Genomic DNA, 56,461 nt, shown 5'->3' with positions numbered 1-56,461 from the left:
CGAGCCCGGTGACACCCGGGACTGGACCTACGCCGAGCTGGCCGCCGAGGTCCGCCGCGCCGCCAACGCCTTCGAGTCCCTGGGAGTCACCCAGGGCGACCGCGTGGCCATCTACATGCCGATGATCGTGGAGTCGGTGGTCGCCATGCTCGCCTGCGCCCGGATCGGTGCCGTGCATTCGGTGGTCTTCGGCGGCTTCTCGGCCGAGGCTCTGCGCTCGCGCATCGACGACGCCCAGGCCAAGTTGGTCGTCACCGCGGACGGCTCCTGGCGCCGCGGCAAGCCCTCACCGCTCAAGCCCGCCGTGGACACCGCGCTGTCCGGCCAGGCCGGCGAAGGCCAGGCCCAGTCGGTCCAGCATGTGCTGGTGGTCCGGCGCAACGAGCAGCCCGTGGAGATGACCGAGGGCCGGGACCTGTGGTGGCACGAGGTGCTGGCCGAGCAGTCCGAGGACCATGAGCTGGTCTGGCATGACTCCGAGCACCCGCTGTTCATCCTCTACACCTCCGGCACCACCGGCACGCCCAAGGGCATCCTGCACACCACCGGCGGATACCTGGTCCAGGGCGCGGTCACCCACCGAGACACCTTCGACCTGCACCCGGAGACGGACGTGTACTGGTGCACCGCGGACGTCGGCTGGGTCACCGGCCACTCCTATGTGACCTACGCGCCGCTGGTGAACGGCGCCACACAGGTGATCTACGAGGGCACCCCGGACCACCCGCATTCGGGCCGCTGGTGGGAGATTGTGCAGAAGTACGGTGTGACCATCCTCTACACCGCGCCCACCGCCATCCGGACCTGCATGAAGTGGGGCCGGTCCATCCCGGACTCCTTCGACCTCTCCTCCCTGCGGGTGCTGGGCACCGTCGGTGAGGCCATCAACCCGGAGGCCTGGATGTGGTACCGGGAGGTGATCGGCGGCAACAACGGTGCCGGCACCCGGCACGACGACGGCTCCGTCACCCCGGGTGCCCGGAAGGAGTCCCCTGCCCCGATCGTGGACACCTGGTGGCAGACCGAGACGGGAGCGCACATGCTCACCCCGCTGCCCGGTGTCACGGCCACCAAGCCCGGTTCGGCCCAGGTCCCGGTTCCGGGCATCACGGTGGACGTGGTGGATGACATGGGCGAGACCTTGGAGGCCGGCTCCGGCGGGTTCCTGGTGGTGCGTGATCCCTGGCCGGCCATGCTGCGCGGCATCTGGGGCAACCCGGAGCGGTTCAAGGACACCTACTGGTCCCGGTTCCAGGACATGTACTTCGCCGGGGACGGTGCCCGCCGGGACGAGGACGGTGACATCTGGCTGATGGGCCGGGTGGACGATGTCATGAACGTCTCCGGGCACCGCCTCTCCACCACGGAGATCGAATCGGCGCTGGTCTCCCATCCGATCGTGGCCGAGGCCGCCGTGGTCGGTGCCGCCGACGCCACCACCGGTGAGGCCGTCGTCGCCTTCGTCATCCTCACGGAGGAGCACGCTGAGACCGAGGCCGAGCAGGCCGAGGCAGATCTGCGCGCTCACGTGGCCAAGGAGATCGGCCCGATCGCCAAGCCCAAGCACGTCCTGGTGGTGCCGGAGCTGCCCAAGACCCGCTCGGGCAAGATCATGCGCCGCCTGCTCAAGGACGTGGCCGAGGGCCGGGACCCCGGAGACGCCACCACGCTCTCGGATCCGACGATCATGCAGCAGATCGCCGAGTCCCTACGGAAGTAGCCCTCACCCGGCCGACCGACAGACCGACCGACAAAAGGGTCCGGCCCCCACTCCAGACGGAGCGGGGGCCGGACCCTGTCTGGTGTGGGTGGCTCTACGTGGTGGGGCCGGTGGAGATCGTGGTGTCTCCGGACTCCTCATCCGGATGGCGCTTCAGGTGCACCAGAGACAGTGCGAGACCGCCCCAGACGGTGAGGATGGCGATGATCATCATGACGATGGCAATGGGGTCCATGGTCAGAGTCCCTTCTGCTGGTCGGTGTGATGCCCCGGTTCGGCATCGGGATCTGTCCAACCGTCGTCAGCGGAGACGGTGGCCGGTTCCAGCCGGTCCGTGGCGTGGGCTCGGCGCCGTCGGTTCAGCGACTCGTGCTCCACGAACGGGCTGTCGTCGTCCAGGTGCTCCTGGTGGAGGTTGGACTTCTTGGACCACGGGATCAGGGAGAGCAGCACGGCCAGCACCACCAGGCTCAGGACCATGCCCCAGCCGAAGGTGTTCACGAACCAGGCCGGGAACTCCCCGTAGCCGTCGTTGAGCTTGGCGATGAAGTCGGACAGGAAGGTGTAGGCCAGCACGATTGGCATGATCACGCCCACCATGACCTTGAACAGGGCGCCGAGCCGGAAGGAGGAGACGCTGTTCAGGTGCGCCACCATCCGGTCCAGCAGGCCCAGCACCGCCGCGACCACCAGGACCGAGACCAGGGCGGCGCCCACGATCCCGAAGCTGTTGACGAAGGCGTCGGTGATGTCCAGCAGGTTCAGTCCACTGGTGGTGGAGAACATGGCCAGGGAGACCACCGCGCTCAGTCCCACGACCACCAGCACCGTGGTCCACCGACCCCAGCCCAGCTTGTCCTTCACCGCGGAGACCACCACCTCCAGGATGGAGATCAGAGAGGTGAAGCCGGCCAGGACCAGGGAGCCGAAGAACAGCACGCCGATCAGTGATCCCAGGGGGGCCTCGGAGATGATGGCCGGGAAGGCGATGAAGGCCAGGCCGATGCCCGAGGCGACCACATCGGCGATCTGCACCCCGTTGGCCTGGGCCATGAACCCCAGGGCGGAGAAGACGCCGATGCCGGCCAGGATCTCGAAGCCGGAGTTGGAGAAGCCCACCACCAGGCCGGAGCCGGTGAGGTTGGTGCGCTTCTTCAGATAGGAAGCGTAGGTGATCATGATGCCGAAGCCCACGGAGAGGGAGAAGAAGATCTGGCCGTAGGCGGCGATCCACACGGCCGGGTCGGTCAGGGCCGCCCAGTTGGGGGTGAACAGGGCATTGAGTCCCTCGGTGGCCCCCGGCAGGGTCAGTGCCACGATCACCAGGATCAGGAACATCAGCACCAGCACGGGAATGGAGATCAGGGAGGCCATGGCCACGCCGCGGCGCACGCCGAAGCCCATCACCAGGATGATGATCACCCAGACAGCCAGCATGGGCCAGAACACGCCCGGGACGATGTCCAGGCTGGGGCTGACGTCCTCGGCCACCTGCAGGTACTCGCCGAACAGGAAGCCCTCGGGGTCGTCGCCCCAGGCCTTGGAGATGGAGAACCAGGTGTACATGGACGCCCAGGCAATGATCGCGGCGTAGTACACGCCGATGACCACGCAGATCAGCACCTGCCACCAGCCGATGGACTCGGTCCAGCGGCTCAGTCGGCGGAAGGCCAGCGGGGGCGAGCCACGGAAGCGGTGGCCGATCGCGTAGTCGAAGAACAGCAGGGGGATGCCCGCCGTCAGCAGTGCGACCAGATACGGGATGATGAAGGCGCCGCCGCCGTTCTCATAGGCGATATAGGGGAAGCGCCAGATGTTGCCCAGTCCGACGGCCGAGCCGATGGCCGCGAGGATGAAGGCCCAGCGGCCTGCGAACTCCTCGCGCCCGGACATCTTCCGGGTGGGCTCAGCGCCGGAGCGAGCCGGTGCAGAAGTGGATGACATGGTCGTGTCCTTTGTCGGTGTCCCTCCGGGCCACGGTGCAGGGGATGACGCGCCGCCGACCCGTCGTCGTGATGCAGACCACAGTAGTCCAGCGTGGACGGAATGGCCCGGATCGGAGCCCGGAGTGGATCAGCCGCCCTGGATGCACTGTCCGGTGGAGACGGTCTGCTCCCAGTCCTCGGACTGGGTGAACACATCGCGTGCTTCGTCGCCGGTGATGGCGTAGCCCACGGCCACGTCTGCGGCAGACCGAGCGAAGACCACACCGGCCACACTGCCGTCGGCGGCCAGCAGCGGACCGCCCGAGCCGCCCTGACGGACGTCGGCGTGCAGCTGGTAGATCTCCACCATCCCGGTCTCTCCGCCGTAGATGCTGCTGATCGGCACGGACCCGCGCGCCTGCACCTCGGCTGGGTCCAGGGAGAAGGGACCGCCTGCGGGGTAGCCCATGATGTGGGCGGAGTCGCCGTCCTCCAGGTCAGCACCCGTGGGCAGCACCGGCATCTGCGCCTCATCCACGGCCACCACGGCCAGGTCTCGGTCCGGGTCGAAGTGCACCACCCGCCCGGTGTGGACGGTGCCGTCGAGCTGTTCCACGGCCGGCTCGGTCAGACCGGCGACCACGTGCGCGTTGGTGACCACCCGGTCCGGGGCGATCGCGAAGCCGGAGCCGGTCTGGTTCTGACCGCATTCCACGGACGTTCCGGTGATGCGCACCACGGACTTGGACGCCTCGGTCAGGGCATCACCGGGCGGCGGAGCCGTTGGAGCCACCGTGGGGGTGGAGGCCTCGGGTGCCACCGGCTGGTCGATCTCCGGCACCAGGCCAGCACCGGCCACCGCCGCACGGATCTGGGCGATCATGCCCTTGGTCTGATCTGGGGCCACCTTGTTGATGGTGCTGATCACCCGGGACTGGGAGACCGCCGAGGTCACGGACGGCACACCCATGGTCCCGGCGGAGAAGGCGAGCAGGCCGATCAGCGCCGCGGCCACCACGGTGTTGGCCACGGCTCCGGCCAGACGGTCGGCGGTGCGCAGCGCCGGCAGGGACAGACGCAGCCGGATCCACCGTCCGATGGCGGCGCCGATGGCCTGGCCCACGACGATCAGCAGGATGGCCGCGGCGATGATGGCCACCCAGCGCCAGGCGGGGTCATTGACCCAGGATGAGACGAGGGGGATGGAGAAGAACGAGGCGATGGCGCCGGCGATCAGCCCCGCCATGGTGCCGAGCGTGACCCAGAACCCGCGACGGTAGCCGGCCACCAGGAACATCACCAGGATCAGGAGCAGGGCCGCATCAAGCCAGGTCAGTCCCCAGGGCAAGGCATCTCCAGACCGGGCGGCCGAGAAGGACAGGGTCCGGCGGGGCCGGAGGCATCGTGCCGGGGCCGCCCTGCAGGTTCCATGGCGCACGATGAATGCCCAGACTACCGGCGCAGTCGCAGAGAAACCTGAAGATCATGGGCGGATGGGGCAGAATGGTCCGTGACCCGCGCCACCGGCCTCGGCGAGCGCCAGCACATGACCAGTGAGGACGAAGGATTCATGGATCTTGAGGTACTGCGCAAGGCACCGCTGTTCACCCACCTGGATGACGAGGTCTTCCAGGCTCTGACCGCAGAGCTGACTGAGGTGGACCTCTCCCGCGGCGCCTCGGCGTTCCACGAGGGCGATCAGGGCGACCAGCTCTACGTGATCATGTCCGGCAAGATCAAGCTGGGCCGCACCGCCCCGGACGGCCGGGAGAATCTGCTGGCCATCCTGGGTCCGGGCGAGATCTTCGGTGAGATGGCCCTGTTCAACCCGGCTCCTCGCACCGCCACCGCCACTGCGGTCTCGGCCACGCGCCTGGCCGGCCTGCGCCACGAGAACCTGCGCAAGGTGATCCGCGAGGCCCCCGAGGTCTCCATGCAGCTGCTGCAGGCTCTGGCCCAGCGCCTGTCCAAGACCAACGAGTCCCTGGCGGACCTGGTCTTCTCCGATGTCCCCGGCCGCGTGGCCAAGGCCCTGCTGGACCTGGCCGACCGCTTCGGCCGCCCGGCCGCCGACGGCCTGCTCGTGGCCCACGACCTCACCCAGGAGGAGTTGGCCCAGCTAGTGGGCGCCTCCCGCGAGACCGTGAACAAGGCCCTGGCTGAGTTCGTCCAGCGCGGCTGGCTGCGTCTGGAGAACCGCGCCGTGGTGATCCTGGACCTGCAGCGGCTGCGGCAACGCTCGCGCTGATCGGTCACGATCACCCGCTGAACCGTCACCGGGAGGCCGTTGGTCCTGATGCACCCGCGTCAAGACCAGCGGCCTCCCGGCAGTTCCACTCCCAGGCGAAGGTCGTCGTCGTGCACCGCTGAGGTGCCCGGCGTGGGGTCGGTGTCCGGGTCCGGGGTGTGCCCGTCGATCCGGTCCAGCAGCTCCACCCGGAACTCCGGCACTGAGCCGCGGATGGTCAGGTCCATCATGAACCGGACTGTGGAGCCGGCTGCGGCCATCCGCTCGAGCAGCAGGGGGACGGCCGGGACGGTGAGCCGCCCGAAGGTGCGCCCCACCGTGTCCGGGCGTCCCACGGCATCTCCCAGCCGGGTCTCCCCCAGACCGGCCGTCAGCAGGCCGGCCGGGCGCCAGCGGGCCCAGGTGCCCTTGCCTGCCAGCAGCGAGTCCTGCTGTCCCTGGGGCGCGGCCACGGCGAAGTAGTGCGTGATGAATCGTCGGTGCGCGAAGCCCGGGCTGTGCCATTGACCCACGGCACGCAGCAGGTCCGTGCGGACGCCGTAGCCGCGCCTGCGCAGCACCGAGGCGAGGGTGAGCTCCTGCCGGTCCAGCCCCTGGCGGATCTCCATCCACTCCCCGCCGCCGGGGTCCTCGGCCACGGAGAACCGATCCCGTCCGGCCAGCAGGATCCCGGTCTCCTCGAACAGTTCCCGGACGGCCCCCATGATGTGGCGGCGGGCCAGGCGGTGATCGCTCACTCCCAGCACGCGTGACCACTGGGCGGGGGTGGGCCCGTACCAGGTGCATTCCTCCTCGTCGAAGTCCTCGAGGGATCCGCCGGGGAAGGCCAGCGCCCCGAGCGGGGTCGGTCCGGCGCGATGCCGCAGCAGGGTCTCCACTCCATGCAGCCCGTCACGCACGACGGCCACAGAGGAGGCCCGGCGTGCTGCTCGGGGGCGGCGTTCGCCGTAGGCCACCCAGCTGCGGGCGGCGGTCATCTGCTCGTCGGGCAGGTCGAAGGTGCGCAAGACGGCCGGAGGCGGCTGGCGACGGACCGGGCCGTGGCCCACAGCCAGCCCGGTCCGGGGTCGTCCAGGCACCGTCCCCGCGGCGGGTGCAGGCACCGGCCGGTACGACGACGGCCCCTCACCTGCCGCGGTGGGGTTCACCTCAGTGGAACCGAACGGTCAGCTCCACCTCGACCGGGGAGTCCAGGGGCAGCACGGCCACGCCCACGGCGGAGCGGGCATGCACGCCGGCGTCCCCGAGCACCTGGCCCAGGAACTCGGAGGCGCCGTTGACCACCTGGGGCTGGCCGGTGAAGGAGGGGTCAGAGGCGACGAAGCCGACCACCTTGACCACCTGCTCGATCCGGTCCAGATCGCCCAGCACGGACTTCACGGCGGCCAGCGCGTTGAGCGCACAGCGCTGGGCCAGCTCGGCGGCCTGGTCCGGGGAGACCTCGGCGCCGACCTTGCCGGTGGCCGGCAGCTGTCCGTCCACGAAGGGCAGCTGACCGGAGGTCTGCACATGGTCGCCGTCGATCACGGCGGGGACATAGGCGGCCACGGGGGCGGCCACCTCGGGCAGGCTCAGGCCGAGTTCGGCCAGGCGGTCCTCGACGCGGCTCATCAGTGCGCGCCGGTCTCGCCGGTGGGGCGCTTCAGGTAGGCCACGGGGGCGTTGCCGTCCGGACCGGGGATGACGGTGACGAGCTCCCAGCCGTCTGCCCCCCACTGGTCCAGGATCTGCTTCGTGGCGTGGATGATCAATGGAATGGTCGCGTACTCCCAAGTCGTCATGCGCCCAGCCTAAGCCTTTCCCGCGAGGCGAGGGGCCGTCGTCGGGAATGCTGTGACGTTCACGCCGCCGCCCTGCCGGGCCGTCCAGGTTGGGCACGTAGAATCGCCCGCATGGCCAAGAGCACTTCCCCCTTCTTCGACACTGCCACCACCCTGGGCAAGATCGTCGCCTTCCTCGGCATCAGCGCCCTGTGCGGTGTCCTGGCGGCGGGTCTGATGATGCCCATGGCGGCCATGGGCGGCGCGCTGGCCGACAGCGGCCAGGAGGTCTTCGACCAGCTGCCGGCCGAGCTGAAGGAGGAGCCGCTCTCGGTCCCCTCGCGCATCCTCGCGGAGGACGGCACCGTGCTGGCCACCTTCTATGCGGAGAACCGCGTTCCGGTCGAGCTGGACCAGATCTCGCAGAACATGAAGGACGCGATCGTCTCGATCGAGGATGAGCGCTTCTACGAGCACTCCGGCGTGGACGCCCGCGGCCTGGCCCGCGCGCTGGTGAACAACGCCACCTCCGACTCCCAGCAGGGCGCCTCGACCCTGACCCAGCAGTACGTGAACAACGTGCTGGTGAACTACCAGAGCCTGAACAACGAGCGCACCACCATCTCCGGCACCAAGACTCCGGCAGACAAGCTGCGGGAGATGAAGCTGGCCGTGGCGGTGGAGAAGGAGATGTCCAAGGACCAGATCCTGGAGGGCTACCTGAACATCGTGCTCTTCTCCGGTCGCGTCTACGGCGTGGAGGCGGCCAGCCGCTACTTCTTCAACAAGAACGCCGCCGACCTCACCGTCCCCGAGGCCGCCATGCTCGCCGGCATGGTCCAGTCCCCCAACGGCTACAACCCGGTGACCAACCCGGAGGGAGCTGAAGGCCGCCGCAACGTGGTGCTGGCCTCGATGCTCAAGAACGAGAAGATCACCCAGGCGGAGTACGAGGAGTACAAGGCTGTCCCGGTGGAGAGCATGCTGGATGTCACGCCGCAGGGCTCGGGCTGCTTCGCCGCCGAACTGGGCGCCTACTTCTGCGACTACGTGCAGCTGGAGATCCTGGACGATGAGGCCTTCGGCCCGGACCGCGAGGCCCGTCAGCGCCTGCTGGACCGCGGCGGCCTGACCATCCAGACCACCCTGAATGCGGAGATGCAGCGCGCCGCCGAGGAGGAGGTCTCCTCGCGGGTTCCGCACGACTCCTTCGACGGCGCCGGCGGAGCCATGGTCTCCGTGGAGCCGGGCACCGGCAACATCAAGGCGATGGCCCAGAACACCGTCTACAGCCCCGAGGCCGGCGACGGGAACACCACACTGAACTTCAACACCGACTTCAACCGTGGCGGCTCGCGCGGCTTCCAGGCCGGCTCCACCATGAAGCCGTACGTCTCCCTGGCCTGGGTGGAGGCCGGACACTCGATGATCGACACCATCGATGCCGCCAACGACTACTACCCCCAGTGGACCGAGTTCGAGGCCTCCTGCCAGGAGGGCGGGGACTTCCACCTGCCCGATGAGGACGGCTGGGCGGTGAACAACGCGATCGCCAACATGAAGAAGCCGATGCGGGTGGACTACGGACTGTACTGGTCGATCAACACGGCCACGGCCGCTGAGTTCTACCTGATGGACATGTGCGAGGTCGGCAACCTGACCGAGCGCATGGGCGTCCACCGTGCGGACAACGGCGATCCGATCAACGCCACGCGCCCGTCCTTCATCCTCGGCGCCGAAGAGGTCTCCCCCCTGACCATGGCCGCCTCCTACGCGACCATGGCCAACGACGGCACCTACTGCAAGCCTCGCGCGCTGGTCTCGGTGACCGACACCCGTGGCACCGAGTACCGGGTCCCCGAGGTGGACTGCACCCAGGCCGTGGACACCCAGGTGGTGGCCGAGGTCAACCACACGCTGGAGGCGATCGCGGGTGAGCGCACGGCGCGCGGCGAGCTGCCGTTCCCCGTGGCCGGCAAGACCGGTACGAACAACAACTCCTCCTCCACCTGGTTCGTGGGCTACAGCACCGGCCTGTCCACCGCCTCCTGGGTGGGCAACTACAAGACCACGGTCGAGGGCCTGGCCGGCAAGACCATCGGCGGGGTCTACTTCGAGGACGTCTGGGGTTCGATCATCGCCGGACCGATGTGGGTGGACTTCATGAAGGTGGCCGGACCGCTGGCCGAGCGCAATGAGTTCACCGAGTACACCGGCCCGGTCTCAGATCCGGTGCGCACCGACGGGCGGCATCCGGAGGGCGAGGTCGTCGACGCCGACGCCGGGCGCGGTGGGCCGCTGCCCGAGCGTCGACTGGATGACGACCCCTCCACCTACGGCGGCGCCACCAACGACACCGCGACCGGGTCGGAGGGCTGATGAGGGCACGCGGACTGCTGACCGCTCTCGGGGCCGCCGCCGGCGTCACGGCGGTGGCCGGTGCGGGCACCCTGGCCTACGGCGCCCTGGTGGAGGCCCGGGACTTCCAGGTGCGGCGCGAGCGCCTGGAGATCATCCCCCCGGGGGGACGTGCCCTGCGGATCCTGCACCTGTCCGACATCCACCTGATGCCCACCCAGTTCGAGAAACTGGAATGGCTCTCCACGCTGCACACCCTGGAGCCGGACCTGGTGGTCAACACCGGGGACAACATCGGTTCGGCCGAGTCCATCCGGCCCCTGCTGGACGCCCTGGGCCCGCTGCTGGAGGTCCCCGGGGTGTTCGTGCCCGGTTCCAACGACTACTACGAGCCGCGCCGGGCCAACCCCCTGCGCTACCTCATGGGCCCCTCCAAGCACACCCACCGGCCGAACGAGCTGCCATGGCGTGAGCTGTTCCTGGCCTTCACCGAGCACGGCTGGATCGACGTGACCAACACGCACTGGTCCCGAGTGATGGAGGGCGTGCGGTTGGACGTCGCCGGCACGGATGACCCCCACCTGGAGCGGGACGAGTGGCCCGGTTTCCCCCAGGGCAGCGGCACTCCGGCGCGCAGCCTGTCGATCGGCGTCACGCACGCTCCGTACCGCCGGGTGCTGGATGCGATGGTGGAGGACGGCGCGGACCTGATCTTCGCCGGCCACACCCACGGCGGGCAGATCTGCCTGCCCGGCTACGGAGCGCTGGTGACCAACTGCGATCTGCCCACCAGCCAGGCCAGCGGACTCTCCGCATGGACCCGTTTCGAGCGCACCGTCCCGCTGGAGGTCTCGGCCGGGATCGGCGCCGCCCCGTCGTTCCCGGTGCGCATCGCCTGCAAACCCGAAGCAGTGGTGCTGGACCTGGTTCCCCTGGTGGAGCCGGTCACCGCCGGCTGACGCGGAGCGGTCTCCAGGGACCCTTTCAGAAGTGCGGGTCCGGGCGTAGGATGGTCGACCGTTGCGTCCGATCGGATGCGCTTCACCCCGTCTGACCTTGGCCTCGCGCCAGTGCACCGTCGTCGCTGACCGTGCCACGCGTCCCAGCGTCACGCCCCAGGAGGCCCCGCATGTCCACCTCTGCACCGTCTCAGACGAGGCGCGTCCAGGGGGAGGAACGCACCCTCCGCCAGGCCCTGGGCCGCCTCTCCCCCTACCTGCAGGGCATGCGCTGGCGCTGGGTCGCCGGACTGATCGCCGCCATGCTGGCCGGACTGGTGGCCCTGGCCATCCCGCAGGTCATCCAGGTCCTGGTCAACTCCGTGCTGCGCCCCGGTGGCTCCCAGGCAGATGTCTGGAGCGCCGTCGTCGTGATCGCCGCGCTGGGCATCGCCGAAGGCGTGCTGATCTTCCTGCGCCGTGTCTTCATCCTCCCTCCCGCCGCCGGCGTGGAGAACAGCGCGCGGGTGGCCCTCTACCGCCGCCTGCAGCGCCTGCCCGTGGCCTTCCACGACTCCTGGCCCTCCGGTCAGCTGCTCTCCCGCTCGGTGGCAGACCTGGGCCTGCTGCGCCGGTGGATCGCGTTCGGCTCGGTCATGTTCGTGGTCTCGCTGGTCACGATCGCGGTGGGCCTGGCACTGCTGTTCAGCTCCTCCTGGGTGCTGGGACTGATCTACCTGGCAGGGGCGATCCCGATCATGTGGCGCTCCTTCTACTTCCGCAACGACTTCCGCGCGGCGTCGCGTCTGTCCCAGGACCAGGCCGGCGACCTCGCCACCACCGTGGAGGAGTCCGTCCACGGGATCCGCGTGCTCAAGGCGTTCGGCCGCGGCCGCGAGGCGCTGGAGGGCTTCCGCGGGCAGGCCGACACCCTGCGCGGCACCGAGGTGCACAAGGCCACCGTGCTCTCCAAGTTCATCGCGCTGATCGTCGCCCTGCCGGAGGCGGTGCTGGGCGTGGCCCTGGCCGTGGGGCTCTACCTGACCGCCACGGGCGAGATCACGGTGGGCGCCCTGGCCGCGTTCTTCGCCACCGCGGCCGTGCTCGCCGGGCCCGTGGAGTCGGTGGGCCAGCTGATGGGCATGACCCTCTCGGCCAAGACCGCCATCGATCGGCACATCGACGTGCTGGACTCCCCCGTGGACATCGCCTCCCCCGGTGAGGCCACCTTCGGCGGGGACGAGCGAGCCCAGCCGGCGGCGCACGCGTCGGCGCAGGAGCACCGCGGCGGGGGCGCCCTGGCGTTCCGGGGCGCCCAGTTCCGCTACCCGGATGCCCCGGCCGACTCCACACCGCTGCTGCAGGAGATCACCCTGGAGCTGGTCCCCGGGGAGACCATGGCCCTGGTGGGACTGACCGGCTCCGGCAAGTCCACCCTGGTCCAGCTGGTCCCGCGCCTGTACGACGTCACCGCAGGCGCCGTGCTGGTGGACGGGACAGACGTGCGCGAGTTCGACCTGACCGAGCTGCGCCGGCGCGTGTCCATTGCCTTCGAGGACGCCACCCTGTTCTCGGACACCATCCGCAACAACGTCCTGCTGGGCGCGCCGGAGCAGATTCTGGCCGATCCCGCCCGCGCCGACGCCCTGCTCGAGCTCGCGCTGGACACCGCCCAGGCACAGTTCGCCCACGAGATGCCCGAGGGCGTGGACACGGAGATCGGCGAGGAGGGCCTGAGCCTGTCCGGCGGTCAGCGCCAGCGGATCGCCCTGGCCCGCTCGATCGCCGCCCAGCCGCAGATCCTGGTGCTGGACGACCCGCTCTCCGCCCTGGACGTGCGCACCGAGGAGAAGGTCACCGCCCGTCTGCGCGAGGTCCTGTCCGGCACCACCACGCTGATCGTGGCGCACCGCCCGTCCACGGTGGCCCTGGCCGACCGCGTCGCCGTGCTCCAGCAGGGCCGAATCGTGGACGTGGGCACGCACACCGAGCTGCTGCGGCGCTCGGCCGACTACCGCTTCATCATCTCCAGCTTCGAGGAGGACCGCTCCATCGAGTCGGTCATGGACTCCGGCGTCATCACCGGAATGCTCCCGGTGGTCTCCCCGGACCATCAGGGTCCCGACGACGGCTACGCACCCGGGCAGGGCGCCTCGCCGGATGCGGGTGGAGACGAGGACGGGGCGGATTTCACCGAGACCGAGCGCCGGGCCGTGGAGGCGAGGGCGGACGTGGTCGCCGATAACCCCGCCGAGGCGGTCACTGATGCCGACACCCCCGGCACCGACGCACGGACAGGAGAGGCCCGATGAGCCGCACGCCCTCGACGCCGCAGCCCTCCCGCGCGCCCGGAACGGACACCCCCGAGAACGACTCCCCCACCCTGCTGGGCGTGCGCGGCGAGGAGCGGCTGGACCTCTCCGTGGCCGAACGCCGGTACATCCGCCAGCGCTCCTGGCGACTTCTGGCCGACCTGGCCCGCCCGGTGAAGTGGAAGCTGATCCTGACCGCCGTGCTGGTGGTCATCTCCAACGCCGCCCGTGCGGCCTTCCCCCTGATCATCGCCTGGGCCATCGACTGGGGCCTGCCGGAGATCGTCTCCACGTTGGAGGCCGGAGGCTCTGCAGGGCCGGTGATGGCCGTCGTCGGGGGGACCTATCTGGCGGCCGCGCTCACCGCCGGCCTGCTGCTGGGCACCTACACCTGGATGACCGCCCGGGTCAGCCAGGCCATGCTGCTGGACCTGCGCGTGTGGGTGTTCCGGCACACCCAGCGGCTGAGTCTGGAGTTCCATGAGACGTACACCTCCGGGCGGGTGATCTCCCGGCAGACCTCGGACCTGGAGTCGCTGCGCGAGCTGCTGGACCAGGGTGTGTCCTCGCTGGTCTCCGGCATGATGTTCATGCTCTTCACCGCCGCCTCGATCTTCATCCTGGACTGGCGTTCCGGGCTGATCCTGCTGGTGGCGTTCATCCCGGTGACGATCGCCGTGCGCTGGTACCAGGTGCGTTCGGAGGCGGTGTACCGCGAGTCGCGGGTGTCCTCGGCCCGGATGATCGTGCACTTCGTGGAGACCATGACCGGCATCCGCGCCGTGCAGGCCTTCCGCCGTCAGCGTGCCAATGACGAGAAGTACGAGCGGCTGGCCACCAAGTACCGCGACGACATGGTGCGTTCGCTGAACCTGTTCGGCGTGCTGCAGCCCACCCTGGTGATCACCGGCAACCTGACCGTGGTAGCGCTGCTGCTCTTCGGCGGCTTCCGCGTGCTGGACGGCACCCTGGCGGTCGGCGTGCTGGTGGCGCTGCTGCTGGCCGGCAAGCGCGTGTTCCAGCCCATGGAGCAGGTGGCCATGTTCTACTCCTCGTTCCAGTCCGCCACGGCGGCGCTGGAGAAGGTCTCCGGACTGCTCGAGGAGATGCCCACTGTGCGCGAGGCGGACCGGCCCGTGCCGCTGCCCGCTGCCGAGGGTCGCCTGGAGTTCCGGGACGCGGTGTTCGGCTACGGCGACGGCAAGGTCATCCTGCCCGAGTTCGACCTGACCATCCCCGCCGGGCAGACCGTGGCGGTGGTGGGCCAGACCGGTGCCGGCAAGTCCACGCTGGTGAAGCTGATCGCCCGCTTCTATGACCTGAGCTCCGGGTCACTGACCCTGGACGGGGTGGAGCTGAATGAGCTCTCCCAGGCCGACCTGCGGCGCAACGTGGTGATGGTGACCCAGGAGGCGTTCCTGTTCTCCGGGACGGTGGCCGAGAACATCGCCCTGGGCCGGCCGGATGCCTCCGACGCCGAGATCCAGGCCGCCGCGCAGGCCGTGGGCGCGCACGAGTTCATCCTGGCCCTGCCCGAGGGCTACGACACCGACGTCACCAAACGCGGCGGACGGCTCTCGGCCGGTCAGCGTCAGCTGGTCAGCTTCGCCCGCGCGTTCCTGGCCGATCCCGCCGTGCTGATCCTGGACGAGGCCACCAGCTCCCTGGACCTGCCCAGCGAACGGCTGGTGCAGGCCGGTCTGGAACGGCTGCTGGGCAACCGGACGGCCCTGATCATCGCGCACCGGCTCTCCACCGTGGAGATCGCCGACCGCGTCCTGGTGGTGCATGACGGCCGCGTGGTGGAGGACGGCTCCCCCGCGGAGCTGATCGCCTCCGGCGGACGGTTCGCGGAGCTGCACGGGGCCTGGCGGAACTCGCTGGTCTCCGGGGACGAGTGAGTCCGGTGTCCGGAGAGCTGACAGTGCGCGTCGGTGACAGGCCGGCATCCATGGTGCGGGCAGACCTCGCGGCGGCCGGGGTGAGGCTGAACGCGTATGCCGAGGCGCTGCTGGACCGACCTGAGTTCGGCACTGAGTCTCCCGAGCCGCAGACCGTGGAGGTGGTCCTGCGGAGCGTCTCGGAGCTGGGGCTGACGGACGGTGGGACCCTGCCGGAGGTGTTCGCCGCCGCAGCGTCCGCAGGCCTGAGGCTGTGTCCTCTGACCACCGGCCCCGCGCTGCGGTTGGCCCTGCGGGACCAGGAGTCGGCGCCGGACTCGGTCCTCTCCACCGGACGGGCACCCACGGGCTCGATCCACGTGGCCTCCGCCCCGGTGAGTGAGGACCACGAGGTCCCCAAAGGCTTCTACCTGCGCGTGATCGACGGCGTCCCCTGGCTGCGCGGCTACCGCTGCGATGACGTGCACGTCCACGCCCCGGACGTGGTCTTCGCGTTCGCCCGGCACAGTGCCCCCGTAACAGCCCACAGCACCTCCGGCAACCCAATGGGAGCAGCCATGGAAGATCTGGAGGACTTCGTCCCCTCGGCCAACCAGCGCGTGGATCCGGACGTGTACGAGATCGAGAACCGCGCGATGGACCGCGAGCAGACCCTCTGGACCGAACTGCGGCGGCAGTCGGACTGGCGGGATCGCGTCATCCTGGACCTGGGCTGCGGATCCGGCTACTGGCTGCCTCACTACGGTGACGCCCTGCAGGTCATCGGGGTCGAGCCCGACCCCACGTTGATCACGCTCGCTGGACAGCGGCCCGGAGAGGCGGTGGTCCTGCGGGGCTCAGCGGAGCACATTCCACTGGCTGACGCCTCCGTGGATGTGGTGCATGCCAGGTTCGCGTACTTCTTTCCGCACCCCCGGTTCGACCCGTCGGCCGGACTGCGTGAAGTCGGGCGGGTGCTGCGCGAGGGCGGAACACTCGTGGTGATCGACAATGACACGGAGACCGGAGAGTTCGCCGAACTGCTTCGGAGAAGCGCTGCCGCTGCCGCGCAAGGTCAGGACACCTACGCGAGGCAGTGGTGGGCTTCCCAGGGTGCTGACACCACCGAGGTGATGAGCTCCTGGACGTTCGAGACGCGCGAGGACTTGGAAGCTGTCCTTCACCTCGAGTTCCCCGCTGAACTCGCAGATTCATGGCTGGCCGGCCATCCGGAGCGGACGGCGCTCACCTACGGCTACCTGGTCCATCGTTGGACGACACCGAGCGGTGCATCAGCCTGAGCTCCCAGCCTGTGAACGCGCTGCCGGTCAGTCGTTGTGTGACGCCGACCGTTCCACGTCGGCCGCCAGGATGATCGGCCAGCCAGCCACGTCCTCCGGGGTGTGCGCGACCTGCAGTGTCGCGTCCGGGAGCATCTCGACCAGTGCCTGCGCGGTGGAGAGCGGATGAGCAGGGTCATCCACCCAGGCCAGAATCGTCGTCGGGATATCCAGTGAGGCGATCTGCTCCGGGGTGGGCAGGTCACTCATGGCCGCCCCGCGATAGATGGAGGGCAGCAGCTCGCCGCTGACGTGCGGGATCGTCTCCGGGGTGCCGATGGTGGCTGGCGGGCGCGGCATCTGGGTACTGGCCGCGACGAAGCGCTCCATGCCGTGCTGCTCGATGAACTCGGCGAGGCGGCGATAGTCCCCCGCCTGCGCGGTGCGAGTGGCCCAGGCGGTGGGCGGGAGCATCAGCGTGAAGCCGCTGAACCTCTCAGGCGCGCGCACCGCGGCGTGCAGGAGGGTGCCGGTGCCCATGGAGGGGCCGACCCCGTGGACCTGCTCGTCGGGAAACCAATGGTCCAGCAGGGCCAACAGGTCCTCGGCGAGCGCCGGCCAGCGATAGTCCTCCGGTTCGCGCCGCCCGGTGGAGTGACCGTGCCCGCGGGCGTCGTAGCGCAGCAGCTGGGTGCCGGAGAGGCCTCGCCCCAGATCCAGGTCCAGCACACGGTCGCGGTAGCGGCTGGAGGTCAGCCCGTGCAGCTGCACGACCGGTTGGCCGGACTCATCGCTGAACGACCAGGCCAGTTCGGCCCCGGGAACCTTGAACTTGTGCATCGTGTGCCTCCGGCCTCTGGAACGCAGCGGCCGCATAGCCGCAACGACGACGTAACGCGATGCCTCTACGGTACTGCCATGCGACTGAGCCACATCAACTCCCTGCGGTTGCCGTTCGGCCGTCTGCTCAGCTGTGACCTGCCGGTGCAGGTCCTCCCCGCTGATCCCGTCGATGCAAGCGAGCTGGCGGGCGGTGCCGCGCTGGACGAGCTGCCCGTCTCCTTCGACCAGCACCGCCACGTCAGCATGGGCAATCGCGCCGGATCCTGGATGGCGCTGTCCTTCCGCCTCCCACACCCCGTGCCCACGGCGAGCATCGGGCGGGCCTGGCGCGCCGTCGTCGGGACACATGGAACCCTGCAGACCATCTTCCTTCCCGACGACGAAAGCCCCCAGCTGCGGCGGGTCAGCGTGGGCGAACCGTCCTGGCGCGAGCACGAGATCAGCCCCGGCCAACCGGTCCACGAGGCCCTGCGCGAGGTGCTCGACGCCGCCTGCAGTCCCTACGAGAGGCCCTCGCATCGGCTGTGCGTGATCGAGACCGCCGACGGACCGCACGTGGTGGTAGCCTCCGACCATTCCCACGTGGACCTGTGGTCGCTGCTGGTACTGGTGCGCGACCTGCTGGCCGCCCTCGAACAGTGCCTGCGCGGCGAAGAGCCCCAGCTGCCCGCCGTCCCGGAGTTCGCCGAACACACCCGCGAGCTGCTCGAGCGCCCGGCCGCCCCGCCCGAGGTCAGCCGACGCTGGAGCGAGATCCTCGACGCCGGCGGCGGCGTCATGCCCCGCTTCCCGCTGCCGCTGGGCGAGCCGGTCCCCCACCCCGAACGCGTCGAGGTGCGCGATGTCCTCGGGGTCGTCGAGCTCGCCGCCTATTCCTCGGTCGCCGCTGAGGCCGCCGTCTCCACGCTCGCGCTGACCGTCTCTGTGATGACCGAGACCACCATCACGACGGCGGGAGCACCGCTGCGCGTGGTGTTCCCCGTCCACAGTCGTTCCCAGGAGCGATGGCACGATTCCGTCGGCTGGTTCATCACGAACTCCGTATTGGAATCCGCCGACCCGGACCCCGCCGCCTGTGCGCTGGCCGTCCGCGAGGCGGTCCGGCTGGGCTCCTGGCCGCTTGCCCCGATCATGACACCCTATGGCGGGATGCCGGAGGCCCCGGGCATGTTCGCGGTCTCCTGGCTGGACCTGCGCCGCCTGCCGGTCCGGATCGACGCGGCCGGGCTCGGTGCCCACTACGTCTCCGCGGCCATCCGCACCAGCGGTGTCATGCTGTGGTTCATTGTCGACGAGACCGGGGTACACCTGCGCTGCCGCTACCCCGACACCGTCCAAGCCCGGCAGAGCGTGGGCAGTTGGCTCGACGAACAGGTCTTTCGCATGCGCGCTCGGGCGCGCGAGCTGCGCTCCTAGCTCAGGCGCTGAAGGTCCGACCTGTCAGACGCTGGTACGCCTCCACGTAACGCGCACGGGTCTTCTCCACAATCCCCGTCGGCAGCGCCGGCGGCTCCTGACCGGAGTGACGGTCCCAGCCGGTCTCCGGCGAGGTCAGCCAGTCCCGCACGAACTGCTTGTCGAAGCTGGGCTGGGAGCGTCCCGGCGCATAGTCGGCGGCATCCCAGAAGCGCGAGGAGTCCGGGGTCAGCACCTCGTCGCCGAGCACGATCTGCCCGGTGGCCGGGTCCACGCCGAACTCGACCTTGGTGTCGGCCAGGATGATGCCGCGCTCGCGGGCGATGCGCTCGGCCCGCTCGTAGACCGCCAGGGTCAGAGTCCGCAGCCGGTCGGCGGCGTCCTCCCCCACGCGCTCGCTCATCTGCTCGAAGGTGATGTTCTCGTCATGCTCGCCCACTTCGGCCTTGGCCGAGGGGGTGAAGATCGCCGGCTGCAGTCGCGAGCCGTCCACCAGTCCCGCCGGCAGCGGCAGCCCGGTGACGGTGCCGGACTCGCGGTACTCCGCCAGCCCGGAGCCGGTCAGGTACCCGCGCGCGATGCACTCCACGGGGAACATCTCCAGCTTCCGCACGATCATCGCCCGCCCGGCCACAGCCTCCGGGACGTCCAACGAGACCACGTGGTTCAGGATCGGCTCCGCGCCTCCGGCCTCGGCCAGCTGCTCGAACCACCACAGGGAGAGCTGGGTCAGGACCTTGCCCTTGTCCGGGATCTCGGTGCCCAGCACGAAGTCATAGGCGCTGATCCGGTCCGAGGCGACCACCAACAGCGTGTCAGCCTCGGCGCCCTCAGCCCCCTCGGCACTGCCGGCCCCCGCATCCTCCGGCTCGTACAGGTCCCGGACCTTGCCCGAGTACACATGCCGCCACCCGGGCAGCTCCAGCGTCTGCGCCGCGAACCCTGCCATCAGCGCTGCTCCCCATCCTGCACGTCCCGGCCAGCAGCGCCCGGCACCACGATCTCTCCCCGCTGCGCCTTCAGTCCGATGTCCGTGCGGTGCTGGGATCCGTCCATCCGGATCTCCGCCACGCCCGCGTAGGCCCTCTCCCTGGCCTCGGCCAGGGAATCCCCCAGCCCGACGACGGCCAGCACCCGCCCGCCTGAAACGACCAGTCCGGCGTCGGGAAGGTCTGCACCGTCTCCCCCTGCCCCCGGTGCGAAAGCGGTCCCAGCGTGGAGCACGGAGACCCCCTCGAGCGCCTCGGCCGCGTCCACCCCCTGGACCGCGTCACCCTTGCGCGGTTCGTCCGGGTACCCGGCGGCAGCCACCACCACATCCACAGCGTGCTGCGGGGACCAGTCCAGCTCGCCCACCCGGCCCAGGCAGCCGGTGGCGGCGTCCATCAGCAGCCGCCCCAACGGGGTGCGCAGCCGGGCCAGGACGGCCTGGGTCTCGGGGTCGCCGAAGCGCACGTTGAACTCGATCACCTGAATGCCGCGCGCGGTCACGGCCAGGCCGCAGTAGAGCACGCCGGCGAACGGGGTGCCGCGGTCAGCCATGGCGGCGATCACCGGCCGGGCCACGCGCTCCAGGACCTCCTCGGTGAAGCCCTCCGGCAGCCACTCCAACGGGGTGTACGCGCCCATGCCTCCCGTGTTCGGCCCGGCGTCCCCGTCGCCGATCCGCTTGAAGTCCTGCGCGGGCACCAGCGGCACAGCGTTCGTCCCGTCCGAGAGCACGAACAGGGAGACCTCCGGGCCGTCCAGGTACTCCTCGATCACCACGGTCCCACCGGCGGCGAAGCAGCTGCGCGCATGCTCCAGGGCTGCCTCGCGGTCCCCGGTCACCACCACGCCCTTGCCGGCGGCCAGACCGTCGTCCTTGACCACATAGGGTGCGCCGAACTCGTCCAGTGCGGCAGCGGCCTGCTCTTCGGTCTCGCAGCTGTGCGCGCGGGCGGTGGGCACCCCGGCCTGGGCCATGATGTCCTTGGCGAACGCCTTGGAGGCCTCCAGCTGGGCAGCCGCACGGGAGGGGCCGAGCACGGTGAACCCGGCCTCGCGCAGGGCGTCCGAGACACCCGCCGCGAGCGGCGCCTCCGGCCCGACGACGGCCAGGTCCACTCCCAGCTCCCCGGCCAGTTCCGTGACACTCACCGGATCGGTGGCCTGCACGGGGTGGACCGGGACATCGCGGGCGATCCCCGCGTTGCCGGGTGCAGCGTGGACCTCGTCCACGGAGGGGTCGCGCAGCAGCGCACGGATGATGGCATGTTCGCGGCCGCCGGAGCCGAGCACGAGGATCTTCACAGTTCCCCAGCCTAGGCGGTGGCGGGGCGGGGTGCGCCTGTGCGTCTGCGGTGGCTGTGCTGCCGCGGCGCCTGCACCGACCAGCCCGGTCACCACCCCGTAGCCTGGGTGCATGAGCATGCCCCAGCCGCACGACCCCCGCCAGGACCCCCGCCTCGGTGGGATGAACCCTGAGCCGATCCGCCAGCATGAGCAGCAGCAGAACTACGGGCACCCCTACGGCAAGGCCCCCACCGCTGGGCGGAGTCCGCTCGGGAGCGTCTACACCTTCCTGATGATCTGGGTGACCACCGCCCTGATCATGTGGTTCGCCACCCGGATGTTCGGCTTCGAACGCGGGGACATCGGGGCAGCCCTCGTCTCCCTGGTGGTGTCCCTGGCGGCAGCGATCGGCATCACCGCCTGGCTGCGCCGCCGCGACGGCTGACCGCTCGCCTACAGTGGATCCCGTGACTGAGACCACTCGCACCCCCAACGCCACCTTCCCGCTGGACCGTGCCGTGGAGCTCGTCCATGTGGTCCGCAACGGATTCCTGGAGTCCCGCACCGCCGGCTCGGCCGTGGTGACCGCCCCGGACGGCTCTGTCCTGGCCCGGCTGGGCGATCCAGATGCCCTGATCTACCCGCGGTCCACGCTCAAGCCCCTGCAGGCGATCGCCTCCCTGCGGCACGGCGCCCGGCTGGTGGACGAGCAGATCGCCCTGGCCTGCGGGTCCCACCGCGGCACGTCCCGCCACCGCCAGACCGCCAGCACGGTGCTGGCCTACGCCGGGATGGACGAGTCGGACCTGCAGTGCCCGCCCGCCTGGCCGGCCGATCCGCAGGACATCGTGCGGATGGCCATGGACGCCGGCCCGGAAGGACCTCAGAAGACCCCGCTGGCCTACAACTGCTCCGGCAAGCACGCCGGATTCCTCTCCGCCTGCCGGCACGGTGGGCACGACCCGGCCACCTATCTGGACGCCGAGCACCCCGTGCAGCGTGAGGTGGTCTCGGTGATCGAGCAGTACTGCGGCGAGCCGGTGGCGCACCTGGGCGTGGACGGCTGTGGTGCCCCGGCGCCGGTGCTGTCCCTGACCGGACTGGCCCGCGGGATCGGCCGGGTGGCTGTGGCCCCTCAGCGCCGGGACGCCGAGCTGCACGCCGCCCGGGTGGCCACCGCCATGCTCGAGCACCCCTGGGCCGTGCACGGGGCGACCAACTCCAACACCGTGGTGCTGCGCGAACTCGGGCTGCTCGCCAAGCTCGGGGCGGACGGCGTGATGGTGATGGCCGCCCCGGACGGCACGGCCGTGGCGGTCAAGGCACTCGACGGCGGCACCCGGGCGGGCAATCTCGTCTCCCTGGCGCTGCTGGCCCAGTTCGCCCCGGACCACGTGGACATGGAGGTCCTGCCGGGCGTGCTGGAGCAGGTGGCCCCGAAGATCCTGGGCCGCGGCGAGCCCGTGGGCCGGGTGCAGCTGGCCCGGCCGGTCCTCGAGCTGCTGGACTGAACAGGAGCACCCCGATGGCCGTCAAACGCCGCATCCCCGTGGAGGAGGGCCGCTCCGCCCTGCGCACCTGGGCCGAGGCCGCCGCCACCGGTGCCGAGGACGCCGCCGCCCTGCCCCGCACCACTCGCGCCACAGCCGTGCGCTACACCCTGGAGGAACTGGCCACCCGCGCGGAGGGCAACTCCGTGGAGGTCCGCGTCCCCCCGTTCGGGGTGTGCCAGTGCATCGCCGGGCCCCGCCACACCCGCGGGACGCCTCCGAACGTGATCGAGACCGACCCGGCGACCTGGCTGGGACTGGCCACGGGGCAGCTGAGCTGGCAGGCCGCCGTCGGGCAGGGGCGCGTCAGCGCCTCCGGAAGCCGCGCTGACCTGAGCTCGCTTCTGCCACTGGACTGACGCCCACCGGACCGCCCGGTGCGCACAAGGGGGACCACCATGCAGGACACACCCGCGGAGACGCCCTCCGGCCCACCGCCTGGCCGCACCGCCCGGCCCGAGCCAGACCGCCCGCACCGTCCGGGCCTGCTCCTGCCCTGCGCGGCCCTGCTGCTGGCACTCTCCTCCCTGGTGCTCGGGATCGTGTTCACCACGGCCGTGAGCGCGGACTCAGACTCGCGCGCGCTGTTCAGCCTGACGAACACCCTGTCCACGCTGACGGAGCTGGTGGTGATCGGGCTCAGCGTCGCCTCCCTGGTGGTCACTGCCACCGCGCTGCGCACCAGACGCACCCCCTGGGAGCCGGCCGTCGCGGACCTGTGCACGGCGATCGCGCTGATCATCCTGAGCCTGCCGGTGACCATCCTGCCGTTCGGGTATGACCAGATGGAACCGATCTTCACCGTGGTCGCCACCGTGGGTGCCGTGGCGGCGTTCGTGGGCCTGGTGTTCCTCCTGGTCGCCGCAGCCCGCCGGCGCTACGCCTCCACGGGGCAACTGGTCAGCTCACTGCTGGTGATCCTGACCGCGTTGATCACCGGCGCGTTCAGCACCGGGCTGCTGGACCCGGTGACCCAGGCGCTGCTGCCCTGGTTCGGCCTCACCGCCTCCGCCGTGCTGACGGTGCTGGCGCTGGTGGCGGTGGTCCTGCGGTGGATGGACCGCCGGAACGCTCCCCCGGCCTCCTCACCACTGGATCCGGCTCCGGCCTCGGCGCAGGCCCCCGCCGGCACCGCCCTGCGCACCCTGGCGGGCCTCCGACTGCTGGGCACCCCCGCCGCCCTGCTGCTGATCATGCTCGCGGTCATCCAGGGGACCGAGGGCTTCGTGCTGCTGGGGGTGGCCTGCCTGCTGGCCCTGGCCGCGCTGGTCGCCGCTGTCCTGGAGGCCCGACGCCGCACCCATCCGCGCCGCACTCTGGACGCTGTGGGCGCAGTGCTGGTCCCCCTGGCCGTGCTACTCACCCCGGCCGCCATCCTGGTGTTCAGCATCAACGACGACTCCGGCGGCTGGGGCGCCCTGCTCGGGCTCGGGATCGGCAGCATCGCCTCGCTCCTGCTGGGGCTGATCGGCCTGGTCTTCACCGCGGTCACCGCCTTCTCCTCCCGGTCGGCGCTGCACCGCACGTGGGCCGGTCGGGTGTCCGCCGTGGCCACTGCGGCCACACTCATCCCCGCTGGCCTGGCCCTGCCGCTGATCGCCGTGGGAGGGCAGCTCCTGCTGCCGGTGGCCCTCGCGGTTGTCCTGGCAGGCCTGGTCTTCGGCTGCCTGGAGATCGCCCGGTCCCCTGTCAGACGGATCTGCGGTAAACCCCTATGCCGCGCCGCATGATCCGGGTCACGGTTCCCACCGGTAGATTTACGTTCAGGCGGTGCCGCGCGGTCCGGCCAGACGGAGGGGACCCCATGGACCAGACCACCACCGGCCCGACGACGGCCACCACAGACCCAGCGCGACGTCGCGGTCTGGCACGGGTCCTGGTGGCCTGCAGTGTGCTGGCGGTGGTGCTGCGCCCGGTCGCCTCGGCCGTGCTGTTCCCCTCCGGTGACTTCGGCATGGTCGGCAGTCGGTTCGCGAGACTGATCTCGATCGTCAACGTGACCAACCTTCTGCTCACCCTGGTGGCTGCCGGATTGGCTGTGGCCGTGATCGTCCTCGGGGCGATGTCCCTGAAGCAGCGTGGCCCCGGTTCGAGCGGCTGGCATGAGACCACGGGGATGTCCTGCGTGGCCGCCGCCGTGCTGGTCCTCTGCCCGCCGTTCCACGTCGTGGTCGCCGAGCCCGAGGCACTCATGACCCTGCATCTCGTGACCAGCGCGGTGGCCGTGCTGGCCTCGGTCATGGGGCTGGTCTTCGTGGGCCTGGCCCTGCGCGGCAGCGGTCAGTCGCACGATCACCGCGATCACCCCACTCACCACGCTCCGGGTCGAGCACTGCTCGCCACCGTCCTGGCCGCCGGTGCCCTCATGGTCCTCACCGTGGGCAGCACCGGATTGTTCGTGCCTCTGGACGGCCCCCGCCTCCCGTGGCTCCAGCCACTGGTGCTGATCGTGGTGACGGTCATGGCCGTGCTCGGCCTGGTGCTGGCGGTGCGCGCCCGTCGTGATGACGGGGCTGTCCCCGCTGCCGAGGAGTCCGGCGCTGTCGCTGCCCCACAGGCACCGCAGGCCCCGCAGACTGTGCGTGCCCCGCAGACGGAGACCGACCGCGGGCTGCTGGCGGCGCGACTGCTGGGCACCCCGGCGGCCATGCTCCTGCTCGTGCTCAGCCTGGTCTTCGGCGAGTTCGTGGTGGGCCTGATGCTGGTCGCCGGCGTGGCCGCCGTGATCGCGGTCATCGCAGCCGTGGTCGAGGCCAGGCGCCGCACCGACGGCCGCCGCTGGCTGGACGCCATCGGCGAGATCCTGGTGCCCGGGGCCCTGCTGATCACCCCGGTCGCCGTGCTGATCATGAGCATCACCGATGAGACCGGCTGGGGCGCCCTGGCGGGACTGCTCTGGGGCGGACTGCTGAGCATCCTCGTGGGGCTGATCGGACTGGTCTTCACCGTGGTGTCCGTCATCGGCGGCCGGCATGAGAGCCCCATCAGCGCGATCTCGGCGCTGGCCACCGCAGCCACCTTCATCCCGGTGGCCCTGCTCGTCCCCCTGCTCGGCGCCGGCAGCGGAGGGCCCGTGGTGGCCGTGATCGCCGGACTCTTCCTCCTGGTCGGTCTGATCGCCAGCGGCATCGCCGTGGCCCAGCGTCACGACCGCTTCTGACCGACCCGCCGCATCGACGACCCCCACTAGACTGGAGGGCATGACTTCTTCGGCCGAGCATCCCCCGCAGGCGCCCCCGGTACAGCGTGAGTTCGTGGTGCGCCGCGCCCCCAGGATCGGTGTCTTCATGGCCTCCGGCGCTGCGCTGGGTCTGATCGCCGCCCTGCTGGTGACCACGTTCGGCCCGCAGAACCCGGAGTTCACCTTCGCCACCACGTTCGGCTTCTTCTTCGTGCTCTTCGCCGTCGTCGGTGCCGCCCTGGGCTCGCTGGTCTGGCTCGTCCTGGACCGCCGCTCCCGCAAGGAGATGTACACCGTGCATGCGGAGTCCGTGCAGGACCCGTCGCAGGCAGATGTCGCCCTGCGTGGAACAGACGTCCAGCAGTGGCGCGATCGGTGGGAGAATGAGGACCGTGACTCACAAGCGCGGTGACGGCCAGCTCAACCATGACCTCCTCCCGAACGAGAAGGGACCGCAGGACGAATGCGGTGTCTTCGGCGTCTGGGCCCCCGGTGAAGAGGTCGCCAAACTGACCTACTACGGTCTCTACGCCCTGCAGCACCGCGGCCAGGAGTCCGCGGGCATCGCCACCTCCAACGGCAAGCGGATCAGCGTCTACAAGGACATGGGTCTGGTCTCCCAGGTCTTCGATGAGTCCACCCTGAATACCCTGACCGGCCACATCGCCATCGGCCACTGCCGGTACTCCACCACCGGCTCCTCCCACTGGGCCAACGCCCAGCCCACGCTCGGCGCCACCGCTGAGGGCACCGTGGCCCTGGCGCACAACGGCAATCTGGTCAATTCCGCCGAGCTGCACCGCATGGTGACCGAGCGCTACGGCGTGCCCGCCCGCGGAGAGATGGCCCAGGGCAACACCACGGACACCGCCCTGGTCACCGCCCTGATGCAGGGTGAGTCCGGGACCGCCTTCGAGCAGACCGCCAAGGAGCTGCTACCCCAGATTCGCGGTGCGTTCTGCTTCGTGTTCATGAACGAGACCACCCTCTACGCCGCCCGTGACCCCCACGGCGTGCGTCCCCTGGTGCTGGGCCGGCTCGAACGCGGCTGGGTGGTCGCCTCCGAGCAGTCCGCCCTGGCCACCGTGGGCGCCTCGTTCATCCGGGAGATCGACCCGGGCGAGATGATCGCGATCGACGAGGAGGGCATCCGCACCACCCGTTTCGCCGAGCCGAAGCCCGCGCACTGCGTGTTCGAGTACGTCTACCTGGCCCGCCCGGACGCCGCCATCAACGGCCGCTCGGTGTACGAGTCCCGCGTGGAGATGGGCCGCCAGCTGGCCCGCGAGAACACCTTCGAGGCGGACGTGGTCATCCCCGTCCCCGAGTCCGGCACCCCCGCGGCGGTCGGCTTCGCCGAGGAGTCCGGCATCCCGTTCGGCCAGGGCTTCGTGAAGAACGCCTATGTGGGCCGCACCTTCATCCAACCCTCCCAGACCCTGCGGCAGCTGGGCATCCGCCTCAAGCTCAACGTCCAGCCCGGCGTGGTGGGCGGCAAGCGCGTGGTGGTGGTGGATGACTCCATCGTGCGCGGCAACACCCAGCGCGCCATCGTGCGCATGCTCAAGGAGGCCGGCGCCCGCGAGGTCCACGTGCGCATCTCCTCCCCGCCGGTCAAGTGGCCCTGCTTCTACGGGATCGACTTCGCCTCCCGCGCCGAGCTGATCGCCAACGGCGCCGGGGTGGAGGAGATCGCCGCGTCCATCGGCGCCGACTCCCTGGAGTACATCTCCGAGGACGGCATGATCGAGGCCACCCGCCAGCCCCGCGCCACCCTCTGCACCGCCTGCTTCACCGGCGACTACCCCATCCCGCTGGCCACCGAGGACGAGCGCGGCAAGAACCTGCTCGAGCGCCCCCTCTCCACCACGTCCAGCCCGACGACGGCGCCCGCACCTCAGGCGTCCACGGTCGCCTCTCCGGCGGCCTCGCCGGAGGCGGGCTCGACGGACTCGACGGACTCGACGGACTCGCGTGCTGCCGCCGGGACCCTGGAAGGCGAGACGCTCTCCCCCACCGTGGACCCGGCCGAACGGCCCGGGGCCAATGGCTGCGAGCCGGGCCCGGACGCCGAACTGGAGAACCTGCTGACCGAGAATGACAGGACCCCGCTGTGACCGCACCTGAGAACACCACCCCGCCGGCCGCCGTCGGGAATGCCCCTGCCCAGCCCATCACCTACGCCACCGCCGGGGTGGACGTGGAGGCCGGGGACCGCGCGGTGGAGCTGATGAAGGCCGCCGTGCAGGCCACCCACGGGCCCTCCGTGGTGGGCGGGTTCGGCGGGTTCGCCGGGATGTGGGACGCCTCGGCGCTGCTGAAGTACCAGAAGCCGCTGCTGGCGACCTCCACGGACGGCGTGGGCACCAAGGTCGCGATCGCCCAGGCCCTGGACAAGCACGACACCATCGGGTTCGACCTGGTGGGCATGGTCGTGGATGACATCGTGGTGGTCGGCGCGGAGCCGCTGTTCATGACCGACTACATCGCCTGCGGCAAGGTGGTCCCGGAGCGGATCGCCGGGATCGTGCGCGGGATCGCCGAGGCCTGCCGGGTGGCCGGCACCGCCCTGGTGGGTGGCGAGACCGCCGAACACCCGGGCCTGCTGGGTGTGGACGAGTATGACGTGGCCGGTGCCGCTACCGGTGTGGTGGAGGCCAGCGCGGTGCTGGGTCCGGAGCGCGTGCGCCCGGGCGACGTGGTGATCGCCATGGCCTCCTCCGGCATCCACTCGAACGGCTATTCGCTGGTGCGCCGCGTGATCAACTCCGCCGGCTGGTCCCTGGACCGTGAGGTCAGCGAGCTCGGCCGGACTCTGGGCGAGGAGCTGCTCGAGCCCACCCGCGTGTACGCCGCCGACTGCCTGGACCTGATGCGCCACCTCAACGGGGACACCGTGAGCGGTGCCTCGGCTGCTGTGCAGACCGCGTCCGGGGAGGCCGCCCTGCGCGGGTTCTCCCACGTGACCGGCGGTGGCCTGGCCGCGAACCTCGCGCGCGTGCTGCCCCAGGGCGTGCTGGCCACCGTGGACCGCGGGACCTGGTCGCTGCCCCCGGTGTTTCAGCTCGTGGCCCAGCTGGGCCAGGTGCCGCTGCCGGACCTGGAGCGCACCCTGAACCTGGGTGTGGGCATGGTGGCCGTGGTGGACCCCGCCGCCGCGGACGCCGCCGTGGAACGTCTGGCCTCGCGCGGGATCACCGCCTGGGTGGCCGGACAGGTGGCCGAGGCCTCCGCCGCCGAGTCGGTCTCCGCCGTGGAGCAGGCTCCGGCCGAGGACCACGTGCAGGGCGCCAAGGGCGTGGACGGCGGCGCCGTGCTCCTCACCGGCGCCTACGCCTCCCGCTGACGAGGCTCAACAGACCGTCCGGCTCAACGTGCGGCCCGACGTGTGGGATTCGGTGCGCTGGAACCCTGCATGTCGGGCCACACGTTTCGTGGGCTGGCGCGCTCACCGGCCGGCGGCGTAGCCCTGGCCACCGCGGGGGTTCGCCGCCGCGCTGAGCTGCCCGGTGGCCGGATCCTGGGTGACCACGGAGAGTCGGCCCAGCGTCCACTCCCCGGCTCGCTCCAGCACGTGACCGCGCCGTTCCAGCTCGGCCAGGACCTCTTCGCCCACGCATGACTCCACCACGGCGCCGCCCGGGGTCCAGGTGCGCGGCCAGAAGGAGCCCGGCACGGAGGTGGTGTGGCACGCCGGGGCGTCGATCGCCTGCTGGGGCTCGTACCCACCCACGATCGTGCGCAGCAGGTACAGCAGCTGCCACTGGTCCTGCTGGTCTCCACCGGGTGATCCGAGGGCCGCCACCGCGCGTCCGTCCTTCAGCACCAGGGTGGGGGTCAGCGTGGTCCGGGGACGGCGGCCCGGGGTCAGTGTGGTGGGCGCCCCCGGCTCCAGCCAGGTCATCTGGAGTCGCGTGCCCAGGCAGAACCCCAGCCCGGGGACCGTGGGCGAGGACTGCAGCCAGCCGCCGGAGGGCGTGGCGGAGATGATGTTGCCCCACCGGTCCACCACGTCGATGTGGCAGGTGTCCCCGCGGGTCTCTCCGGTGCGGGACACCGTGGGCTCTCCCACGCCTGGAACGGACGAGTCCTGCCCGCGCAGCGCCGGTGGCGTGTCGTCGGTGCGCAGGGGCGGGACGAACGGGGTGCGCCCTTCCACCAGGCCCGGACGGAACTCGTGGGAGGCCTGCTCGCCGATCAGCTCCCGCCGTGCGGCGGCGTACTCCTGGCTGATCAGCGTCTCCAGGGGAACCTCCGTGTCCCCGTAGTACGCCTCTCGGTCGGCCAGGGCCAGCTTCTGCGCCTCCAGCACGGTGTGGATCCCGCGCGCGGTGGAGGGGTCCAGGTCTGCGTCGTCGTATCCGTCCAGGATGGCCAGTGTCTGCAGCAGTGCCGGACCCTGGCCCCAGGCCCCGGTCTTGGCGATGGTGTGCCCCCGGAACTCCAGGGTGGCGGCCGGCTCATACCCGGCGCTGAACGCGGCCACGTCCGCCCGGGAGATCACTCCGGCGTGGTCGGTCCCCGAGGAGTGCCGGTGCGGTGTGGCGGCGAACTCCACGATCGCCTCCGCCACGAATCCGGTCCGCCAGGCAGACCGCGCCGCCTCGATCCGGTCCTCTCGCGAGTCAGCCCCGGAGGATGCGCCGGCCCGGGCCAGTCGGGCGAGGACCTCGGCGTACTCCGGGTTCCGAACGACCTCCCCGGCCACCGGAACCCTCCCCTGCGGCATCCACTGGGCTGCGGAGCTGGGCCAGTGCTCGGTGAACAGCTCCTGCACGGTGGCGATCGTCGCGCAGACCCGCTCCCCCACGGCGTGGCCGTCCCGGGCGTATCCGATCGCGTAGTCCAGCACCGCGGCGAGCTCCCAGGTTCCGTGGTCCCGCAGCAGCACCAGCCAGGCGTCCACTGCTCCGGGGACGGCCGCAGCCAGCGCGCCTGATCCGGGCACCAGCTCCAGCCCCTCAGCACGGAAGTGCTCCGGGGTCGCCGCCGCGGGCGCAGGCCCCTGTCCCATCAGCACCACGGGGCGTCCGGGGTCCTCCGCCGTGGCGAAGATCCCGGTCATGTCCCCGCCGGGGCCGTTGAGGTGCGGCTCCACCAGATGCAGCACGAAGGCTCCGGCCACGGCGGCGTCGAAGGCGTTGCCTCCGCGTTCCAGCACCGACTGCGCGGAGGCCGTGGCCAGCCAGTGGGTGGAGGCACTCATCCCGAAGGACCCGCGCAGGGTGGGACGGGTGGTGAAGGACGGCGGGGCGGTGAAGGCCACGGGGGCACTCCTGACGGGTCGGCATGCACGGATCGGTGCCGCCCATGCAACCACAGGTTCAGAGCTGGGCGTCGAGCCACTCCAGAGCCGGGATGATCGAGGTGCGCCAGCGCCACTGCGCCCGGCTGTCCGCACGGGTGGGCCCGCCGTTGATCAGCCCCACCGGCCTACCGGTGCGCCCGGCGTCCAGCACGAACTTGAAGCCGCTCATCACGGCCAGTGAGGTGCCCACGGCCAGCAGCGATCCGGCCCGCTCGAACGCCTCGGCGGCCGCCTGCTTGCGCACCGCCGGCACCGACTCCCCGAAGTACACCACGTCCGGCTTCAGCTCCTCGGACCCGCAGACCAGGCAGCCCACCATGGTGAACCGCTCCACCGCGGCGGCGTCCAGCTCGATGTCCCCGTCCGGGTTCACCAGGCTCGGATCCACCCGGACCGAGTCCAGGTAGCCGGGGTTGGCCTGCTCCAGCCGGGCGTCCAGGGAGCGGCGGTCCTCGGCGGCGCCGCAGTGCAGGCACATCACCGTCTCCAGGTCACCGTGCAGCGGCACCAGCTCCGGGGTCCCGGCGGCGGCATGCAGTCCGTCCACGTTCTGGGTGATCAGACCGGCGGTCAGTCCGCGGCGCTGCCAGTCGGCCAGGATCCGGTGGGCGGCGTTGGGGGCGGCCACGTCCATCTGACGCCAGCCCACGTAAGAGCGCGCCCAGTACCGGTGCCGGGCACCCGGGTCGTGCCGGAACTCCTGGTAGGTCATCGGCCGGTGCCGCCGCAGGGAGCCCTCGGGACCGCGGTAGTCCGGGATGCCGGAGTCGGTGGAGACCCCGGCGCCGGTGATCACCAGCGGTCGGTGCTCGCGCAGCAGCTCCAGGATCCCCTCCCGAGCCTCGGACTCGTCCTGCAGGGGCGCGGTGTCCTCCACCACGCGGGCGATGGATCGCAGTGCGGCCCGGTGGCCGTTCGCGGCGGGGTGATGCGCGTCGAACCCCTCGCTCCAACGGGGCGAGGGGTTCGACGGTGGTGTGGTGGGACCCTGGGTCTGACCTGCAGCTGCGGTCTCAGCGGGGTCGGACGGGTGGCTCACCGGAGATGGATCCGGTCAGCGGTCATCGCCGTCCTCAGGGACGTAGTCCGCATACTTGTCGACGTAGTCGCTGTACTCGAACTCGTCCGAGCCGTCCCCGACGGCGGAATAGTCGCCTCCGCGGGACCCGCTTCCGCCGGCCAGCTCACGTTCAAGAGCCGACAGATCAGTGGCCGGGGAGAAGTACTTCATATCCCGGGCCTGCTTGGTTGCCTTTGCCTTTTGACGGCCGCGCCCCATGAGCGTGACCCCCTTTGTTCTCGGACTCCTGCGCCGTCAGCGTCTAGGCATGGCTGGGCGGGAGTGCGCACTGATCATGATGGTTCGTGCTCCCTAGGTTAACATGTTTCAGGCCCCCTCGCCGCCGCCCCCACCGCCCCTCCAGGCCAGGAAGGATCCCGGCACCCATGGAACCTCGCAGCACTCCGGACGAGACCCCCTCGCCCTATCTGCCTCCGCGCCCATCCGGGGACCCCGGCCCCCAGGACCGGCAGGAGGACCATCACGACGACGGCCCCGCACCTCGGCGGCGCGTGGCCGGTTGGGTGGTGGTCGCCGCGGTGGCGGCCCTGGTGCTGCTCGGCGCCCTGCTGGTGCCGTGGCTGCAGTCCTCCTCCCGGACCGCGCCCACCCCGGAGGCCTCGGTCTCCCGCAATCCCTCCCCCGGGGTGGACGGGATCGTGGCGCGCGCCGTGCCGGCCGCGCAGCAGGTGCCCGGGGACTGCCTGACGGACTTCGAGGACATCGAGTCCGCCTCCACTGTGGTCGAGTGTGAGAAGGCCCACCAGGCCCAGCTGATCGCTCGTAAGACGTGGCCGGAGTCGGCCTCCTTCCCGGAGGGCGGGATGCGCGGACCGGCCGAGGAGTTCTGCGGCCAGGTGCCCCTGACCGGGTCCCCGCAGGCCCAGGTGCGGATCGAGATCTCCCATCCCAACCAGGCCACCTGGGAGGAGGGCGACCGCCGCGTGGACTGCGTGGCCCACGCCCTGCAGGGCACCCTGACGGCGTCCCTGGTGGAGACCCCCGTGGTGGAGCCGTCCCCCACACCGTCGGCGTCAGCATCACCGACGCCGTCGGCCTCGCCCAGCCCCTCGGGCGGCTGACGCCGACTCTTTACCGGGTCCGCTCTCCCGTTTAGGGTGTGTTTCACATCACTCCCCTGAAACGGAAAGCTGTGATCCCATGCGTCGTTCATCGACCTTCCTGGCCGCCAGTGTCCTGGCCGCCTCCCTGATCAGTGCCCCCACGGCGCTGGCCCAACCTGTCTCGCTCGCTGCGGCGCCCTCCGCAGCTGCGGCCTCGCAGACCCCGGACCATCGGGCCGGAGGGAACCCGAACAGTCCGGAGAAGCTGGTGCGCTCCATCAGCTCCACGAACCTGGAGCAGGACATCCGGGCTCTGGCGGACATCGCCGAGGAGCACGGCAACCGTGCCGCCGGCACCCCGGGCTATGACGCCTCGGTCGACTATGCGGTGAGCGAGCTGGAGAAGGCTGGCTATGACGTCGAGCTCCAGGAGTTCGAGATCACCTACACCGAGACGCTGCGCGCCGAGCTGACCCAGCAGACCCCGGTGGAGCAGGACCTGGCCCACACGGTGTTCACCTACTCCCCCTCGGCCCAGGCCAGCCAGGCGCAGGTGGCCGCTCCCAGCGATCCCCTCGGCTGCACCACCGCCTCCTGGGGCAACGCGGATCTGACGGGCAAGGTGGCCTTGGTCTCGCGCGGCGACTGCCCATTCGCTCAGAAGTCCGTGACCGCGGCCGGTCTCGGAGCTGAGGCGGTCATCATCTACAACAACGCCGAGGGGCCGCTGAACGGCACCCTGGGTGAGCCCTCGCAGGACTATGTCGGCACCATCGGCGTGACCCGCGCGGTGGGTCAGGAGCTGCTGGGCCAGCTGCAGCAGGGCCCGGTGACGCTCTCCCTGGATCTGGACCAGCTCACCGAGCAGCGTCCCACGGTGAACATCCTGGCCGAGACCCGGACCGGCCGTGAGGACAATGTGGTCATGCTCGGGGCGCACCTGGACGGCGTGCCGGAGGGGCCGGGCATCCATGACAACGCCTCGGGCTCCGTGGTGGCTCTGGAGGTGGCCCGTCAGGCCGCGAAGGCGAACAAGGTCAACAACAAGGTCCGCTTCGCCCTGTGGGGCGCTGAGGAGATCGGCCTGCTGGGCGCGGCCCACTACGTCGAGTCCCTGACCCCGGCCGAGCGTGAGGCCATCGCCATGTACGTGAACCTGGACATGGTGGCCCCGCTGGACCATCAGAACACCATGGGCGTACTGCAGGGCGACTTCTCGCTCGGCGCGGAGAGCCTGCTGCAGGATCAGCTGGAGCGGGACGGCCACGAGTACGGTCCGGCCGGCAACGGCAACAACTCGGACTATGCGCCGTTCGTAGCCTCGGGCATCCCCGCCACAGGCCTGCTGTCCTACTACGACGACAACTACCACACCCCCGAGGACGACATCGACAACGTCTCCATCACCTCGCTGACGCACTCGGCTCGAGCCACAGCCAACATCATCGGCACGTTCATGTATGACACCTCGCTGATCAACAGCAAGTGCTCCGCTGGCAAGTCCGGCACGCCGAAGTCCTGCTGATTCCGCAGGAACCACCCGTACGACGACGGCGCCGTCACCCTGGTCTGGAGTGTCCAGTCAGGGTGGCGGCGCCGTGTGCGTCACCGGTGATCGGGCTCAGCCGGCGCGGGTGACGCTCAGGGTGTCCTCCTCGCGGTCCACCAGCACGGTGTCCCCGTCCTGGATCGTCCCGGAGAGCAGGGCCCGGGCCAGCCGGTCCCCGATCTCGCGCTGCACCAGCCGGCGCAGCGGGCGGGCACCGAAGGCCGGGTCATAGCCGGTCAGGGCCAGCCACTCACGGGCGGCCGGGGTGACCTCCAGGGTCAGCCGGCGCTCGGAGAGGCGGCGGCCCAGTGACTGCACCTGCAGGTCCACGATCTCCGTCAGGTCCTCGATGCTCAGCGGGTCGAACTGGATGATGTCATCCAGCCGGTTCAGGAACTCGGGCTTGAAGGAGGCGTTGACCACCTTCATCACCGCGTCCTTCTTCTCCTGCTCGCTCAGGGTGGGGTCCACCAGGAACGGGGAGCCCAGGTTGGAGGTGAGGATCAGGATCACGTTGCGGAAGTCCACTGTGCGGCCCTGTCCATCGGTGAGGCGGCCGTCGTCGAGCACCTGGAGCAGGATGTCGAAGACCTCCGGGTGGGCCTTCTCCACCTCGTCCAGCAGCACCACCGAGTACGGGCGGCGCCGCACGGCCTCGGTCAGCTGGCCGCCCTCGTCATAGCCGACGTACCCGGGAGGGGCTCCGACCAGGCGGGAGACGGCATGCTTCTCCGAGTACTCGGACATGTCGATCCGCACCATGGCGTGGTCGTCGTCGAAGAGGAACTCCGCCAGCGCCTTGGCCAGCTCCGTCTTGCCCACGCCCGTGGGACCCAGGAACAGGAAGGAGCCGGTGGGCCGGTCCGGATCCGAGATGCCGGCCCGCGCCCGGCGCACGGCATCGGAGACGGAGGCCACGGCGGCACGCTGGCCGATCAGCCGCTCCCCCAGGTGGTCCTCCATGGTCAGCAACTTGTCCTGCTCGGACTGCATCATCCGACCGGCGGGGATGCCGGTCCAGGCGGAGATCACCTCGGCGATGTCGTCGGCGGTGACCTCCTCGGAGACCATGGACGACTCCGACTGTGCGGTCTGGGACTGCGCGGCGTCGGCGTCCTGCAGCTGCTGCTCCAGGGCCGGGATCTCCCCGTAGAGGATGCGCGAGGCCTCGGCCAGGTCACCGTCACGCTGGGCCTTCTCGGCCGCAGAGCGCAGCTCGTCCAGCTTCACGCGCAGGTCACCGGACTGGTTCAGCGAGGCCTTCTCCTGCTCCCACTGCGCGGTGAGGCCGGCCAGCTGCTCCTTCTGGTTGGCCATCTCCTCACGCAGGGCGGCCAGACGCTCCACCGAGGCGGGGTCGGTCTCGTCCTGCAGGGCCAGCTCCTCCATGGTCAGCCGGTCCACCGAACGGCGCAGCTGGTCGATCTCCTCCGGGGCGGAGTCGATCTCCATGCGCAGCCGAGAGGCGGCCTCGTCCACCAGGTCGATCGCCTTGTCCGGCAGCTGCCGGCCGGAGATGTACCGGTGGGACAGGTTCGCCGCGGCCACCAGGGCGGAGTCGGCGATGGCCACCTTGTGGTGGGCCTCGTAGCGTTCCTTGAGTCCACGCAGGATGGCGATGGTGTCATCCACGCTGGGCTCACCCACGTAGACCTGCTGGAAGCGACGCTCCAGGGCCGGGTCCTTCTCGATGTTCTCGCGGTACTCATCCAGGGTGGTGGCCCCGATCAGCCGCAGCTCGCCGCGGGCCAGCATGGGCTTGAGCATGTTGCCGGCGTCCATGGCGCCCTCGGAGGCACCGGCGCCGACCACGGTGTGGATCTCGTCGATGAAGGTGACGATCTGGCCGTCAGAGGCCTTGATCTCCTCCAGCACGGCCTTCAGGCGCTCCTCGAACTCACCGCGGTACTTGGCCCCGGCGATCATGGCGCTCAGGTCCAGGGAGATCAGGGTCTTGCCGCGCAGGGACTCGGGCACATCGCCGGCCACCATGCGCTGGGCCAGGCCCTCGACCACGGCGGTCTTGCCCACACCGGGCTCACCGATCAGCACCGGGTTGTTCTTGGTGCGGCGGGAGAGGACCTGGATGACCCGGCGGATCTCGGCATCACGGCCGATGACCGGGTCCAGCTTGCCCGAACGGGCCACCTCGGTCAGATCCGTGCCGAACTTCTCCAGGGACTGGAAGGTGTTCTCCGGATCCGGGGTGCTCACCCGGGTGTCCCCGCGGACCTGCTTCACGGCAGAGCTCAGCGCATCCGGGGTGGCACCGGCGTCACGCAGGGCCTCACCGGCGGCCCCGGCGTCTGCGGCCAGGCCGAGCAGCAGGTGCTCGGTGGAGACGTAGTCGTCCCCCATGGCCTCGGCCTGCTGACGCGCAGCCTGGACCACCTGGACGCCCTGCCGAGAGAGCTGGGCCTGGGCCACGGAGGACCCGGAGGTGGAGGGCAGTGCACGGATGGCGGTGCTGGCGGCGGTGGAGACCACATCCGGGTCAGCACCGGCGGCCTTGAGCACCGCAACGGCGACCGACTCCCGCTGGTCCATCAGCGCCTTGAGCAGATGGGCGGGCTCGATCTGGGGGTTGCCTGCAGTGGAGGCGTTCATGGCCGCAGCCGAGAGAGCCTCCTGGCTCTTGGTGGTGAACTTGGCGTCCACAGCATGCTCCTTCCAGCCCGTCCGCGGGCTGATCAGTCAACGATTCACAGTGTTCCACTCAAACTTGAGTCTACTCAACTCAACCCTGAGTGAGGCTGAGATATTCCGGCTGTGGGAGGAGCAGGCGAGGTGCCGCATCCTGGAGCCGGTGGGCAGAGGCGATGCACAGCGCGGTGGTGGTGCGGAGAGGCCGTCGGCCGGAAGAGACGTTCATGGTCACAGAGAGTCCCCCTCGCTGGTCTGAGATACCGGTCACCATCCACTCTGGCCTATCATGAGGCCCTTGACACGCCCTGCCACTCCCGCGCGGGGTCACTGCCCCATGGGAAGGCAACTCCATGACCGCCACACGACCCCGGCTGACCGCCGTGGCCGCGATGGGACTGGGTGCGCTCGCGCTGAGCGGATGCGCCGTGCTCGGGCCCGCCGCCGACGGCACCGGTTCGGACACGATCGCCGAGAAGACCACCACCGTCCCACTGCTCAACCCCGACCAGCTCTCCGTCTGCGCGGACGTCCCCTACCCGCCCTTCGAGTTCTTCGAGGGCAACACCCTGGTGGGGTATGACATCGACATCGCGCAGCGGATCGCCGACGACCTCGGGGTGCGGCTGAACGTGGTGGACACCTCCTTTGAGGGGATCGAGTCCGGAGCATCCCTCTCCGGCTGCGACCTGAACCAGTCCTCGATCTCCATCACCGAGGAGCGCCAGCGCCTGATGGGCTTCAGCCTGCCCTACCTGGACGATGACCTGGTCCTGGTGTCCGGCAAGGACTCCGGGATCACCGACATCGACTCCGCCCAGGGCAGGCGCGTGGGCGTGCAGGCCGCCACCACCGGCGAGGCCTACGCCGAGGAACAGGGCCTGAACACCGTGCAGTTCGAGGACGGCGGCATGCAGCTGGAGGCCCTCAAGGCCGGCACCGTGGACGCCCTGCTGGGCAACCAGTCCGTCATCCTCTACGGACTGAAGGACGATGAGCGCTTCTCCGTGGTGGACTCCTTCGACACCGGCGAGTCCCTGGGCATCGGTGTCAGCCCCGAGAACTCCCTGCTGCTCTCAGCCGTCAACCGGTCCCTGACCGAGATGGAGGAGGACGGCACCCTGCACGAGCTGCGCACCAAGTGGTTCGGCCAGGAGGCCGCCGACGCCCACGTCACCCAGTCCGGCGCCGCGGCCGGATCCGCGAGCACCGACACCGAGGAGGACGGCCAGTGAGCACCGCATCCCGCCCCAGCGCACCGGCCGAGGCCAGCGCCACCCGACCCCGTCCCGGACGGGCCAAGCGCCGCCAGCAGATCTCCATCGGCATCCAGGCCGCCGTGTTCGTGGCCGTGATCGCCGCGATCCTGCTGGCCATGGACTGGGAGACCCTGGGCACCTCCGTCTTCAACTTCGCCGCGATCGGCCCGATGTTCCCGGACGTGATCCTGGTCGGGCTGGGCAACACCCTGCTGTACACGGTCACCTCGTTCATCGTGGGCCTGATCGGCGGCATCGTCCTGGCCCTGATGCGGATGAGCTCCTTCGCCCCCTACCGGTGGATCGCCACCGCCTACACCGAGTTCTTCCGCGGCGTGCCCGCCCTGTTGGTGTTCATCGCCTTCGGGTACGGGGTGCCGATCGCCTTCGGCGTGCAGTGGCCCATCCCGGTGGTGGTGATGGCTGCGCTGGGCATGGTCTCGGCCGCCTACATCTCCGAGACCCTGCGCGCCGGGCTGCAGGCCGTGCCCATGGGCCAGTACGAAGCCGCACGCTCCCTGGGCATGCCCGGCTGGCGGGCCATGCTGACCATCGTCATCCCGCAGGCCTTCCGCCTGGTCCTGCCCCCGCTGACCAACGAGGTCATCCTGCTCACCAAGGACTCCTCCCTGGTCTACGTGCTGGGACTGGCCGCGCACGAGTATGAGCTGACCAAGTTCGGCCGCGACGGCATCACCGCGCTCGGCGCCGGACTGACCCCCGTGCTGGTGGCCGGCCTGATGTACCTGATCATCACCGTGCCGCTCTCCCTGCTGGCCCGCCGCTTCGAGTCCCGGTCCGCCCGGCCCTCCCGAGCCACCCGAAAGGACGCGTGAGCCATGAGCACCACTCCTGAGAGCACTCCGGGCACCCCCGGCACGCCCGAGCAGCAGGTCCCCGTCCGCCCCCAGACCGGCACCGACGCCGCCGCCTCCCCCGCTGAGGCGGAGGCCAAGGCGACCTTCGAGGCCACCGGCGTGGACGTCGTCGGGCTCAACAAGTCCTTCGGGGACAACCACGTGCTGCGCGGGATCGACCTTCAGGTGGCCCCCGGCGAGGTGGTCTGCCTGATCGGGCCGTCCGGCTCCGGCAAGTCCACCCTGCTGCGCTGCGTGAACCTGCTGGAGGTGCCCGACTCCGGCACCGTCACCGTGGGCGGGTTCGAGGTCACCGACCCGGACGTGGACCTGGACACCATGCGCCGCCACGTGGGCATGGTCTTCCAGCAGTTCAACCTGTTCCCGCACCTGACCGTGCTGGAGAACTGCACCATCGCCCAGCGCAAGGTCCTCAAGCGCTCGCAGGCCGAGGCCGAACAGGTGGCCCGGACCAACCTGGAGCGCGTGGGGCTCTCCGAGATGGAGACCCGCTATCCGGACCAGCTCTCCGGCGGTCAGCAGCAGCGCGTGGCGATCGCCCGGGCGCTGTCCATGGACCCGCAGCTGATGCTCTTCGACGAGCCGACCTCAGCTCTGGACCCCGAGACCGTGGGCGAGGTGCTCTCCGTGATGCGCCGCCTGGCCAAGGTGGGCATGACCATGCTGGTGGTCACCCACGAAATGGGCTTCGCCCGCGAGGTGGCCGACCGCGTGGTCTTCATGGACGGCGGCGTGGTGGTGGAGGAGGGCCCGGCCGCTCAGGTGATCGGCGATCCCCAGCAGGAGCGGACCCAGGACTTCCTGGCGCGGGTGCTGCACCCCACGGACATCGACCTCTGAACAGGCCCTTCCCGACGACGGCCCCTCGCCTGACCGGTTCATCACCGGCCAGGCGCAGGGCCGTCTTGGTCTCAGGAGTCCAGCTGCTCCAGGGCCTGGTCGAACCGCTCCCCCTGAGCGGTCAGGATGGACTGGGCGTCCTCCAGATCTGCCACGGACAGCACCGCATACAGGTGGTTGCGTCCCTCGGAGCGTCCACCGATCACGATGGTCTGCTCCTGTCCGTCGGGGGCCTCGATGCGCAGCTCCATGGCGTGCACGTCCTCGGCGCCGGAGCCGAGCTCCACGGGTGAGAACGTGGCGGTGGCACCGGTGCCCTCATCGCCCTGCAGGGTGCCGCAGGCCTCGGGGATCTCCGAGTAGACGGACATGGCGTCCATGGCGCTCTGGGTGGTCACGGCCATGAACTGCACGGTGGCCGCCTCGGAGTCGCCGCTCGGCTGCAGGTCCGTGGTGTAGGTCGAGGCCACAGCGGAGGACTTCGGGGCCTCGAACGAGTTGACCTTCTCCAGGGCGGTGGCGCACTCCCCCTCCGGCGTGAACCCGTTGAGGTTGACGTACATGGTGAACGGCGCCGACTCCACCCGGGTGTCCTCACGGGTCACCGAGTCCGCCACCGGGAAGCTCTCCTCGTCCAGCAGGGCCTCGCCGAGCTGGTCCAGGCTCATCACACCGGCCGCCTGACCGGATCCGGTGGAGGACTCCGAGGGCGAGGCCGACGCGGACGGTGACTCGGAGTCGGCGGTCGGGGACGTGGAGGACTCGCTGGGCGAGCCGCTGGGGGAGGTGCCCTCCGCGGCCGAGGTGGTGGCCGTCGTCGGGCTCTGCGAGGACTCCTCTCCGGAGGTGACCGTGCAGGCGGTCAGGCCCCAGGCAGCGAGCGCGGCGACCAGTCCCAGGGAGGCGGTCCTTCCGATGCGGGCGGAGCGGGTGCGGTGGCTGGTGCGGATGGACATGTGTTCCCCTTCGACTGGTCCGTTCTCGTCCGTCCATCCTGGCACTTCGATCACGGTGCCGCACGCAGGACCCGGCTACCCTCGAAGCATGCCCAGCCGCCTGTTCCGCCGCGAGCGCCCCGCCCGCACCTACCGCGAACCTCGGGTGTCCCTGGCCTACGTGATCCGGCGGACCGTCATGCGCCTGGTGGACCTGCAGGTGTGGGACGTGGCGGCGTCGATGACCTTCTACTCCATGCTCTCCCTGCTGCCGGCCCTGGTGGCGATGGTGTCCATGGTCTCCCTGGTGGGCATGGCCGACGAGACCGTCCACACCGGCGCGCAGCTGATCCACGAGCTGATCCCCGGCGTGGACCCGCAGGTGGCAGCCGGTGCGCTGCTCGCCCTGGCCAACACCTCCGGCGGCGTGCTCGGCGTGGTGCTGGGCCTGGTGGGCGCACTGATCTCCGCGTCCAACGCCGTGGCCTCGTTCCACCGGGCCATGCACCGCATCCACGACACCCGCGAGGGACGGCAGTTCCTGTGGTTCCGCACCGTGGTGGCGCTGGAGACCCTGGTGCTGATGCTCGGCATGATCGCCACCCTGACGCTGGTGGTGATCGGCGGCGAGTTCTCCGAACGGCTGGGACGTGTGCTGGGGTTCACCGCCGAGTCCGTGGCCACGTGGAACGCGCTGAAGTGGCCGGTGATCCTGGCGATCCTGATCTTCACGGTCTCCTTGGCGTACTACCGTGGGCCGAACGTGAAGCTGCCGCACTACCGGCTGATGACCGCCGGGGGTGTGGTGACCGTGGTCCTGCTGTTCGCCGCCACGGTCATCCTGGGCTGGCTGGCGGAGTCCTTCGGGGCGTTCGACCGCGTACTGGGGACGCTGAACGGCGTGATCACGGTGCTGGTGCTCGTGTGGGCAGGGTTCATCGTGCTGGTGGCCGGCGCCGCGTTCGACGCCGAGCTGCTGCGCGCCCGTCAGCTCGCCGCCGGGCTGCCCGCCTGGGACGTGCTGCAGCTGCGGACCCGGCACACCGGGGTGCTGAAGTTCCTGGATGAGCAGACCGTGGCCGCCCGCACCACCGCCCGGACGGTGGCCGAGGCCGCCCGTGAGGACGCCCCCGTCACCCGTCCGCGCACGCCCTGGCTGGCTGAGGCGGACTCGCTGTGGGCGATCGACGCCCTGGACGACGACGTCTCCACCGGCACCCCGTTCATGCCCCGCTCCCTGCTGGGACCGGAGGACGATGCCGGGTCCACAGCGGAGGGTCAGACGGAGGAGTCTGCCCGGCCGGGCGAGCCCACCACGTAGTGCTCACGCTGGTGCGGCCAGTACGCCTCCCACACCACGGATTCCACATCGCGCCCGTCCAGGGACGCCGCCAGGCGGTCCAGATAGTACTCCCACCCCGGACCCACATCTGCCGCCATGCCCTCGAACCCGCCCAGTGGCTGCTGGAAGGTCAGGTGAGTGCCGCCGTCGGGACGCTCTGCCAGCCCCAGGTCCAGCTGCCATGCGTTGCCCTCCGGGTCCGCCAGCGTCACCTCGAGCGCGTGCCCGCGCTCGCAGCGGCGGATGCGGCACTCGCCGGGGCTGTCCGGTGCCTCCACCATGGCCAGCTGTACGCTTCCCGACGACGGCTCTCCCGTCCAGGTGCCATACCAGCCACCCAGCAGGGTCGGGTCCGTCAGGTGGTCCCAGACCACGGTGGGCGGATGCTGCAGTTCGCGCGCCAGGTGGAGCAGGGGCCCGGCCTTCGTGGTCTCGACGCTGCCGGTCGGTGTGCGCGGCTCCGGGGCCAGTGTGCTGGCGTCTGAATCGGTGTCCGGGGTGCCGGCGACGTGGTCCGGGGTGCCATGATCGGTGTCCATCCCCGCATTCTCCCCCGCCCCAGCGTTCCGCGGCCAGATGCTCCCCCGGCGCAGACACCTGATGCGGGTTCCTCGCCCCACGTCCACCGTGTGGCTTGACATCACAGGTCCTTCGGTCTGCCACCGCGGATTTCAAGCCACACTCTCCACGAGGATGCCCTGGAGACCTCCCGTCGTTCCTCCACAGGTGCTCCAGAGCAGCCGCCTCTCCACAGCTGCCCCCTGCAGGTCGTCCCGGCGAACCTCCACCCGGCACGGTGAGTCCATGACTGCTCGCAGACCTCTGCCTCCCATCATCCGGCGCGCCCACGTCACGCGTGCCGCGGCCCGAGCCGCTGACGTCTCGGATGAACGCCTCCAGAGGTCGGATCTGCGGCGCGTCTCTCACGGCCTGTATCGGTCCTCCCTGTTCCCGGAGATGCCGTGGTCCTATCTGCGTCTCGACGAACCGCCTCACGGGCTGGACACCGCATCGCTGGCCGCCCTCACCCAGGTCTGCGGAGGCTTCGTCTCCCACACCACCGCCGCGCATCTCTATGGAGTGCCCTTGCCCCCAGCCCTGGCCGGCGACCCGCGAGTTCATCTCACCGGCCCAGACCAGCGTCGCCGGGCCCAGCGCGCGGGAGTCGTCGGCCACCGCCGTCCACTGCCTGAGCGACATCGCAGCGTCCGCTTCGACGTTCCCGCGGTCACACCGGAGCGGGCGTGGTTGGATCTGGCGGCGATGATGGACGACGAGCAGCTGATCGATCTGGTGGCGGCCGGTGACCATCTTGTGCATTCCCCCTGGGTCAACGGAATCAGGCACTCCCCTCTGACCACACCGGCACGACTCGACCAGGAGCTCTCGACCATCGGCACCTTCAAGGGCGTCCGGCTGGCCCGAGCGGCACTGGGCCTGATCCGAGTCGGCGCCGATTCATCCCCGGAGACGGCGCTGCGGCTCGCTCTCGTGGGCGCGGGACTCCCAGAGCCGGAGCTGCAGGTCTCGCCCGCACCGGGGGCGCCGTTCACCGCAGACCTCGCCTATCCACAGTGGAGAATCGCGTTGCAGTACGACGGCGGCCACCACCTGACTCGCGCACAGCAGGCCATTGACGCTCGACGGGACGCGTGGTTCCAGAGCCACGGGTGGCGGGTGATCCGTGTGACGCATGAGGACTTGAACAACGGGTTCGTCAGAGTCATCGCACTGGTCCAGCAGCTGTTCTCGTGACCGCCGAGGACAACGTGTGGCTGAGAATCCGTGATGACGGTGGTCCTCGACCGCGGAATCCCAGCCACACGCTGTGAACGAGGCCCGAACGCTCCGTAGGGTGGGACCATGAGCCCCCTGACTGGCACCGACGCCGCCGGCACACCCCCCACCCCCACGAACCCCTACCGTCCCAATGGCCGGTCCATGCGTGAGCGGATGGAGGCCGGAGAGGCGTACATCGCCCTGGATCCGGAGCTCGGTGAGCTCTCCACGCGCGCCCAGCTGCTGACCGAGCGGTACAACGCCAGCTCCATCACGGACCGTGCCGAGCGCCGCCGCATCCTCCAGGAGCTGCTCGGCCACGCCGGCGAGGACATCGAGATCCGTCCCCCGTTCCACGTGGACTACGGCCGGTACATCAGCATTGGCGCGCGCACCTTCGCCAACTTCGGCTTCACGGTGCTGGACATCGCCCCGGTGCGGATCGGAGCGGACTGCCAGTTCGGCCCGCACGTGCAGCTGCTCACCGCCACCCACCCGCTCGAGGCCGGCCCCCGCCGGGACAAGTGGGAGGGCAGCGCCCCCATCACCATCGAGGACAACGTCTGGCTCGGCGGCGGGGCGATCGTCGGCCCTGGCGTCACCATCGGTGAGAATTCCGTGATCGGCGCGGGGGCCGTCGTCGTGAAGGACATCCCGGCCGACAGCGTGGCTGCCGGCGTGCCTGCGAAGGTGATCAAGGACCTTCCGGCAGATCCCGACGACGGCTGGTCCACGCCCGCAGAGATCGGCGGCTGAGCGCCGCCTCGGGTCAGGGGACGTGGACGATCTGCCCGTTGCGCGGCACTGACCCCTGGAGGGTGAACGGCACGGCCGCAGCCGCGGCAGGGTCAGGGGCGTCCTGGGCCTGCAGGTGCAGGTGCGGCTCGGTGCTGTTGCCGGAGTTCCCGCAGGCACCCACCGGCTGACCGGTCCGGACGATCTCCCCCACCGACACCTGGACGCTGCCCCGCTGCAGGTGGCACAGTGCCACGAACGTGCCGCGCTCGGACACCCGGATGATCACGTGGTTCCCGGCCAGCCCGGCCCAGCCGTCAGCCAGTCGGCGTCGCTCAGGGAGGGCAGCCCGCGGTGGGCATGGTGGTCCGGCACGGAGTCATGCGCGGAGACCACTGTCCCGGCAACCGGGGCCAGGATCGGCGCGCCGAAGCCCGGGAAGGACTCCGGCGGTTCGGTGCGGACCAGAGACCGCAGCCGCACCGGAGCCGTGCGGCCCTGCTCATCCACCCGGACGAAGTCGAAGGCATGTGCCGTGGCGAACAGCTCCGTGCCGTGGCTGGGAACCCGGTTCGCCGGACTGTTCTGCACCAGCCAGCGGCCCGTGAAGGGGTAGTGGATCTCCAGAGCGGTGCTCACGCGGCTCAGCGTAACGGGAGAATGGACCCATGGTCTGCCCTCCATCTCCTCCGCCGCCCGCCGCCCCCTCACCCTCCGGCCGCACCGTGCAGCTCAGCGTGTCCGGACAGCAGGCGCGGATCGTCCCGGATGAGCATGACGACGGCTGGGTGCTGGAGATCGGGGGGATGATCCAGTCCCACGTGGACCTGGCCGAGCCCACCCGGATCCGGTACGAGTACCTGGCTCGGATGGCGGCGCTGCTCGACCCCTCGTTCCCACTGGGCGAGCCGATCAGCGTCCTGCACCTGGGGGCCGGGGCGCTCACGCTTCCCCGGTATGTGCAGGCCACGCGACCGGGGTCGGACCAGGTGACGGTGGAGCTGGAACGCGAGCTGCCGTCCCTGGTGATCACCGAGCTGCCGCTGCCGGAGGGGACGGAGTTGGAGGTGGTGATCGGGGACGCGCGTGCCGAACTCGCCGTTTTGAGCCCCCGCCTGTTCGACGCCGTGGTGCTGGACATCTACACCGGCGAGGGTGAGGTGGAGCATCTGACCGGGACGGACTTCTACGCCGAGCTGCTGGGTGCCCTGACCGAGCGAGGGCTGCTGCTGGTCAACGTGGGTGACGACAACGGCCACCGGTTCTACGCCAGGCAGGCCGCCGGCCTGGAACAGGCTGCCGCGGGTGCGGGGCTCAGCGGCGCGTGGACGCTGGCCGACGCGAACCTGATCGAGCGGCGCGAGGCCGGGAATCTGGTGCTCGCCGCCGGCCCCGCGCTGGCGCCCGCACACACCGAGCAGCTGAACGACCTGCGCGCGGACCTGCTGGGCGCTGGCCCCCACCCCGCAGCGGTGCTGACCCCGGACCAGACCGCACGGCTGGCCTCCCAGATCTCCGGCTGACAGGCTCCCCGCCTCCCGCTCCCCGCCTCGCGCTCCACACGGTTCCGAGCCCCCGCGCACCGCTCGGCTCCCCCGCTCCCCCGGGCCCGTCTGCGGGAACGACTGAGGCCACGCGGCAGGAGCACCTGCGGCGTGGCCTCAGTGGGTGTCAGGCGGTCAGTGCCTGAGCGGGATCAGATCTGCTTGCGCAGCTCCGCCAGGTCGTGACGAGCGGCACGCAAAGCCTCGATCTGCTCGTCGCGGGCCTTGTTGATGGCCTCGACCTTGGAGTCCTTGGCCTTGCCGATGCGCTTGGCACGGCGGGCGGCGGCGGCGTTCTTGCGGGCGGTGCGGTTCACGGCGCCGTCGGCCATCAGGGCCAGGCCCATGCCGGCCATCCAGACGTCCTTGGCCACGGCGGTGCCCTCCTGGGTGGGACGGATGCCGTCCTCCTGGGTCATGCCCTCGGTGTTCTTGTACATCGCCAGAAGTCCGCCGGAGAAGGCGGTCAGGGCGGCGCCGGCCAGCCAGCCGGGAACGAACGGAGCCAGCAGGGCCGCACCCACACCGATCTCCGAGGCCACGATGAACTGCTTGAACTGGGCCGGGCTCAGGTCCTTCAGCATGGGGATGCCGTTGGCGGCCATGTCCCGCATGCCCTCAGCCTGCTCCTCGGAGATCTTGGTCTTGCCGATGCCGGAGTTCAGGATGAAGGCGCCTGAGGTCAGGCGCAGGGGGATCTGGACAATGCTCATGGGGGTGTCCTTCCGATGGGTCGGTGTGGTTCCGTCCTTCAGCCTATCGCCAATCCCGTGCGGCGTGTCACGGCTGGATCAGAGCGTGAGTCCGCGCACCACAGTCAGAGCGGCACCGGCTCCGGCCAGGATCACGGCCACCCATCGGGCCCGCACGGCACTGACCCGTGTCGAGAGGATGGTTCCGGCCAGCACCCCGAGCACGATCCCGGCGGCGAGCAGCCCGAAGAACCACAGCGGCGGCAGCTGCTCCACCGAGGCGGTCCCCATGCCCAGCTTGGTGGCCACGGACAGCGCCCCAAAGGTGAGGAACACCGGCTGCAGGGTGGCCGCGAACCGCGCCTGCTCCCAGCGCGAGACAGTGGCGTAGATGACCATGGCCGGCATCGCCACCCCCGCGACGGTGTTCAGGAACCCGCCCACGGTCCCAGCGGCCACTGCCGGCGCGGGCCCGGTCAGATGGGGCACGCGCGGCAGGGCGAAGGTCATCACCAGGGCCACCAGCACGACGACGCCCACCACCACCTGCAGGACGGCTGCGGGCAGCGCCCCCACCAGCAGCGCTCCGGCCACGGAGCCGAGCAGCCCGATGGGTGCGATCTGCCAGAAGCGGTGCCAGTCGATGTTCCGCCAGACCACGGACATGATCAGGGCGGCGGAGACGATGGTGGTCGCGTTGGTGAGCAGCACCCCGGAGACGGGGCCGAAGATCAGCACCATCACGGGGGTCACCACGAGTCCGACGCCGGCTCCGGACACACGCTGCAGGCACGCCCCGACCATGCAGGCGGCGAGCGCGGCGAGGGCCATCCAGGGTTCCATGAGCCCTCAGCGTACGCCGGGGCAGGATCCCCTGAGGTACTGCGTCAGCCGCGCGCGGCGGCCTCCAGGGGCGCCAGGTCCAGCTTGACCATGGACATCATCTGCCGTTGCACCCGCCCGGCCGCCTCACGGTCGGCACCGGACATCAGCTTCATCAGCAGCCGGGGCACCACCTGCCAGCTCACGCCGAACCGGTCCTTCAGCCAACCGCACATGACCTCCTCGCCGCCCGCGGTGAGCCGATCCCAGAAGTGGTCCACCTCGGCCTGATCCTCACAGATCACCTGGAAGGAGGTGGCATCGGTGAAGGTCCGCCCGGAGCGGTTGTCGTCCATCGCGATGAACGGGCGGCCGTCCAGGGTGAACTCGACCATCAGCACCCGCCCCTGCTCGACGTGGACGTCGTCGCCCTCCCGGCGGATCTCAGCTCGGAACTCTCCGTCCCGGTCCACCAGGTCCAGAGGCGCCCGAGTGACAGTGCCCAGGGCGGTGTCCCGTCGGAAGGGCGCGAAGGTGTCCACGTAGTGGGTCGCAGCCGCCTCTGCCTGTTCACCGGGAAACCAGAGACAGGTCAGAAGTCGGTCCTCGGTGTTCATGGGGTGCTCCGATCAGTCGCGTCAGTCATGTCAGTCACGCGGGGAGAGTAGACAGAACTCGTTGCCCTCGGGGTCGGCCAGCACGGTCCAGGTGACGGCGTCCGGCCCGGATTCGATCTGGCCCACATCCACGTGGCGCGCACCGAGGTCAACCAGCCTCTGGACCTCGGCGGCGTGGTCCGAGTCCCGGTCCGGTGCCAGGTCCAGGTGGATCCGGTTCTTCACGGTCTTGCCCTCCGGGACGGGCACGAACACCCACCCCTGAGCACGGTCGGCGAACGGGGTGGAGGACGGGTCCTGTTCCTGCTGGACGGCGATCGGCGGCACGATCACCACCTCGTCGTCTGATTCGTAGACGATCTCCCAGGAGAGCACCCGAGCCCACCATCGAGCCTGGGCGGCCACGTCCTGGGAGTCGATCACCACGGAGTACCAGCGGATAGCCATGCGGCGAAGCTACGCCTGGCGACCCCGCCGGGCAAGACATCCGGTTCGCCAGTGGGTGAGACCCGGCGCTCACCCCTCGCTGGGCACGATCAGTCGACGGATCGCCTGTACGATCCTCGAGCGGTCCTCCAGCGGATCCAGCCCCAGCACCGCGGCCCAGTACGGGACCATCTCCTCCAGATACCGATGACCGTGTCCCCCGGGGACGGTGGCTGATCGCGGCATGTCCGAGGCGACCTGCCAGAACGTCACCCAGGGCATCCACCGCACTGACCGGGAGACGTCGGATCCGGCCTGCTCGCGCGCCCACTCCGGCTCCCGCCACATCAGCTCCGGGCTCCACCACACCACGGGGTCGGAGGGGTGCTGGGCCACCACCACGCGCGGGTGGTGCCATTCCCCGTAGTCCACCCCGGTGATGTCGGTGACCAGGTCGCGGGGGCGAGAGACGAACCGGACGTGCCGGCCGTCGTCGACCACGGGGAGGATCTCCGGGGTGCCCAGGCGCCGCCGGGACACCAGCTGCCGCCAGAACGCGGAGATCCGCGGCATCCCCGTCCAGACAGCACCGTCTACCCGCTCGAGCATGTCCTGCAGCCCGTCGAACGCGGACGTCCCACCCAGCGCCCCCAGGGACTCCCCGCCCACCAGGAGCATCGGGCGACGGTCGGCCGGACGTGTGGCCAGCTCGGCCTCCACCGCGTGCAGCAGCGCCTCCCCCGCAGCCGTGGGTGTGGCGCGGTCCACCACCATGGCCACGCCCGAGGGCAGATAGGTGTACTGCATGGCCGCGAGCGCGCAGTTCCCACCGGTGAGGAACTCCACCGCCGAGGCCGACCACTCCTGCAGCCACCCGGTCCCGGTGGTGTTGATGACCAGCAGCACCTTCCGTTCGAACCCGCCGGTGCGCCGCAGCTCGGCCACCACGGCCTGGGCGGTGGCCTCCAGGTCTCGGTCCTCGCGCCAGCCGGCGTAGGCGCGGATCGGCGTCAGCCCGGGCTCCCCGGTGGCGCCCTCGATGTCCACCGCGCGCGGGCCGTCCGAGACCACGGCCTGCCCTTTGGACCCCAGCGTGTCCCACGGCTCCAGGGACGCCGGCGATCCGGATCGCTCCGGCTCGGTGGGCTGGAAGCGCCCGGGCAGCAGCAGGTCATTGGTCTCGTGGGCGGCCCGGGAGACGCGCTCCAGCAGGCGCCGGTAGACCACCTTGTCCAGCACCAGGGTGGTGGCAGCACCCGCGACGACGGCTCCAGCCAGTGCCGCTGCCGGTTCCGGGAGCGCGGGCCGCAGGACGCGAGAGACAGCCTGACCGCCTGCCGTGAGCGCGCGGCCAGCCTGGATCAGCGAGGCGCCCAGGGCCGCACCCATGACGGTGCCGTAGGCGTGCTCCTTCAACGGGATGGGTCGGGTCTCCATCAGTCCGCAGATCTCTGCCTGGCGGTTCACCGACCGCAGCCAGGCCACGGCGCTGATGCCGGCCATCGCCCAGGGGACCCGTTCGCGCACCGGCTGCAATCTCGCCGGGTCCACGGCGATCTCCGCACCGGTCAGCCGGACGGCGGATCGGGCCAGTCCATGCCCGGCCGCGCCCACCAGGTACCCGAACGCCTGCGAGAAGCCCGTGGAGACCGCCGTCATCCACCAGGTCCGCGGGATGAAGCTCGGGGACAGGGACACCCAGCTCATCACGTGCGCGCCGACCAGTCCGGCGGTGGACGGCTTGAGCCTCATGTCCTCCACTATGCCCGTACCCTGTGCAGCTTTCCACAGGGCAGCAGCCCAGGACACCCGCTCCTGACCTGCCACGGCTGCCCCACGCCGGCGGGCCCGTCCAGTTGGTTCTTCGCCGTGAGGTTCGGCACCCGTCTGCGTGCCCGTGTCCTTCCACCCCACACCGTGCGGAACAATGGGGGCCATGTCTTCCTCTGTCTCCCCGCTGTCCGCCCTGCCCGCCCCCGCTGAGGTGAGTGCCGTCGTCGGGAATCTCCCGGTGGCCACCGCCGCCCAGGACGGGGGCGAGGTCTCCTACGGCTGGCTCGGCGACATCGTGGTGCAGGTGATGGAGGCGATCGGTCCGATCGGCGTGGCGCTGGCGGTGTTCCTGGAGAACATCTTCCCGCCCATCCCCTCGGAGCTGATCCTGCCGCTGGCCGGGTTCACCGCCGCGAACGGCTCGTTCGGCCCGTGGGAGGCGGTGATCTGGGCGACCATCGGCTCCGTGGTGGGCGCGGTGGCGCTGTACGGCATCGGCGCGGCCCTGGGACGGCGGCGGATGTACCGGATCGCCGACTGGCTGCCGCTGGTGGACTTCGAGGACGTGGAGAAGACCGAGCGCTGGTTCCACAAGCACGGCTACTGGACCGTATTCCTGGGCCGCATGGTGCCGATCTTCCGCTCGCTGATCTCCATCCCGGCGGGCATCGAGCGCATGCACTTGGGCCTGTTCACCCTACTGACTCTGCTGGGCTCGGCCCTCTGGAACACGATTTTCGTCTGGGGCGGCTACCTGCTCGGCGAGTCCTGGCACCTGGTCTCGGACTACGCGGACGTGTTCTCCAATGTGGTGCTGGCCGCCGTGCTGCTGTTCCTGGCGTGGTGGATCATCGCTCGCGTGCTGCGCAACCGCCGCCGTGCCCACGACCCGAACTACGTGGCCCCGTCCGCCGATGAGGCCGCGGCCCGTGTGGACGCCCTGCTCAACGACGAGTCGCTGGACCTGCGCTCCAAGGGCAAGGGCAGCAAGGGGTCTCAGGGCGGGGCTGGCCAGTCCGGCGGCTCCACCCGCGCCTGAGGTCCGGGCTCAGGCCGGGTCCGACATCGGCATCAGTCTCAGCCCCGGTACGGTGCCACCGGGTAGCGGTGACCGTGTCCGGCGGGGGCGTACTGCGGCAGGGAGCCGGTCGAGCCGGAGTCCACGATCCGCTTGCCCAGCGGCATCAGGGACACCGGGATCATCTTCAGGTTGGCGATGGCCAGCGGGATGCCCACAATGCTCAGGAACATGGGGATGGCGGTCAGCACGTGGCCGATCGCGATCCAGATCCCGGCCACGATGAACCAGATGACGTTGCCCAGCACGGTGAACGGACCGGTGACCGGGCGCGCGTCCACCATCATGCGGCCGAACGGCCACAGCGCGTATCCGGCGATCCGGAAGGACGCGATGCCGAACGGGATGGTCACGATCAGCAGGCAGCACACCACCCCGGCCAGCATGTAGCCCAGCGCGAGCCAGAGCCCGCCGAAGAGCAGCCAGATGATGTTCAGGATCAGGCTCAGGACACTGCTCGCACCGTTCATGTCTCCATGCTCGCAGGCGCGGGTCAACCGGACCAGCCTCGCGGGTGTGGCTCCGCTCAGGGCGCAGGTCTCAGAACGGTACCGATCTGGTGACGATTGCCTGAACATCCCGACGACGGCCCCTCGCCCAGTGTTGTCAGGCGCACCATGGAGTTCGTGCCACCTGCCGTGCCCCGCCTGCTCAGCCCGGCCCACCCGGTCCAGGTCGACCACCAGGGTCCGCGCCGGTGGACCCGTACGCTGACACCACGCAGCACCATCCCCACCAGAGGACAGACATGGCGCCCACAACTCCCCCACAGCCCACCCGCTGCCAGGTCCTGCGGCGTGCCGCCACCGGGGTGCTGCTGTCCGGCGTCCTCGCCCTAACGGCCTGCCAGACGGACACCCGCCCGGATCCGCGTCTGACCGCCGAGCGGCTCGCCGCCGCCATCGACACCCGCGAGTTCTCGGACCTGCCACTGACCGACGGTTCCGCTCCCGTGGCAGAAGAACTGCCCACCGTCCTCGAGCCCCTGGGCGAGGCGCGCGGCCATGTTACGGTCAACGACGTCGCGGTGGACCGTGATGATGCGAACCGGGCCACCGCCGACCTCGACGTCGCCTGGGACCTCACAGAGCTGGGCGCCGAGGGCTCGGCCTGGACCTACCCCACCACCGCTGACCTAATCTGGGATGAGGACGCCCAGGCCTGGGAGTTGGATCTGCGCCCGGACGACGTCGTGGCAGGGCTCGCCCCGGGTGGCACCCTGGAGGCGGAGACCACGGTCGCCGATCGCGGGCGCATCCTGGACGGCGCCGGCGACCCGCTGATGATGGAGCGGGATGTGGTCCGGCTGGGTCTGGACAAGTCCCACATCACCCCGGACGAGGTCGAGTCCTCCGCGCGAGCTCTGGCGGCCATTGCCGAGATCGACCCCGACGCCTTCGCCGCCCGTGCGGCCTCTGCCGGCGAGCAGGCGTTCGTGGAGGCGATCACCCTGCGCGCGGACGGCTCGGTGAACCTGCCCACCTCCGCGGTCCAGCAGGTCCCGGGCGGCCGACTGATCGAGGACACCGCCGTGCTCGCTCCCACGCGCGCCTTCGCCCGCGGCGTGCTCGGCACCTACGGCGAGCCCACCGCCGAGCAGGTGGAGAACTCGGACGGACGGCTCACCGCCGGTCAGCCCGCCGGGCTCTCCGGACTGCAGGCCACCTGGGACGAGTACCTCGTCGGGACGCCTGGTCTGGACATCACGGTCCAGAACCCAGACGGCACCGCGCTTCTCGACGGCGGCTCCTCGCCCCAGACTTCCGGCAGCGCCTCCCCGGGGGCCTCGCCCAGCGCATCGGGCACTCCCGGTGAGGGGGCCACAGGTGGTGAGGGGCCGTCGTCGGGAAGCCCTGGATTCACGGTGGACCCCGTGCCTGGCCAGGACCTGACCACCACCTTGGACCGCAGACTGCAGGAGCTGGCCGAGCAGACCTTGGCCGATTCCGGGGTCCCCTCGGCTCTGGTTGCCGTGCGCCCCTCGGACGGGCATGTGCTGGCAGCGGCCGCCGGTCCGGAGGGAATGAGCACGCCGATCGGGACGTCCGGGAGGTATGCCCCGGGCTCCGTGTTCAAGGTGGTGACCGGCTTGGCCATGCTGCGCAACGGCATGACCCCGGACACCACGGTGCAGTGCCCGCCGACCATCAATGTGGGCGGCATGGAGATCAAGAACTTCGACGGCTACCCGGCCGCCTCGCTCGGAGCGATTCCTTTGAAGGAGGCGATGGCGCAGTCGTGCAACACGGTGTTCGTGGGGCAGTGGCAGGACATCTCCCCCGAGGATGAAGCCGCTGCCGGACGTGCCCTGGGGCTGACGCCGGAGCCGGTGGTGGGTCTGAACGGCGCATTCCTGGCCTCGATCCCGGAGGACTCCGAGGGCACGGAGCACGCCGCGAACCTGTTCGGCCAGGGCGTGGTGCAGGCCTCGCCTCTGGGCATGGCCACGATGGCAGCGTCCGTGGCGGCCGGTCACACCGTCCAGCCAGTGGTGGTCAGTCACCCGGAGATCGACCTCCCCACCGCGGCGGCCCCAGGGGACGGTGGCCTGACCGAGGAGGAGGCGGTCCAGCTGCGCGAGATGATGACCGGGACCGTCACCCACGGCACCGTGCCGATCCTGCAGGAGGTCCCGGGCGCCCCCGTGCTGGCCAAGACCGGCACCGCCCAGTTCGTCTCTGAGGGCGAGACCCTGGCACACACCTGGCTGGTGGCGATCCACGGCGACCTGGCTGTGGCCCTGTTCTTCAACGAGGGCTTCGGCGGCGCCCAGACCAATGGTCCGGTGATGCGCGACTTCCTCACCGCCGCCGAGGAGATCTTCCCCTCTGAACCGGCTCCAAAGTCCCGTTGACCCAGAACCAGTGGTGGGCATGCATGCTGATGCCCGCCACTGCTTCTGGCTCGGCGGCGAATCTGAACGCACGCTGCATCCACGTAGGCTGGACGCTTGATGAGCGAGCACGAACACGGTCACAACCCGAACCCCGATCCTGCCCTGTACCGCCGCGAGCCGGTGTCCTTCGTCCGCCGAGGCGATCGGATGACCACCCGCCGGCAGCTGAGCTGGGACCGCAGCCGCGCGGCATACATCCTGGACGTGCCCCGGCACCGTGCGGACACCTCGGTGGCCCCGGATGCCACGCTCACCCCGGACGATCTCGAGCGCATCTACGGCCGCACCGCTCCCCTGGTGGTGGACGTCGGTCCGGGGCTCGGAGAGTCGACCGTAGCTGGCGCCACCGCACACCCGGACTGGAACTTCCTGGCCGTGGAGGTCTACACCCCGGGCCTGGGCGCCCTGCTGGTGGAGATCGAGGACCAGGAGCTCTCCAACATCCGCGGCGTGCAGGCCAACGCTCCTGAGGTGCTGGAGCGGCTTCTGCCGCCGGCCTCCGTGCAGGAGATCTGGGTGTTCTTCCCGGATCCGTGGCACAAGACCAAGCACCACAAACGCCGGCTCATCTCCCCTGCTTTCGCCGACCGCGCTGCCCGCGCCCTGGTGCCCGGCGGCATTCTGCGCCTGGCCACGGACTGGTCGGGTTACGCCGTCCACATGCGCCAGGTCATGAAGGCCCACCCCGAGTTCACGAACCTGCACCCCGGACGAGCGGTCGGCGAGGAGTCGCCCCTGACACGAGTCCGGCTCGAGGAACGTGAACTGGAGGTCGGAGCCCAACCGCTGCGGAAGGCGAAGCCGAGCGCCGTCTCCCCGGACGGGACCCCCTTGCCGGCCCAGCCACGCGCTGGCCTGCGCGAGGCGGCGCAGGCCTCCACCCTGGAGGATCCCGTGGACCACGAGGGCGGCTGGGCACCCCGATTCGCCACCCGCCCGTTGACCAGCTTCGAGTCCAAAGCGGAACGGGCAGGGCGCCTGATCTTCGATCTCGCCTACCAGCGGAGCTGACCTCTCAGCCTCTCGCGTTCTCGACACAGCTGTCCCCTGGTTCATTGGTCGTGCCAGTGCAGGTTGCGTGCGGGGACGGGTTGGTGTTCCTGGGTCTGCTGTGACGCGCTGGTGTCCTGGACCAGCGGGATGCCGTTGTTCATCTGGATGGTGAGTTGGTCGTGGTGCAGGGCCTGGTGGTGGTGGGAGCACAGCAGGACCCCGTTCTCCACGGAGGTGGGCCCTTCGTGTTTCTTCCAGTACCGGATGTGGTGGATCTGGCACCAGGCTGCTGGGCTCCCGCAGCCGGGGGCGGCGCAGCCTTGGTCGCGGGCGATGATGGCCTTGCGGATCCCGGGCGGGAAGGGTCTTTGGGCTCGTCCGATGTCCAGCACGTCACCGGCACCTCCTAGGACGACGGGTATCAGGTCTGCATCACAGGCCCAGGCTCGGATGACCCGGGGGTCGATCGGCCCGGTGAATGTCCCGGCCGAGACGACCGGTCCGCGCAGCACCCCGGGTGGGTGTTGGTCTGACAGGTGCTCG

Annotated in this window: 52 protein-coding genes (1 of these 52 cut by a window edge); 28 read left to right on the top strand and 24 right to left on the bottom strand. The window is 70.3% G+C overall.

The window, feature by feature from the left end:
* Nucleotides 1-1,720, top strand: the 3' portion of a protein-coding gene (locus ACEXHE_RS04580) for an acetate--CoA ligase (RefSeq protein ID WP_374785240.1). Its footprint begins 281 nt before the window's first position; 1,720 of the gene's 2,001 nt are visible here — the last part of the coding sequence; the start codon falls outside the window, past its left edge; the stop codon is at nt 1,718-1,720.
* Between the two features lie 94 nt (nt 1,721-1,814).
* Here ACEXHE_RS04580 and ACEXHE_RS04575 read toward each other — a convergent pair whose 3' ends face one another.
* From ACEXHE_RS04575 to ACEXHE_RS04565, 3 genes are all read right to left on the bottom strand, one after another.
* Nucleotides 1,815-1,955: a methionine/alanine import family NSS transporter small subunit gene (locus ACEXHE_RS04575; protein WP_091695954.1), complete on the bottom strand. Its 141-nt coding sequence runs from the start codon at nt 1,953-1,955 to the stop codon at nt 1,815-1,817.
* Between the two features lie 2 nt (nt 1,956-1,957).
* On the bottom strand, nt 1,958-3,664 hold the full coding sequence (locus tag ACEXHE_RS04570; protein ID WP_374784894.1) for a sodium-dependent transporter: 1,707 nt from the start codon (nt 3,662-3,664) through the stop codon (nt 1,958-1,960).
* A 129-nt stretch (nt 3,665-3,793) separates the two neighbouring features.
* The gene (locus ACEXHE_RS04565; protein WP_336704155.1) at nt 3,794-4,993 is read right to left on the bottom strand and encodes a MarP family serine protease; all 1,200 of its coding nucleotides are present in this window, start codon (nt 4,991-4,993) and stop codon (nt 3,794-3,796) included.
* Nucleotides 4,994-5,215: 222 nt separating this feature from the next.
* Here ACEXHE_RS04565 and ACEXHE_RS04560 point away from each other — a divergent pair, with 222 nt between their 5' ends.
* Complete coding sequence (locus ACEXHE_RS04560) at nt 5,216-5,893, top strand: Crp/Fnr family transcriptional regulator (RefSeq protein ID WP_260062639.1); 678 nt, start codon at nt 5,216-5,218, stop codon at nt 5,891-5,893.
* Nucleotides 5,894-5,952: 59 nt separating this feature from the next.
* Here the strand turns inward: ACEXHE_RS04560 and ACEXHE_RS04555 are convergent, their stop codons facing one another.
* From ACEXHE_RS04555 to ACEXHE_RS04545, 3 genes are all read right to left on the bottom strand, one after another.
* Nucleotides 5,953-6,900, bottom strand: a complete 948-nt coding sequence (locus tag ACEXHE_RS04555; RefSeq protein WP_245760624.1) for an NUDIX hydrolase — start codon at nt 6,898-6,900, stop codon at nt 5,953-5,955.
* Nucleotides 6,901-7,042: 142 nt separating this feature from the next.
* The gene (locus ACEXHE_RS04550) at nt 7,043-7,504 is read right to left on the bottom strand and encodes a RidA family protein (RefSeq protein WP_091695948.1); all 462 of its coding nucleotides are present in this window, start codon (nt 7,502-7,504) and stop codon (nt 7,043-7,045) included.
* Nucleotides 7,504-7,674: a DUF4177 domain-containing protein gene (locus ACEXHE_RS04545; RefSeq protein WP_091695947.1), complete on the bottom strand. Its 171-nt coding sequence runs from the start codon at nt 7,672-7,674 to the stop codon at nt 7,504-7,506. The genes ACEXHE_RS04550 and ACEXHE_RS04545 overlap by 1 nt, the downstream gene beginning before the upstream one ends.
* A gap of 111 nt (nt 7,675-7,785) precedes the next feature.
* Between ACEXHE_RS04545 and ACEXHE_RS04540 the strand changes: the two genes are divergently transcribed.
* The 5 genes from ACEXHE_RS04540 to ACEXHE_RS04520 all read left to right on the top strand — a co-directional run bounded on the left by ACEXHE_RS04540 (nt 7,786) and on the right by ACEXHE_RS04520 (nt 16,442).
* Complete coding sequence (locus ACEXHE_RS04540; protein ID WP_374784893.1) at nt 7,786-10,032, top strand: transglycosylase domain-containing protein; 2,247 nt, start codon at nt 7,786-7,788, stop codon at nt 10,030-10,032.
* The gene (locus ACEXHE_RS04535; protein WP_374784892.1) at nt 10,032-10,970 is read left to right on the top strand and encodes a metallophosphoesterase; all 939 of its coding nucleotides are present in this window, start codon (nt 10,032-10,034) and stop codon (nt 10,968-10,970) included. The genes ACEXHE_RS04540 and ACEXHE_RS04535 overlap by 1 nt, the downstream gene beginning before the upstream one ends.
* A gap of 170 nt (nt 10,971-11,140) precedes the next feature.
* Complete coding sequence (locus tag ACEXHE_RS04530) at nt 11,141-13,261, top strand: ABC transporter ATP-binding protein (RefSeq protein ID WP_374784891.1); 2,121 nt, start codon at nt 11,141-11,143, stop codon at nt 13,259-13,261.
* Nucleotides 13,258-15,162: an ABC transporter ATP-binding protein gene (locus ACEXHE_RS04525; protein WP_356967103.1), complete on the top strand. Its 1,905-nt coding sequence runs from the start codon at nt 13,258-13,260 to the stop codon at nt 15,160-15,162. The genes ACEXHE_RS04530 and ACEXHE_RS04525 overlap by 4 nt, the downstream gene beginning before the upstream one ends.
* 50 nt (nt 15,163-15,212) lie before the next feature.
* Nucleotides 15,213-16,442: a class I SAM-dependent methyltransferase gene (locus tag ACEXHE_RS04520; protein ID WP_374784890.1), complete on the top strand. Its 1,230-nt coding sequence runs from the start codon at nt 15,213-15,215 to the stop codon at nt 16,440-16,442.
* A 27-nt stretch (nt 16,443-16,469) separates the two neighbouring features.
* Here the strand turns inward: ACEXHE_RS04520 and ACEXHE_RS04515 are convergent, their stop codons facing one another.
* Nucleotides 16,470-17,261 (bottom strand): alpha/beta fold hydrolase, encoded by a 792-nt coding sequence (locus tag ACEXHE_RS04515; RefSeq protein WP_374784889.1) that lies wholly within the window; start codon nt 17,259-17,261, stop codon nt 16,470-16,472.
* A 78-nt stretch (nt 17,262-17,339) separates the two neighbouring features.
* On the opposite strand from ACEXHE_RS04515, the gene ACEXHE_RS04510 reads away from it, so the two are divergent.
* A complete protein-coding gene (locus ACEXHE_RS04510; protein ID WP_374784888.1) occupies nt 17,340-18,680 on the top strand; it encodes a condensation domain-containing protein in 1,341 nt (446 codons plus the stop codon).
* 1 nt (nt 18,681) lies between these two features.
* Here ACEXHE_RS04510 and ACEXHE_RS04505 read toward each other — a convergent pair whose 3' ends face one another.
* Together ACEXHE_RS04505 and purD are read right to left on the bottom strand one after the other, a co-directional pair.
* Nucleotides 18,682-19,629, bottom strand: coding sequence for a phosphoribosylaminoimidazolesuccinocarboxamide synthase (locus ACEXHE_RS04505; protein ID WP_374784887.1), 948 nt, complete (start codon nt 19,627-19,629; stop codon nt 18,682-18,684).
* On the bottom strand, nt 19,629-20,972 hold the full coding sequence (gene purD, locus ACEXHE_RS04500) for a phosphoribosylamine--glycine ligase (RefSeq protein WP_374784886.1): 1,344 nt from the start codon (nt 20,970-20,972) through the stop codon (nt 19,629-19,631). Before purD ends, ACEXHE_RS04505 begins: the two co-directional genes overlap by 1 nt.
* 112 nt (nt 20,973-21,084) lie before the next feature.
* Here purD and ACEXHE_RS04495 point away from each other — a divergent pair, with 112 nt between their 5' ends.
* The 8 genes from ACEXHE_RS04495 (at nt 21,085) to purM (ending at nt 29,031) form a co-directional block, all read left to right on the top strand.
* Complete coding sequence (locus ACEXHE_RS04495) at nt 21,085-21,399, top strand: hypothetical protein (RefSeq protein ID WP_374784885.1); 315 nt, start codon at nt 21,085-21,087, stop codon at nt 21,397-21,399.
* A gap of 22 nt (nt 21,400-21,421) precedes the next feature.
* A complete protein-coding gene (locus tag ACEXHE_RS04490) occupies nt 21,422-22,465 on the top strand; it encodes an asparaginase (protein WP_091695926.1) in 1,044 nt (347 codons plus the stop codon).
* 14 nt (nt 22,466-22,479) lie between these two features.
* Nucleotides 22,480-22,863, top strand: a complete 384-nt coding sequence (locus tag ACEXHE_RS04485) for a sterol carrier family protein (protein ID WP_091695924.1) — start codon at nt 22,480-22,482, stop codon at nt 22,861-22,863.
* Between the two features lie 39 nt (nt 22,864-22,902).
* A complete protein-coding gene (locus ACEXHE_RS04480; protein WP_374784884.1) occupies nt 22,903-24,234 on the top strand; it encodes a hypothetical protein in 1,332 nt (443 codons plus the stop codon).
* A gap of 74 nt (nt 24,235-24,308) precedes the next feature.
* Complete coding sequence (locus ACEXHE_RS04475) at nt 24,309-25,664, top strand: hypothetical protein (protein WP_374784883.1); 1,356 nt, start codon at nt 24,309-24,311, stop codon at nt 25,662-25,664.
* Between the two features lie 40 nt (nt 25,665-25,704).
* Nucleotides 25,705-26,097: a hypothetical protein gene (locus ACEXHE_RS04470; protein ID WP_091695915.1), complete on the top strand. Its 393-nt coding sequence runs from the start codon at nt 25,705-25,707 to the stop codon at nt 26,095-26,097.
* Nucleotides 26,078-27,802, top strand: a complete 1,725-nt coding sequence (gene purF / locus ACEXHE_RS04465) for an amidophosphoribosyltransferase (RefSeq protein WP_374784882.1) — start codon at nt 26,078-26,080, stop codon at nt 27,800-27,802. The genes ACEXHE_RS04470 and purF overlap by 20 nt, the downstream gene beginning before the upstream one ends.
* Entirely contained in the window at nt 27,799-29,031 is a 1,233-nt protein-coding gene (purM, locus tag ACEXHE_RS04460; RefSeq protein ID WP_374784881.1) for a phosphoribosylformylglycinamidine cyclo-ligase, read from the top strand. The genes purF and purM overlap by 4 nt, the downstream gene beginning before the upstream one ends.
* A 102-nt stretch (nt 29,032-29,133) precedes the next feature.
* Here the strand turns inward: purM and ACEXHE_RS04455 are convergent, their stop codons facing one another.
* From ACEXHE_RS04455 to ACEXHE_RS04445, 3 genes are all read right to left on the bottom strand, one after another.
* On the bottom strand, nt 29,134-30,951 hold the full coding sequence (locus ACEXHE_RS04455; RefSeq protein WP_374784880.1) for a gamma-glutamyltransferase family protein: 1,818 nt from the start codon (nt 30,949-30,951) through the stop codon (nt 29,134-29,136).
* Nucleotides 30,952-31,009: 58 nt separating this feature from the next.
* Nucleotides 31,010-31,891 carry a Sir2 family NAD-dependent protein deacetylase gene (locus ACEXHE_RS04450; protein WP_374785239.1) on the bottom strand — a complete coding sequence of 294 codons (882 nt, stop codon included), beginning with the start codon at nt 31,889-31,891 and terminating at the stop codon, nt 31,010-31,012.
* 156 nt (nt 31,892-32,047) lie between these two features.
* Nucleotides 32,048-32,272 (bottom strand): DUF3073 domain-containing protein, encoded by a 225-nt coding sequence (locus ACEXHE_RS04445; RefSeq protein ID WP_374784879.1) that lies wholly within the window; start codon nt 32,270-32,272, stop codon nt 32,048-32,050.
* A 167-nt stretch (nt 32,273-32,439) separates the two neighbouring features.
* Here ACEXHE_RS04445 and ACEXHE_RS04440 point away from each other — a divergent pair, with 167 nt between their 5' ends.
* Entirely contained in the window at nt 32,440-33,135 is a 696-nt protein-coding gene (locus ACEXHE_RS04440; RefSeq protein ID WP_374784878.1) for a hypothetical protein, read from the top strand.
* Between the two features lie 79 nt (nt 33,136-33,214).
* Complete coding sequence (locus ACEXHE_RS04435; RefSeq protein WP_374784877.1) at nt 33,215-34,642, top strand: M20/M25/M40 family metallo-hydrolase; 1,428 nt, start codon at nt 33,215-33,217, stop codon at nt 34,640-34,642.
* 96 nt (nt 34,643-34,738) lie between these two features.
* Here ACEXHE_RS04435 and clpB read toward each other — a convergent pair whose 3' ends face one another.
* Nucleotides 34,739-37,324, bottom strand: coding sequence for an ATP-dependent chaperone ClpB (clpB, locus tag ACEXHE_RS04430; RefSeq protein WP_091695901.1), 2,586 nt, complete (start codon nt 37,322-37,324; stop codon nt 34,739-34,741).
* 338 nt (nt 37,325-37,662) lie between these two features.
* Here clpB and ACEXHE_RS04425 point away from each other — a divergent pair, with 338 nt between their 5' ends.
* From ACEXHE_RS04425 to ACEXHE_RS04415, 3 genes are all read left to right on the top strand, one after another.
* A complete protein-coding gene (locus tag ACEXHE_RS04425) occupies nt 37,663-38,544 on the top strand; it encodes an ABC transporter substrate-binding protein (RefSeq protein WP_374784876.1) in 882 nt (293 codons plus the stop codon).
* Nucleotides 38,545-38,624: 80 nt separating this feature from the next.
* Nucleotides 38,625-39,404, top strand: a complete 780-nt coding sequence (locus tag ACEXHE_RS04420) for an amino acid ABC transporter permease (protein ID WP_245760633.1) — start codon at nt 38,625-38,627, stop codon at nt 39,402-39,404.
* Nucleotides 39,405-39,407: 3 nt separating this feature from the next.
* Nucleotides 39,408-40,286 (top strand): amino acid ABC transporter ATP-binding protein, encoded by an 879-nt coding sequence (locus ACEXHE_RS04415; RefSeq protein WP_374784875.1) that lies wholly within the window; start codon nt 39,408-39,410, stop codon nt 40,284-40,286.
* Nucleotides 40,287-40,357: 71 nt separating this feature from the next.
* Here ACEXHE_RS04415 and ACEXHE_RS04410 read toward each other — a convergent pair whose 3' ends face one another.
* Complete coding sequence (locus ACEXHE_RS04410) at nt 40,358-41,242, bottom strand: hypothetical protein (protein ID WP_374784874.1); 885 nt, start codon at nt 41,240-41,242, stop codon at nt 40,358-40,360.
* Nucleotides 41,243-41,330: 88 nt separating this feature from the next.
* On the opposite strand from ACEXHE_RS04410, the gene ACEXHE_RS04405 reads away from it, so the two are divergent.
* Entirely contained in the window at nt 41,331-42,542 is a 1,212-nt protein-coding gene (locus ACEXHE_RS04405; protein WP_374784873.1) for a YihY/virulence factor BrkB family protein, read from the top strand.
* Here the strand turns inward: ACEXHE_RS04405 and ACEXHE_RS04400 are convergent.
* Complete coding sequence (locus ACEXHE_RS04400) at nt 42,500-43,102, bottom strand: SRPBCC domain-containing protein (protein ID WP_374784872.1); 603 nt, start codon at nt 43,100-43,102, stop codon at nt 42,500-42,502. The two genes, ACEXHE_RS04405 and ACEXHE_RS04400, sit on opposite strands and share 43 nt — an antisense overlap.
* Before the next feature lie 265 nt (nt 43,103-43,367).
* Here ACEXHE_RS04400 and ACEXHE_RS04395 point away from each other — a divergent pair, with 265 nt between their 5' ends.
* Both ACEXHE_RS04395 and ACEXHE_RS04390 read left to right on the top strand, forming a co-directional pair.
* On the top strand, nt 43,368-44,318 hold the full coding sequence (locus ACEXHE_RS04395) for a DUF559 domain-containing protein (protein WP_374784871.1): 951 nt from the start codon (nt 43,368-43,370) through the stop codon (nt 44,316-44,318).
* A 186-nt stretch (nt 44,319-44,504) separates the two neighbouring features.
* Entirely contained in the window at nt 44,505-45,098 is a 594-nt protein-coding gene (locus tag ACEXHE_RS04390; protein ID WP_374785238.1) for a sugar O-acetyltransferase, read from the top strand.
* Nucleotides 45,099-45,111: 13 nt separating this feature from the next.
* Here ACEXHE_RS04390 and ACEXHE_RS04385 read toward each other — a convergent pair whose 3' ends face one another.
* Nucleotides 45,112-45,366, bottom strand: a complete 255-nt coding sequence (locus ACEXHE_RS04385) for a M23 family metallopeptidase (RefSeq protein WP_374784870.1) — start codon at nt 45,364-45,366, stop codon at nt 45,112-45,114.
* On the bottom strand, nt 45,363-45,716 hold the full coding sequence (locus tag ACEXHE_RS04380) for a hypothetical protein (protein WP_374784869.1): 354 nt from the start codon (nt 45,714-45,716) through the stop codon (nt 45,363-45,365). The genes ACEXHE_RS04385 and ACEXHE_RS04380 overlap by 4 nt, the downstream gene beginning before the upstream one ends.
* 29 nt (nt 45,717-45,745) lie before the next feature.
* Between ACEXHE_RS04380 and ACEXHE_RS04375 the strand changes: the two genes are divergently transcribed.
* Complete coding sequence (locus tag ACEXHE_RS04375) at nt 45,746-46,600, top strand: spermidine synthase (protein WP_374784868.1); 855 nt, start codon at nt 45,746-45,748, stop codon at nt 46,598-46,600.
* Nucleotides 46,601-46,773: 173 nt separating this feature from the next.
* Here the strand turns inward: ACEXHE_RS04375 and ACEXHE_RS04370 are convergent, their stop codons facing one another.
* The 5 genes from ACEXHE_RS04370 to ACEXHE_RS04350 all read right to left on the bottom strand — a co-directional run bounded on the left by ACEXHE_RS04370 (nt 46,774) and on the right by ACEXHE_RS04350 (nt 50,930).
* Nucleotides 46,774-47,334, bottom strand: coding sequence for a hypothetical protein (locus tag ACEXHE_RS04370; protein WP_091695882.1), 561 nt, complete (start codon nt 47,332-47,334; stop codon nt 46,774-46,776).
* Nucleotides 47,335-47,412: 78 nt separating this feature from the next.
* The gene (locus ACEXHE_RS04365) at nt 47,413-48,156 is read right to left on the bottom strand and encodes a TSUP family transporter (protein ID WP_374784867.1); all 744 of its coding nucleotides are present in this window, start codon (nt 48,154-48,156) and stop codon (nt 47,413-47,415) included.
* A gap of 44 nt (nt 48,157-48,200) precedes the next feature.
* Complete coding sequence (locus ACEXHE_RS04360; RefSeq protein ID WP_091695878.1) at nt 48,201-48,752, bottom strand: VOC family protein; 552 nt, start codon at nt 48,750-48,752, stop codon at nt 48,201-48,203.
* Nucleotides 48,753-48,782: 30 nt separating this feature from the next.
* The gene (locus ACEXHE_RS04355) at nt 48,783-49,199 is read right to left on the bottom strand and encodes a VOC family protein (RefSeq protein WP_374784866.1); all 417 of its coding nucleotides are present in this window, start codon (nt 49,197-49,199) and stop codon (nt 48,783-48,785) included.
* 69 nt (nt 49,200-49,268) lie between these two features.
* The gene (locus ACEXHE_RS04350) at nt 49,269-50,930 is read right to left on the bottom strand and encodes an alpha/beta-hydrolase family protein (protein ID WP_374784865.1); all 1,662 of its coding nucleotides are present in this window, start codon (nt 50,928-50,930) and stop codon (nt 49,269-49,271) included.
* A 184-nt stretch (nt 50,931-51,114) separates the two neighbouring features.
* Here ACEXHE_RS04350 and ACEXHE_RS04345 point away from each other — a divergent pair, with 184 nt between their 5' ends.
* Nucleotides 51,115-51,990, top strand: coding sequence for a DedA family protein (locus tag ACEXHE_RS04345; RefSeq protein WP_091695872.1), 876 nt, complete (start codon nt 51,115-51,117; stop codon nt 51,988-51,990).
* Nucleotides 51,991-52,028: 38 nt separating this feature from the next.
* On the opposite strand, the gene ACEXHE_RS04340 is transcribed toward ACEXHE_RS04345, so the two are convergent.
* Nucleotides 52,029-52,478 carry a YccF domain-containing protein gene (locus ACEXHE_RS04340; RefSeq protein WP_374785237.1) on the bottom strand — a complete coding sequence of 150 codons (450 nt, stop codon included), beginning with the start codon at nt 52,476-52,478 and terminating at the stop codon, nt 52,029-52,031.
* A 299-nt stretch (nt 52,479-52,777) separates the two neighbouring features.
* On the opposite strand from ACEXHE_RS04340, the gene ACEXHE_RS04335 reads away from it, so the two are divergent.
* Complete coding sequence (locus ACEXHE_RS04335) at nt 52,778-54,883, top strand: penicillin-binding transpeptidase domain-containing protein (RefSeq protein WP_374784864.1); 2,106 nt, start codon at nt 52,778-52,780, stop codon at nt 54,881-54,883.
* A 99-nt stretch (nt 54,884-54,982) separates the two neighbouring features.
* Nucleotides 54,983-55,936, top strand: a complete 954-nt coding sequence (trmB, locus tag ACEXHE_RS04330) for a tRNA (guanosine(46)-N7)-methyltransferase TrmB (protein ID WP_374784863.1) — start codon at nt 54,983-54,985, stop codon at nt 55,934-55,936.
* 41 nt (nt 55,937-55,977) lie between these two features.
* On the opposite strand, the gene ACEXHE_RS04325 is transcribed toward trmB, so the two are convergent.
* A partial coding sequence (locus ACEXHE_RS04325) for an HNH endonuclease signature motif containing protein (protein ID WP_374784862.1) occupies nt 55,978-56,461 on the bottom strand: 484 nt, incomplete at its 5' end.

Origin of the sequence: Micrococcus sp. IITD107 (assembly GCF_041927415.1) — a bacterium.
Lineage (GTDB): Bacteria > Actinomycetota > Actinomycetes > Actinomycetales > Micrococcaceae > Citricoccus > Citricoccus terreus.
This window is presented reverse-complemented; position numbering and strand designations above follow the sequence as displayed.

Bases quoted from the DNA above. Each gene is read 5' to 3' on its own strand.
- ACEXHE_RS04575 (WP_091695954.1), bottom strand. From the start codon at position 1,955: ATGGACCCCATTGCCATCGTCATGATGATCATCGCCATCCTCACCGTC.
- ACEXHE_RS04570 (WP_374784894.1), bottom strand. From the start codon at position 3,664: ATGTCATCCACTTCTGCACCGGCTCGCTCCGGCGCTGAGCCCACCCGG.
- ACEXHE_RS04560 (WP_260062639.1), top strand. From the start codon at position 5,216: ATGGATCTTGAGGTACTGCGCAAGGCACCGCTGTTCACCCACCTGGAT.
- ACEXHE_RS04550 (WP_091695948.1), bottom strand. From the start codon at position 7,504: ATGAGCCGCGTCGAGGACCGCCTGGCCGAACTCGGCCTGAGCCTGCCC.
- ACEXHE_RS04545 (WP_091695947.1), bottom strand. From the start codon at position 7,674: ATGACGACTTGGGAGTACGCGACCATTCCATTGATCATCCACGCCACG.
- ACEXHE_RS04540 (WP_374784893.1), top strand. From the start codon at position 7,786: ATGGCCAAGAGCACTTCCCCCTTCTTCGACACTGCCACCACCCTGGGC.
- ACEXHE_RS04535 (WP_374784892.1), top strand. From the start codon at position 10,032: ATGAGGGCACGCGGACTGCTGACCGCTCTCGGGGCCGCCGCCGGCGTC.
- ACEXHE_RS04530 (WP_374784891.1), top strand. From the start codon at position 11,141: ATGTCCACCTCTGCACCGTCTCAGACGAGGCGCGTCCAGGGGGAGGAA.
- ACEXHE_RS04525 (WP_356967103.1), top strand. From the start codon at position 13,258: ATGAGCCGCACGCCCTCGACGCCGCAGCCCTCCCGCGCGCCCGGAACG.
- ACEXHE_RS04520 (WP_374784890.1), top strand. From the start codon at position 15,213: ATGGTGCGGGCAGACCTCGCGGCGGCCGGGGTGAGGCTGAACGCGTAT.
- ACEXHE_RS04515 (WP_374784889.1), bottom strand. From the start codon at position 17,261: ATGCACAAGTTCAAGGTTCCCGGGGCCGAACTGGCCTGGTCGTTCAGC.
- ACEXHE_RS04510 (WP_374784888.1), top strand. From the start codon at position 17,340: ATGCGACTGAGCCACATCAACTCCCTGCGGTTGCCGTTCGGCCGTCTG.
- ACEXHE_RS04505 (WP_374784887.1), bottom strand. From the start codon at position 19,629: ATGGCAGGGTTCGCGGCGCAGACGCTGGAGCTGCCCGGGTGGCGGCAT.
- ACEXHE_RS04495 (WP_374784885.1), top strand. From the start codon at position 21,085: ATGAGCATGCCCCAGCCGCACGACCCCCGCCAGGACCCCCGCCTCGGT.
- ACEXHE_RS04485 (WP_091695924.1), top strand. From the start codon at position 22,480: ATGGCCGTCAAACGCCGCATCCCCGTGGAGGAGGGCCGCTCCGCCCTG.
- ACEXHE_RS04480 (WP_374784884.1), top strand. From the start codon at position 22,903: ATGCAGGACACACCCGCGGAGACGCCCTCCGGCCCACCGCCTGGCCGC.
- ACEXHE_RS04475 (WP_374784883.1), top strand. From the start codon at position 24,309: ATGGACCAGACCACCACCGGCCCGACGACGGCCACCACAGACCCAGCG.
- ACEXHE_RS04470 (WP_091695915.1), top strand. From the start codon at position 25,705: ATGACTTCTTCGGCCGAGCATCCCCCGCAGGCGCCCCCGGTACAGCGT.
- ACEXHE_RS04445 (WP_374784879.1), bottom strand. From the start codon at position 32,272: ATGGGGCGCGGCCGTCAAAAGGCAAAGGCAACCAAGCAGGCCCGGGAT.
- ACEXHE_RS04440 (WP_374784878.1), top strand. From the start codon at position 32,440: ATGGAACCTCGCAGCACTCCGGACGAGACCCCCTCGCCCTATCTGCCT.
- ACEXHE_RS04435 (WP_374784877.1), top strand. From the start codon at position 33,215: ATGCGTCGTTCATCGACCTTCCTGGCCGCCAGTGTCCTGGCCGCCTCC.
- ACEXHE_RS04425 (WP_374784876.1), top strand. From the start codon at position 37,663: ATGACCGCCACACGACCCCGGCTGACCGCCGTGGCCGCGATGGGACTG.
- ACEXHE_RS04415 (WP_374784875.1), top strand. From the start codon at position 39,408: ATGAGCACCACTCCTGAGAGCACTCCGGGCACCCCCGGCACGCCCGAG.
- ACEXHE_RS04410 (WP_374784874.1), bottom strand. From the start codon at position 41,242: ATGTCCATCCGCACCAGCCACCGCACCCGCTCCGCCCGCATCGGAAGG.
- ACEXHE_RS04405 (WP_374784873.1), top strand. From the start codon at position 41,331: ATGCCCAGCCGCCTGTTCCGCCGCGAGCGCCCCGCCCGCACCTACCGC.
- ACEXHE_RS04400 (WP_374784872.1), bottom strand. From the start codon at position 43,102: ATGGACACCGATCATGGCACCCCGGACCACGTCGCCGGCACCCCGGAC.
- ACEXHE_RS04395 (WP_374784871.1), top strand. From the start codon at position 43,368: ATGACTGCTCGCAGACCTCTGCCTCCCATCATCCGGCGCGCCCACGTC.
- ACEXHE_RS04390 (WP_374785238.1), top strand. From the start codon at position 44,505: ATGCGTGAGCGGATGGAGGCCGGAGAGGCGTACATCGCCCTGGATCCG.
- ACEXHE_RS04375 (WP_374784868.1), top strand. From the start codon at position 45,746: ATGGTCTGCCCTCCATCTCCTCCGCCGCCCGCCGCCCCCTCACCCTCC.
- ACEXHE_RS04370 (WP_091695882.1), bottom strand. From the start codon at position 47,334: ATGAGCATTGTCCAGATCCCCCTGCGCCTGACCTCAGGCGCCTTCATC.
- ACEXHE_RS04365 (WP_374784867.1), bottom strand. From the start codon at position 48,156: ATGGAACCCTGGATGGCCCTCGCCGCGCTCGCCGCCTGCATGGTCGGG.
- ACEXHE_RS04360 (WP_091695878.1), bottom strand. From the start codon at position 48,752: ATGAACACCGAGGACCGACTTCTGACCTGTCTCTGGTTTCCCGGTGAA.
- ACEXHE_RS04355 (WP_374784866.1), bottom strand. From the start codon at position 49,199: ATGGCTATCCGCTGGTACTCCGTGGTGATCGACTCCCAGGACGTGGCC.
- ACEXHE_RS04350 (WP_374784865.1), bottom strand. From the start codon at position 50,930: ATGAGGCTCAAGCCGTCCACCGCCGGACTGGTCGGCGCGCACGTGATG.
- ACEXHE_RS04345 (WP_091695872.1), top strand. From the start codon at position 51,115: ATGTCTTCCTCTGTCTCCCCGCTGTCCGCCCTGCCCGCCCCCGCTGAG.
- ACEXHE_RS04335 (WP_374784864.1), top strand. From the start codon at position 52,778: ATGGCGCCCACAACTCCCCCACAGCCCACCCGCTGCCAGGTCCTGCGG.
- trmB (WP_374784863.1), top strand. From the start codon at position 54,983: ATGAGCGAGCACGAACACGGTCACAACCCGAACCCCGATCCTGCCCTG.